54 protein-coding genes and 2 tRNA genes (2 of these 56 cut by a window edge) are annotated in these 57,671 nt (G+C 34.7%); 23 read left to right on the top strand and 33 right to left on the bottom strand.

Annotation, left to right across the window (positions count from 1 at the left end):
- Positions 1-1,005, bottom strand: the 5' portion of a protein-coding gene (locus AAC069_RS14570) for a DUF4105 domain-containing protein (protein ID WP_339921188.1). The gene continues 138 nt to the left of window position 1, outside the view; the window shows 1,005 of its 1,143 coding nt (coding positions 1-1,005); it begins with the start codon at positions 1,003-1,005; the stop codon falls past the left edge of the window.
- A 389-nt stretch (positions 1,006-1,394) separates the two neighbouring features.
- Positions 1,395-2,381 (bottom strand): PorV/PorQ family protein, encoded by a 987-nt coding sequence (locus AAC069_RS14565; RefSeq protein WP_339921218.1) that lies wholly within the window; start codon positions 2,379-2,381, stop codon positions 1,395-1,397.
- 277 nt (positions 2,382-2,658) lie between these two features.
- Between AAC069_RS14565 and AAC069_RS14560 the strand changes: the two genes are divergently transcribed.
- From AAC069_RS14560 to AAC069_RS14550, 3 genes are all read left to right on the top strand, one after another.
- Positions 2,659-3,384 carry a CDP-alcohol phosphatidyltransferase family protein gene (locus AAC069_RS14560; protein WP_339921187.1) on the top strand — a complete coding sequence of 242 codons (726 nt, stop codon included), beginning with the start codon at positions 2,659-2,661 and terminating at the stop codon, positions 3,382-3,384.
- Positions 3,365-4,228 carry a glycoside hydrolase family 25 protein gene (locus AAC069_RS14555; RefSeq protein ID WP_339921186.1) on the top strand — a complete coding sequence of 288 codons (864 nt, stop codon included), beginning with the start codon at positions 3,365-3,367 and terminating at the stop codon, positions 4,226-4,228. The genes AAC069_RS14560 and AAC069_RS14555 overlap by 20 nt, the downstream gene beginning before the upstream one ends.
- 90 nt (positions 4,229-4,318) lie before the next feature.
- The gene (locus AAC069_RS14550; RefSeq protein WP_339921185.1) at positions 4,319-4,687 is read left to right on the top strand and encodes a four helix bundle protein; all 369 of its coding nucleotides are present in this window, start codon (positions 4,319-4,321) and stop codon (positions 4,685-4,687) included.
- Between the two features lie 114 nt (positions 4,688-4,801).
- Here the strand turns inward: AAC069_RS14550 and AAC069_RS14545 are convergent, their stop codons facing one another.
- The 5 genes from AAC069_RS14545 to AAC069_RS14525 all read right to left on the bottom strand — a co-directional run bounded on the left by AAC069_RS14545 (position 4,802) and on the right by AAC069_RS14525 (position 8,262).
- Positions 4,802-5,032, bottom strand: coding sequence for a DUF5808 domain-containing protein (locus AAC069_RS14545; protein ID WP_339921184.1), 231 nt, complete (start codon positions 5,030-5,032; stop codon positions 4,802-4,804).
- A 199-nt stretch (positions 5,033-5,231) separates the two neighbouring features.
- Positions 5,232-5,972: an LPS export ABC transporter ATP-binding protein gene (gene lptB, locus AAC069_RS14540; RefSeq protein WP_339921183.1), complete on the bottom strand. Its 741-nt coding sequence runs from the start codon at positions 5,970-5,972 to the stop codon at positions 5,232-5,234.
- 162 nt (positions 5,973-6,134) lie between these two features.
- Positions 6,135-6,488: a carboxymuconolactone decarboxylase family protein gene (locus AAC069_RS14535; RefSeq protein WP_339921182.1), complete on the bottom strand. Its 354-nt coding sequence runs from the start codon at positions 6,486-6,488 to the stop codon at positions 6,135-6,137.
- A gap of 2 nt (positions 6,489-6,490) precedes the next feature.
- Positions 6,491-7,297, bottom strand: coding sequence for a twin-arginine translocase subunit TatC (gene tatC / locus AAC069_RS14530; protein ID WP_339921181.1), 807 nt, complete (start codon positions 7,295-7,297; stop codon positions 6,491-6,493).
- Positions 7,297-8,262 carry a KpsF/GutQ family sugar-phosphate isomerase gene (locus AAC069_RS14525; protein ID WP_339921180.1) on the bottom strand — a complete coding sequence of 322 codons (966 nt, stop codon included), beginning with the start codon at positions 8,260-8,262 and terminating at the stop codon, positions 7,297-7,299. The genes tatC and AAC069_RS14525 overlap by 1 nt, the downstream gene beginning before the upstream one ends.
- A 95-nt stretch (positions 8,263-8,357) precedes the next feature.
- Here AAC069_RS14525 and AAC069_RS14520 point away from each other — a divergent pair, with 95 nt between their 5' ends.
- On the top strand, positions 8,358-10,553 hold the full coding sequence (locus AAC069_RS14520; protein ID WP_339921179.1) for a RecQ family ATP-dependent DNA helicase: 2,196 nt from the start codon (positions 8,358-8,360) through the stop codon (positions 10,551-10,553).
- Between the two features lie 71 nt (positions 10,554-10,624).
- Here AAC069_RS14520 and AAC069_RS14515 read toward each other — a convergent pair whose 3' ends face one another.
- Positions 10,625-10,873: a hypothetical protein gene (locus AAC069_RS14515; RefSeq protein WP_091091939.1), complete on the bottom strand. Its 249-nt coding sequence runs from the start codon at positions 10,871-10,873 to the stop codon at positions 10,625-10,627.
- Between the two features lie 160 nt (positions 10,874-11,033).
- On the opposite strand from AAC069_RS14515, the gene AAC069_RS14510 reads away from it, so the two are divergent.
- Positions 11,034-12,608: an FAD-dependent protein gene (locus tag AAC069_RS14510; RefSeq protein WP_339921178.1), complete on the top strand. Its 1,575-nt coding sequence runs from the start codon at positions 11,034-11,036 to the stop codon at positions 12,606-12,608.
- A gap of 43 nt (positions 12,609-12,651) precedes the next feature.
- Here AAC069_RS14510 and AAC069_RS14505 read toward each other — a convergent pair whose 3' ends face one another.
- From AAC069_RS14505 to AAC069_RS14490, 4 genes are all read right to left on the bottom strand, one after another.
- Positions 12,652-13,608 (bottom strand): quinone oxidoreductase, encoded by a 957-nt coding sequence (locus AAC069_RS14505; protein WP_339921177.1) that lies wholly within the window; start codon positions 13,606-13,608, stop codon positions 12,652-12,654.
- 98 nt (positions 13,609-13,706) lie between these two features.
- Positions 13,707-16,184, bottom strand: coding sequence for an ATP-binding protein (locus tag AAC069_RS14500; RefSeq protein ID WP_339921176.1), 2,478 nt, complete (start codon positions 16,182-16,184; stop codon positions 13,707-13,709).
- Between the two features lie 479 nt (positions 16,185-16,663).
- Complete coding sequence (msrB, locus tag AAC069_RS14495) at positions 16,664-17,113, bottom strand: peptide-methionine (R)-S-oxide reductase MsrB (protein ID WP_339921175.1); 450 nt, start codon at positions 17,111-17,113, stop codon at positions 16,664-16,666.
- Positions 17,114-17,428: 315 nt separating this feature from the next.
- On the bottom strand, positions 17,429-17,890 hold the full coding sequence (locus tag AAC069_RS14490) for a GNAT family N-acetyltransferase (protein ID WP_339921174.1): 462 nt from the start codon (positions 17,888-17,890) through the stop codon (positions 17,429-17,431).
- A 169-nt stretch (positions 17,891-18,059) separates the two neighbouring features.
- Here AAC069_RS14490 and idi point away from each other — a divergent pair, with 169 nt between their 5' ends.
- The 7 genes from idi (at position 18,060) to AAC069_RS14455 (ending at position 21,278) form a co-directional block, all read left to right on the top strand.
- On the top strand, positions 18,060-18,587 hold the full coding sequence (gene idi / locus AAC069_RS14485; protein WP_091091954.1) for an isopentenyl-diphosphate Delta-isomerase: 528 nt from the start codon (positions 18,060-18,062) through the stop codon (positions 18,585-18,587).
- Between the two features lie 81 nt (positions 18,588-18,668).
- Positions 18,669-19,079 (top strand): 6-carboxytetrahydropterin synthase, encoded by a 411-nt coding sequence (locus AAC069_RS14480; RefSeq protein WP_339921173.1) that lies wholly within the window; start codon positions 18,669-18,671, stop codon positions 19,077-19,079.
- Positions 19,079-19,537 (top strand): peroxiredoxin, encoded by a 459-nt coding sequence (locus AAC069_RS14475; RefSeq protein ID WP_339921172.1) that lies wholly within the window; start codon positions 19,079-19,081, stop codon positions 19,535-19,537. Before AAC069_RS14480 ends, AAC069_RS14475 begins: the two co-directional genes overlap by 1 nt.
- A gap of 64 nt (positions 19,538-19,601) precedes the next feature.
- On the top strand, positions 19,602-20,570 hold the full coding sequence (locus AAC069_RS14470; protein ID WP_339921171.1) for a type I phosphomannose isomerase catalytic subunit: 969 nt from the start codon (positions 19,602-19,604) through the stop codon (positions 20,568-20,570).
- A 57-nt stretch (positions 20,571-20,627) separates the two neighbouring features.
- The gene (locus tag AAC069_RS14465) at positions 20,628-20,894 is read left to right on the top strand and encodes a hypothetical protein (RefSeq protein ID WP_339921170.1); all 267 of its coding nucleotides are present in this window, start codon (positions 20,628-20,630) and stop codon (positions 20,892-20,894) included.
- A 78-nt stretch (positions 20,895-20,972) separates the two neighbouring features.
- Positions 20,973-21,046 (top strand) — tRNA-Thr (locus AAC069_RS14460).
- Positions 21,047-21,204: 158 nt separating this feature from the next.
- Positions 21,205-21,278: transfer RNA gene (locus tag AAC069_RS14455), tRNA-Thr, on the top strand.
- Between the two features lie 145 nt (positions 21,279-21,423).
- Here the strand turns inward: AAC069_RS14455 and AAC069_RS14450 are convergent.
- From AAC069_RS14450 to AAC069_RS14425, 6 genes are all read right to left on the bottom strand, one after another.
- Positions 21,424-22,143, bottom strand: coding sequence for a DUF4369 domain-containing protein (locus AAC069_RS14450; RefSeq protein ID WP_339921169.1), 720 nt, complete (start codon positions 22,141-22,143; stop codon positions 21,424-21,426).
- Between the two features lie 124 nt (positions 22,144-22,267).
- The gene (locus AAC069_RS14445) at positions 22,268-24,130 is read right to left on the bottom strand and encodes a peptidase M61 (RefSeq protein WP_339921168.1); all 1,863 of its coding nucleotides are present in this window, start codon (positions 24,128-24,130) and stop codon (positions 22,268-22,270) included.
- A gap of 131 nt (positions 24,131-24,261) precedes the next feature.
- The gene (locus AAC069_RS14440) at positions 24,262-24,540 is read right to left on the bottom strand and encodes a DUF2805 domain-containing protein (RefSeq protein WP_074724370.1); all 279 of its coding nucleotides are present in this window, start codon (positions 24,538-24,540) and stop codon (positions 24,262-24,264) included.
- 112 nt (positions 24,541-24,652) lie between these two features.
- Positions 24,653-25,489, bottom strand: coding sequence for a sterol desaturase family protein (locus AAC069_RS14435; RefSeq protein WP_339921167.1), 837 nt, complete (start codon positions 25,487-25,489; stop codon positions 24,653-24,655).
- Positions 25,490-25,576: 87 nt separating this feature from the next.
- Positions 25,577-25,930, bottom strand: a complete 354-nt coding sequence (locus tag AAC069_RS14430; protein WP_339921166.1) for a MauE/DoxX family redox-associated membrane protein — start codon at positions 25,928-25,930, stop codon at positions 25,577-25,579.
- A 65-nt stretch (positions 25,931-25,995) separates the two neighbouring features.
- Entirely contained in the window at positions 25,996-26,895 is a 900-nt protein-coding gene (locus AAC069_RS14425) for a DMT family transporter (RefSeq protein ID WP_339921165.1), read from the bottom strand.
- A gap of 189 nt (positions 26,896-27,084) precedes the next feature.
- Here AAC069_RS14425 and AAC069_RS14420 point away from each other — a divergent pair, with 189 nt between their 5' ends.
- Positions 27,085-29,202, top strand: a complete 2,118-nt coding sequence (locus AAC069_RS14420; RefSeq protein WP_339921164.1) for a TonB-dependent receptor — start codon at positions 27,085-27,087, stop codon at positions 29,200-29,202.
- A gap of 81 nt (positions 29,203-29,283) precedes the next feature.
- Here AAC069_RS14420 and AAC069_RS14415 read toward each other — a convergent pair whose 3' ends face one another.
- From AAC069_RS14415 to htpG, 8 genes are all read right to left on the bottom strand, one after another.
- A complete protein-coding gene (locus tag AAC069_RS14415; RefSeq protein ID WP_339921163.1) occupies positions 29,284-29,673 on the bottom strand; it encodes a DUF2721 domain-containing protein in 390 nt (129 codons plus the stop codon).
- Between the two features lie 150 nt (positions 29,674-29,823).
- Positions 29,824-31,281: an NAD(P)/FAD-dependent oxidoreductase gene (locus AAC069_RS14410; RefSeq protein ID WP_339921162.1), complete on the bottom strand. Its 1,458-nt coding sequence runs from the start codon at positions 31,279-31,281 to the stop codon at positions 29,824-29,826.
- A gap of 361 nt (positions 31,282-31,642) precedes the next feature.
- Complete coding sequence (locus AAC069_RS14405) at positions 31,643-32,170, bottom strand: DUF4833 domain-containing protein (RefSeq protein ID WP_339921161.1); 528 nt, start codon at positions 32,168-32,170, stop codon at positions 31,643-31,645.
- 326 nt (positions 32,171-32,496) lie between these two features.
- Positions 32,497-33,090, bottom strand: coding sequence for a hypothetical protein (locus tag AAC069_RS14400; protein ID WP_339921160.1), 594 nt, complete (start codon positions 33,088-33,090; stop codon positions 32,497-32,499).
- 241 nt (positions 33,091-33,331) lie between these two features.
- Complete coding sequence (locus AAC069_RS14395) at positions 33,332-33,988, bottom strand: methyltransferase domain-containing protein (protein ID WP_339921159.1); 657 nt, start codon at positions 33,986-33,988, stop codon at positions 33,332-33,334.
- Between the two features lie 160 nt (positions 33,989-34,148).
- Positions 34,149-34,601, bottom strand: a complete 453-nt coding sequence (locus AAC069_RS14390; protein WP_339921158.1) for a hypothetical protein — start codon at positions 34,599-34,601, stop codon at positions 34,149-34,151.
- Positions 34,602-34,773: 172 nt separating this feature from the next.
- Entirely contained in the window at positions 34,774-35,295 is a 522-nt protein-coding gene (locus AAC069_RS14385) for a hypothetical protein (protein WP_339921157.1), read from the bottom strand.
- 392 nt (positions 35,296-35,687) lie between these two features.
- Positions 35,688-37,592 carry a molecular chaperone HtpG gene (gene htpG, locus AAC069_RS14380; protein ID WP_339921156.1) on the bottom strand — a complete coding sequence of 635 codons (1,905 nt, stop codon included), beginning with the start codon at positions 37,590-37,592 and terminating at the stop codon, positions 35,688-35,690.
- Positions 37,593-37,773: 181 nt separating this feature from the next.
- Between htpG and AAC069_RS14375 the strand changes: the two genes are divergently transcribed.
- From AAC069_RS14375 to AAC069_RS14365, 3 genes are all read left to right on the top strand, one after another.
- Entirely contained in the window at positions 37,774-38,250 is a 477-nt protein-coding gene (locus tag AAC069_RS14375) for a hypothetical protein (protein WP_339921155.1), read from the top strand.
- A gap of 19 nt (positions 38,251-38,269) precedes the next feature.
- Positions 38,270-38,965: an OmpA family protein gene (locus tag AAC069_RS14370; protein ID WP_339921154.1), complete on the top strand. Its 696-nt coding sequence runs from the start codon at positions 38,270-38,272 to the stop codon at positions 38,963-38,965.
- A gap of 144 nt (positions 38,966-39,109) precedes the next feature.
- Positions 39,110-40,060 carry an ABC transporter ATP-binding protein gene (locus AAC069_RS14365; RefSeq protein WP_339921153.1) on the top strand — a complete coding sequence of 317 codons (951 nt, stop codon included), beginning with the start codon at positions 39,110-39,112 and terminating at the stop codon, positions 40,058-40,060.
- A gap of 44 nt (positions 40,061-40,104) precedes the next feature.
- On the opposite strand, the gene AAC069_RS14360 is transcribed toward AAC069_RS14365, so the two are convergent.
- Positions 40,105-42,516 (bottom strand): prolyl oligopeptidase family serine peptidase, encoded by a 2,412-nt coding sequence (locus tag AAC069_RS14360; protein WP_339921152.1) that lies wholly within the window; start codon positions 42,514-42,516, stop codon positions 40,105-40,107.
- A gap of 241 nt (positions 42,517-42,757) precedes the next feature.
- Between AAC069_RS14360 and AAC069_RS14355 the strand changes: the two genes are divergently transcribed.
- Entirely contained in the window at positions 42,758-43,765 is a 1,008-nt protein-coding gene (locus tag AAC069_RS14355; RefSeq protein ID WP_091092009.1) for a beta-ketoacyl-ACP synthase III, read from the top strand.
- Between the two features lie 96 nt (positions 43,766-43,861).
- Here AAC069_RS14355 and AAC069_RS14350 read toward each other — a convergent pair whose 3' ends face one another.
- The gene (locus AAC069_RS14350; protein WP_339921151.1) at positions 43,862-46,276 is read right to left on the bottom strand and encodes an outer membrane beta-barrel family protein; all 2,415 of its coding nucleotides are present in this window, start codon (positions 46,274-46,276) and stop codon (positions 43,862-43,864) included.
- Between the two features lie 285 nt (positions 46,277-46,561).
- Between AAC069_RS14350 and argS the strand changes: the two genes are divergently transcribed.
- The 5 genes from argS to AAC069_RS14325 all read left to right on the top strand — a co-directional run bounded on the left by argS (position 46,562) and on the right by AAC069_RS14325 (position 53,218).
- Complete coding sequence (gene argS / locus AAC069_RS14345) at positions 46,562-48,340, top strand: arginine--tRNA ligase (protein WP_339921149.1); 1,779 nt, start codon at positions 46,562-46,564, stop codon at positions 48,338-48,340.
- A gap of 51 nt (positions 48,341-48,391) precedes the next feature.
- The gene (locus AAC069_RS14340; protein ID WP_339921148.1) at positions 48,392-49,114 is read left to right on the top strand and encodes a hypothetical protein; all 723 of its coding nucleotides are present in this window, start codon (positions 48,392-48,394) and stop codon (positions 49,112-49,114) included.
- Between the two features lie 130 nt (positions 49,115-49,244).
- Positions 49,245-50,600 (top strand): signal recognition particle protein, encoded by a 1,356-nt coding sequence (gene ffh / locus AAC069_RS14335; protein WP_339921147.1) that lies wholly within the window; start codon positions 49,245-49,247, stop codon positions 50,598-50,600.
- A gap of 117 nt (positions 50,601-50,717) precedes the next feature.
- Positions 50,718-51,608 (top strand): tetrahydrofolate dehydrogenase/cyclohydrolase catalytic domain-containing protein, encoded by an 891-nt coding sequence (locus AAC069_RS14330; RefSeq protein ID WP_339921146.1) that lies wholly within the window; start codon positions 50,718-50,720, stop codon positions 51,606-51,608.
- Between the two features lie 683 nt (positions 51,609-52,291).
- Positions 52,292-53,218, top strand: coding sequence for a magnesium transporter CorA family protein (locus AAC069_RS14325; RefSeq protein ID WP_339921145.1), 927 nt, complete (start codon positions 52,292-52,294; stop codon positions 53,216-53,218).
- A 41-nt stretch (positions 53,219-53,259) separates the two neighbouring features.
- Here AAC069_RS14325 and rluF read toward each other — a convergent pair whose 3' ends face one another.
- The 5 genes from rluF to AAC069_RS14300 all read right to left on the bottom strand — a co-directional run bounded on the left by rluF (position 53,260) and on the right by AAC069_RS14300 (position 56,977).
- Complete coding sequence (rluF, locus tag AAC069_RS14320; protein ID WP_339921144.1) at positions 53,260-54,072, bottom strand: 23S rRNA pseudouridine(2604) synthase RluF; 813 nt, start codon at positions 54,070-54,072, stop codon at positions 53,260-53,262.
- A gap of 146 nt (positions 54,073-54,218) precedes the next feature.
- Positions 54,219-54,731, bottom strand: coding sequence for an alpha/beta hydrolase (locus AAC069_RS14315; RefSeq protein ID WP_339921143.1), 513 nt, complete (start codon positions 54,729-54,731; stop codon positions 54,219-54,221).
- Complete coding sequence (locus AAC069_RS14310; RefSeq protein ID WP_339921142.1) at positions 54,664-55,059, bottom strand: hypothetical protein; 396 nt, start codon at positions 55,057-55,059, stop codon at positions 54,664-54,666. Before AAC069_RS14310 ends, AAC069_RS14315 begins: the two co-directional genes overlap by 68 nt.
- 40 nt (positions 55,060-55,099) lie before the next feature.
- Positions 55,100-55,879 (bottom strand): hypothetical protein, encoded by a 780-nt coding sequence (locus AAC069_RS14305; RefSeq protein WP_339921141.1) that lies wholly within the window; start codon positions 55,877-55,879, stop codon positions 55,100-55,102.
- 3 nt (positions 55,880-55,882) lie between these two features.
- Positions 55,883-56,977, bottom strand: coding sequence for a Nif3-like dinuclear metal center hexameric protein (locus tag AAC069_RS14300; protein WP_339921140.1), 1,095 nt, complete (start codon positions 56,975-56,977; stop codon positions 55,883-55,885).
- Positions 56,978-57,089: 112 nt separating this feature from the next.
- Here AAC069_RS14300 and lpxK point away from each other — a divergent pair, with 112 nt between their 5' ends.
- Positions 57,090-57,671, top strand: the 5' portion of a protein-coding gene (gene lpxK / locus AAC069_RS14295; protein WP_339921139.1) for a tetraacyldisaccharide 4'-kinase. The gene runs 456 nt beyond the window's last position; the window shows 582 of its 1,038 coding nt (coding positions 1-582); it begins with the start codon at positions 57,090-57,092; the stop codon falls past the right edge of the window.

Raw genomic sequence — 57,671 nt, 5'->3', positions numbered from 1 at the left:
CAGGTTAAACAAGCAGAGGTTGTAAATCCATTTCTTGTTGTCTTTATAGTAGAAATAAAGTAGCGCAAGCAAGGCGGGGTTAAACAATAAAACATTGTAATTGTATGCCAATTCGTGATGACTCGAATAAAATCCAACGAACAAAAAGAACAGCCCCAACATTCCCATTATTAAAAAGTAGATTTGGTTTATTATTTTGCCATTCATAAAGAGTATGAATCCAAGAAGGAGGCCATATGTATAGAAATTATTCCACCAAGAGCTAGGAGGGGTTTCGTTATATTCGAGAAGCGTTTTGTTCTCCTTAGCAAGCAGATGGTTGTTGAACTGCACTGTTTTTAAACTTTTGTTTAATTCGAAGGGTAAAAAAATCTGAGTGCCTAATTGGTCGACCTTTTTTCCAAAAATAATACTAGTTCCCAGTTTTTCATAAAAATGTCCGTCAAAATAAGGATACAGAATGGTTCTATAGGTAATGTTAGTATCGCTATTTTTTACGATCGCGGTGGTGCTTAATGTTTTATTGATGATATCCACAACCATAGAAGTACAGTTTTTATCAATAAATTTATAGGTGTAATGGCTTTCTCCCGAAGCCAAAGAAGTATTTAAGTTGTCAAACAATTTTTGTTTCAGGCTATCAGGGATATTTAGTTCCTGCTCGTAAACAGATCTTCTTTCGTAAGTATATTCATTTATGAAGTCAGTGTACGGATGTGCAACGGCAAAATACTGCAGGTCTCCTTTTGTGAATTTCGCGACAAAGTTAGGTGTATTAAAGTCAAAGGCACCATAGTTATATACCAAGTCTATAAATTGGTTTGGGTCGCTAATTCGGATAGCTGTGTGTCCAAAAAGGGAATACGATTCATTTCCAGTTCCACAAGTCAATACGCTAACACGGGCATTTTCTGAAAGTATAGTGGTTTGCCCAAAGCTAAAGTTTATTGAGGTAATTAGCAGAAGGGATAGAACTGTTTTTTTTAATAATAATGATGAATTCATTTGATATACTGTTATGTCTATTTGTTTAACTAAGTCGGTTTTAAAGACAGCACGCAAAAAAGCGTGGCACTCGAAAGGAGTTCTTAAAAACACTGTTTTTTTTGGGTATAGTGTAAAATAAAATTACTTTAACCCGTTGGGTGCAATTAGTTTTTGATGATGATTTTTCGTCAGTTCGAGTAATTTTCGATAGAAAATTGTATCGAGAACTAGAAAAATTTCATTAAAAACGGTTCTCGATACATTTTTTGTTCCGTTTTACTACACAAAAAACACTCGAACTGACGTTCTTAATAATTACACCCAACGGTTTACTTTACTTATTATCTTCGTTTATTTTGGGAATCTTTTGTCTTACAGTTTTTTTTCAAAATTATTGATTAAGTTGATTAATTCCTAAAAAGCGATAAGTCCACTTTTAACGAAAAAATATTCGAATACAAAGCAGCACTTTGATTTCCTAAATCTGTTAAGGCGTAATCCACTTGGATGCCTTTGTATTTAAAACCCAATCCGATGTTGGGTTGGAAACCTACTTTTTCGGTGTTGTCTAGTTGCTCGATATTTTGAAAGTTTCCTACTCCAGCTCGTACAAAAACCAAGTCCGTATATCCAAACTCAAGTCCTAAAGCGGGGTCAATACTTACAAAATCAGAAGAAAGAAGATCATTGGTTTTGGTAAAGCGCATGTTTACATTGGCCGCAGCCATAATACTGTAGTCGTAGCGCACAATAAACTTTTTAGAAAGCCCTAATTGAGCTTTTGGAGCTGTAATTTCAGTGCTTTCTGGAAGTTCTTGATTTTGTCGCGGTACTGCGTCGGCAATTTTTTGATATTCTTTTTCGTCTATGTTCCATATGTTATAGGTGGTGGTTATGTCGCGAACCATTAATCCAAATTGCCAGTCATTTTTTTCAAACTGAAATCCGACATCAAATCCAAATCCCCAGGAATCTGCAAATTTCCCTATAATCCTTCTTATAATTTTTGCATTTACTCCATATTGAAATCCGGGAACGGCTAACTTTCGAGCATAAGAAAAGGTAAAGCCATAGTCAGCCGTCGAAAAAAGACTGATTCTGTTGTAATCTATGCTTCCTTCACTGTCTATCAATTCAGTAGTGTTCAAAATATCGTCGACCCCAAAACGGATTAACGAAATCCCCCAGGCACTACGGTCGTCAATTGGACTAGCATAGCCAATGTAATCGTACTGGGCTATATTTGCAAAATAATTAGCGTGCATCAAAGCTAATTGGTGGTCTTCTAATTTGGTTAATCCTGCAGGGTTCCAATAACCAGAATTCACGTCGGCAGTTGAAGCCGTAACCGCGTTAGCCATACCTAAGGCTACTGCATCGACTCCAATATTCATAAATTCATTGGAATATTTTCTAACGGCTTGCCCGTAATTTAGGGTAGAAACCAAAAGCAATAAAAAGAATTGATTTTTTTTCAATCGTACAGTTTTTTACCAACCAAAGCAGGATTTAATTTCCATCAAAAATATAATATTTTGCTGAGCTTAGTTCGTTCTTTTACTAAATAAATAGGATTGCCAATGGTAGTGTTGATAATCTCTATAAAAAACGGCTGTTGCATTCACTTATTATATTAAATTTGTCAGCTAAGACTTTAAATTTCAATTTGCAATGAACATTAAAAAACACATTCCTAATTCAATAACATTACTTAATCTATTGTGTGGCTGTATAGCAATGGTCTTTGTGACTAACTCTGATTTTGAAATGGCTTTTTATTTTGTTTGTCTCGGAATCTTTTTAGATTTTTTTGATGGTTTTTTTGCTCGATTATTAAAAGTTTCAGGTCCGCTGGGGTTACAGTTGGATTCCTTAGCTGATATGGTTACCAGCGGAGTAGTTCCAGGATATGTGATGTTTTTTTTACTTTCGAACAGTCAGCATGAAATTTCAACACACTTTATGATGCCTTATCTTGGATTTATTATCACGATGGGTTCTTGTTATCGATTGGCTGTATTTAATATTGATACGCGCCAGACGAATTCATTTATTGGATTGCCAACGCCTGCCAACGCACTGTTTATTTTAAGCTTACCTCTGGTGCTGAAATATTCAGATTCTATAGTTGTGCTTGAAATCTTGACTAATCAATGGGTTTTGTTAGCGATTACACTCTTTAGTGCTTATATCTTGAATGCAGAGATTCCTTTATTTTCTTTGAAGATTAAGAAGTTTAACCTTAAGGATAATGCACTCCAAATTGTCTTTTTATTTCTTTCTTTTTTATTGTTAGTTTTTTTCCAATATGCTGGAATTCCATTGGTCATCATTGGGTATGTACTACTGTCAATAGTGAGCAATAAATTTTTATTGGATGAGAAGAAAAAGCGTTAAAAGAAAACCGCCGGTACGTCGCGGGACTAAAAAGAAAGCTTCTTTTTTCTCTGGAAAAGTACTACGCTTCACGATGCTCACTTTTTTTATTCTTCTCGTTTTTGGGATGGGCTATCACTATAGAAATGGTCTAGCGTATTATTTTAGCTTTAAATCAAATAAGGTTTTGCGGCAAGAGGCGGAAGACAAGCGTCTTTCGGATGTTCGAAATTACCAGGTTTTAGACAATCATAAAGGGAAAGCGATAGGATTGGACGTTTCTGAATACCAAGGTAAAATTAATTGGGTAGACGTTGATACCTTAGAAAGTAAATATCCTGTACACTTTGTTTTTATTCGGGCAACCGTTGGGAATGACCGCATAGACAAGCAATTTGATGAGAATTGGCTTGGCGCCAAAAAAAACAAACTGATTCGTGGTGCCTATCATTACTATCGTCCTAATGAAAATTCCTTAGAACAAGCCGAACTTTTTATTAAAACAGTTACTTTAAGAAAAGGGGATTTACCTCCTGTTCTGGATATTGAAAAACTGCCTAAAAATCAATCGGTAGAACGGCTAAAAGTTGGGTTGAAAAGATGGTTGAAAAGGGTAGAAGAACATTATAAAGTAAAGCCTATCATCTATACCGGCGAAAGTTACTATGATGATTTTTTAAAAGAAGAATTTAGTGATTATCTTTTCTGGATCGCCAACTATAATTTTTACCGTGAAAATATGGAGGAAGATTGGCTGTTTTGGCAATTTACCGAAAAAGCTTCTGTTTCAGGAGTAAAAGGTAGTGTAGATGTGAATATATATAATGGTGATTTGCAGCAACTGCGATATATTACGGTGGAGTAGTGTTCAGTGTTCAGTAATCAGTGTGTAGCGATCAGTATTCAGTTCTTGGTAATAATTTTTAGTATTCAGCATTAAATAACAATATAAGTAATGAAATTTCAAGATTTATTAGCGTATCAGAAATCATTTTCATTAGCGATGAAAATTTTTGAAATGACAAAACTATTTCCGAAAGAAGAAATGTATTCTTTAACGGATCAAATTAGGCGTTCATCAAGAAGTGTACCAGCGAATATCTCAGAATCCTATAGAAAAAGGGTCTATCCTAAAAATTTTCATAGCAAATTAACAGATTCAGATGCCGAAAATTCAGAAACTCAGGTTTGGCTGGAGTTTTCATTTAAATGCAACTATATAACTGAAAGTGTTTACAATGAATTGTTAACTGAAAGTAATGAAGTTGGAAAACTAATTAATTACATGATTTTAAATCCGCATAAATTTGGTGTGACTCAGTAAGTATTCAGTGATCAGTTCAGTTTGCAGTATTCAGTTTGTATTGTTCGGTAATCAGTGTACAGTAATCAGTTTGCGGTGTTGAGTTTTTAGGATTTGGATTGGAGCACGCACTCATTATTTTGGCAGGTACATGGTTATTCCAATTATTATGATAATTACAATCACAAAAACGGCAACTGAAATGGAATTTGCAAAATTAACTGTCCAGCCAGCCCAAGCCATTCTTTTAGGAGGAAGTATGCGTTTGTCTTCTTTATTGTAGTAAAAGACGCCAAGCTTCCAATTGTCGGGGTCTTTGTGCCATTTCTCTAAAATGTCTTTACTGGGTTTTTCTTTTTGGCTCATAATACAAACTGGTTTAAGTTTTGAATTTGATATATAAACAAGGGTTGTTTTTTAGAACTGATCAGTGAATACGGACCACTTTTTTTTAAACTGATCACTGTACACTGATTTAAACCTGCTCACTGGATACTACTCACTGTACGCTTTTTTTTAAACTGATCACTGTACACTGACCACTCTTCTAAAGCTGATCACTCTCTTAAAACTCGATCTTTTTCTTTCTCAATTCAAAGTTCTGTCCTAAGTAGACACGACGAACCATTTCATCTTCGACTAATTCTTCTGGTACTCCTGCTTTTAAGATTCCTCCTTCAAACATAAGATAGGTTTTATCTGTAATAGCTAAGGTTTCCTGTACGTTGTGATCAGTGATCAGGATTCCGATGTTTTTATTTTTTAATTGCGCTACGATTCTCTGGATGTCTTCTACAGCCACAGGATCGACACCTGCAAAAGGTTCGTCAAGTAAGATGAATTTAGGATCGGTAGCCAGGCATCGTGCAATTTCAGTACGACGACGTTCTCCTCCAGACAGTAAATCACCACGATTAGTACGGATGTGTTCTAAACTAAATTCTTCAATTAGGCTTTCCATTTTGGCAACTTGCTCTTCTTTAGAAAGAGTAGTTAGTTGTAAAACACTCAAGATATTGTCTTCAATACTTAGTTTTCTAAAAACGGAAGCTTCTTGCGCCAAATATCCAATTCCTTGCTGCGCTCTTTTGTACATAGGATAGTCAGTAATATCCAAATCGTCAAGGTAGATGTTACCTGAATTTGGTTTAACCAATCCTACAATCATATAAAAGGAAGTTGTTTTTCCAGCACCGTTAGGTCCTAATAAACCAACGATTTCACCTTGATTTACTTCGACCGAAATACCTTTTACTACACTTCTTCCTTTGTATGTTTTTACTAAATTCTCAGCTCTTAAAATCATATGCGTTGGTTTAAACGTTAGTCGTTTAATTGTTTAATCGTGTCAAATAAACGAATAACCAAATTAACAAATAACCCTATTAACAATTATTTAGTTTCTTCCCAAGTTTAGTTATTAGTCTAAAACGTCAGGAATTACTTTTTTAATCAATGAAGAAGAATGTTATTTCGTTGTGGTTTCTTCTAATGCTTCCCAAAACTCATAAGCTCTGCGTAAATGAGGTACCACAATAGTTCCGCCAACTAAGGTTGCAATTCCCATTGCTTCCATCATTTCTTCTTTGGTTACTCCAATTTTATGACTGGTTTCTAAATGGTATTTTACGCAATCATCGCAACGTAAAACGGCAGATGCCACTAAGCCCAATAGTTCTTTCGTTTTCACATCAAGAGCACCTTCAGCATAAGCATTTGTGTCTAGGTTGAAAATTCTTTTAACTATTTTGTTGTTGTCAGCCAGTAATTTTTCGTTCATTCTAGAACGATATTCATTAAATTCTTCAATAATAGCAGCCATAATTATTCTTTTTTATTTTTAGATACAAATACCGAGATAAAGATACTTGCTTCATAGATTAATAGCATTGGGATTGCAACAATAGTTTGACTTACTACATCCGGTGGTGTTACGATAGCGGCAATAACAAGAACAAGTACAATTGCATATTTTCTGTAAGTTCTTAAAAATTCAGGACTTACAAGTCCTAGTTTTGTCAAGAAATAGATGATAATTGGTAATTCAAAAAACAATCCACTCGCTAGGACAGATGTTTTTACCATTCCGATATATGAGTCTAACGTAAACTGATTGAGTACTACAGGACTGACGGTGAAGGTAGCTACGAAGTTTACTGACATGGGGATGACTACAAAATAGCCAAATAGCACACCAATAAAGAAAAGTAACGAAGAAAAAAAGATGAATACCTTAGCATTTTTCTTTTCATTCATATAGAGTGCAGGACTGATAAATTTCCATATTTCCCATAATATATAAGGAAAGCTTAATATAAATCCAGCAAGAATACAGACCCAAATAAATACGTTTACTTGGCCTTCCATCTCCGTGTTCTGAATGATAAAGGGCATTTCAGTAATACAAATGCTATCTGCGAAGCCCAATGAATGAGATAGATCACAGAAAAAATGATAGGTAAAAAACGTTGGTCTTGTAGGTCCAAATATGATAGTGTCGAACAGGAAGTCGCTAAAAAAATAAGTGGCAATAGCCATAATTATGATTGCTACTGTGCTGCGTACTAATAACCATCTTAAATCTTCCAGATGATCTAAAAACGACATTTCGTTTTGATTTTTCTTTGCCATTATACTATTCCTTCTTTTAAAATATCGTGTAGGTGTAAGACGCCTTTGTACTCTCCATTGTCTACCACAACTAGTTGGGTGATAGAGAAATCTTCGAGAATATTTAATGCGTCAACAACCATATCGTTTGATTGAATTAATTTTGGATTTTTGGTCATGATGTCTTTCGCTGTCAATTCTGCAAATGAATCTCTTTCGTTTAACATTCTTCGAATATCACCGTCTGTTATAATTCCGATTACTTTATCGTTTTCAATAACTGCTGTAACACCGAGGCGTTTTTCCGAAATTTCAAAAATCACTTGTTTTATTGCTGTATCTGGAGAAACCATAGGTTTTAAAGTATGCTCTAACATGTCTTTAACTCTAAGTAATAATTTTTTACCTAAAGCACCTCCCGGATGGTATATTGCAAAATCTTCTGCTGAGAAATTTCGCATTTCCATTAGGCAAACGGCAATAGCATCACCCATCACTAATTGAGCAGTAGTGCTATTGGTAGGAGCCAGGTTGTTTGGACAAGCTTCAGCATCTACAGTGGTGTTTAAGACATAGTCAGATCCTTTGGCAAGAAATGAAGTCATGTTGCCGGTTATAGCAATCAATGTGTTTCCAAAACGTTTTAAAAAAGGGACAACAACTTTTATTTCAGGGCTGTTTCCGCTTTTTGAAATGCAGATGATAATATCATCCTTTTGTACCATCCCTAAGTCTCCGTGAATCGCTTCGGAGGCATGAAGAAACATTGAAGGCGTTCCTGTAGAATTAAATGTCGCTACCATTTTTTGAGCAATAATCGCGCTTTTTCCGATTCCTGTAACGATTAATCTTCCTTTAGAACTATAGATTGCCTGCGTTGCATCTGAGAAATTATCGTCTAGAAAATCAGTTAGTTTGGTAATTGACTCGCTCTCAGACAGAATGGTTTTTTTGGCTATCGCCAATATGTTTTCTTTAGATATCAAAACAGAATGTTTAAAATTTGTGAGTGTAAAAGAATTTAGTATCTTTATGTGATGCAAATTTATACAAAATACCACATAATACCATACAATAAAGAATGAATTCAAACGAAATTGATATACATATAGAATTAAAGAAATATTTTGGCTTTGGCCAATTTAAAGGGCTACAGGAACAGGTTATCAAAAGTTTGCTTAATAAACAAAATACTTTTGTAATTATGCCTACTGGCGGTGGTAAATCGCTCTGTTATCAGCTCCCCGCTTTAGTTCAAGAAGGAACGGCAATTGTTGTTTCTCCCTTGATCGCTTTAATGAAAAACCAAGTAGATGCCATTAGGAGTTTATCGACAGAAAGTGGTATTGCCCATGTTTTAAATTCATCACTCACAAAAACAGAGATCACTCAAGTTAAAAAGGATATTACTTCTGGATTAACGAAGCTGTTGTATGTTGCTCCGGAGTCTTTGACAAAAGAGGAAAATGTTAATTTTCTTAAAAACGTGACCATTTCTTTTGTTGCCATCGATGAGGCGCATTGTATTTCCGAGTGGGGTCATGACTTTAGGCCGGAATACAGAAATTTAAAAAATATAATTAAACAATTGGGCGATGTGCCTGTCATCGGTCTTACCGCTACGGCAACGCCAAAAGTTCAGGAAGATATTCTGAAAAATTTAGATATGTGTGATGCGACTACTTTTAAAGCATCATTTAACAGACCTAATCTATATTATGAGGTACGAACAAAAACCAAAAATATAGAATCAGATATCATTCGTTTTATAAAACAGCACAAAGGGAAGTCTGGAATTATTTATTGCCTAAGCCGTAAAAAAGTAGAAGCAATTGCCCAAGTATTACAGGTCAACGGAATAAGTGCAGTACCTTACCATGCAGGATTAGACGCTAAAACACGGGCAAGACATCAGGACATGTTTCTTATGGAAGATGTCGATGTAGTGGTAGCGACAATTGCTTTTGGGATGGGAATTGACAAACCAGATGTTCGTTTTGTAATTCATCATGATATACCAAAGTCGCTAGAAAGTTATTATCAGGAAACAGGACGCGCCGGTAGGGATGGTGGAGAAGGACACTGTCTTGCTTACTATTCTTATAAAGATGTGGAGAAACTAGAAAAATTCATGTCTGGTAAACCGGTTGCTGAGCAGGAAATTGGGTTCGCTTTATTGCAAGAAGTGGTGGCATATGCCGAAACTTCAATGTCGAGAAGAAAATTTTTACTCCATTATTTTGGTGAGGAATTCGACAGTGAAACCGGTGAAGGTGCTGATATGGATGACAATGTGAGAAATCCAAAAGTAAAAGTAGAGGCCCAAAATCAGGTAGTGAAACTATTGGAAGTAGTACGAGATACCAAGCATTTATATAAATCAAAAGAGATTGTTTTTACATTAATCGGTAGAGTCAATGCAGTGATAAAAGCGCATAGAACTGATTCTCAACCTTTTTTTGGGAGTGGTATCGCTTTTGACGAAAAATATTGGATGGCCTTATTGAGACAAGTGCTCGTGGGAGGCTATTTATCTAAAGATATTGAAACTTATGGTATTGTAAAAATAACAGATAAAGGACTAGGTTTTATTAAGAATCCAAGCTCTTTTATGATGTCTGAAGATCATGAATACAATGAGGCGGGAGACGAAGCAATTGTGACTGCATCTAAATCTGCGGGTGCTATAGATGAAGTATTGATGGGTATGTTACGTGATTTGCGTAAAAAAGTATCTAAAAAACTAGGTGTACCGCCATTTGTTGTTTTTCAAGACCCTTCATTGGCAGACATGGCCTTGAAATATCCTATTTCTTTAAATGAATTGATTAACATTCATGGAATAGGAGAAGGAAAAGCGAAAAAATATGGTGCCGAATTTGTCGATTTAATAAATCGTTACGTTGTCGATAATGAGATTATACGTCCAGATGACTTGGTTGTAAAATCTACAGGGACTAAGTCAGCAATGAAATTATATATTATTCAAAATGTTGACAGAAAATTGTCTTTAGATGATATCGCTAAAGCAAAAGGGTTGACAATGGAAGCATTACTTAAGGAAATGGAGCAAATTGTCTATTCAGGAACTAAATTGAATATTAAATATTGGGTTGATGAAATGCTTGATGACGAGCAACAAGAAGAGATTTATGATTATTTTATGGAATCAGAATCAGATAAGATAGAAGGCGCCTTAAAAGAATTTGAAGGGGATTACGATATTGATGAATTGCGCTTGATGCGAATAAAATTTATCAGTGAAGTAGCGAATTAAAAAAAGTATTCAGTTTGCAGTAATCAGTTTGCAGAATTTAGTGTTCAGAGACACTGTAAACTGACTACTAATTACTGATTACTTTCTTCATAAAGTTCACCGCGATGCGGTTTCAGGGCATCACGTACCTGAATCATATTTTCATCAGTAACAACCATAAAAGCAATAGCTTGCATTTCGCCCTGGATCTTAAAACCAGTAATGTTTAATGGCAGTTTTTCAATTGCGATGTATTCTTTTAGGTGAATTTCGTGATGTTCAGCTGTTTTTGCCGAAGCGGGTCCGCGGAAATCCCATATTAGTTTTATTTGTCTGGACATGGTAAGATAGTATAAGGTTCAAAGAGGCAAAGTTACAAAGTTTCCAAGACGAAAAACAATTACCGCCAAAACAAACAATCAAATCCACTTCAAAATACTATTTTTGCACTTTGTTTTTCGATAAAGACAAGGGACAAATAACCGAATTATCACTAAAGAAATGCCTCAAGAACACCTATTACAAGTATCTCCAGAAATTGCTGCAAACGAAATGTTGCTAAAGGAACACCTTGGGAAATTACTAAAAATTTCTCCAAAGGAGATTCAGCATGTTTCCATTTTAAAACGTTCTATTGACGCACGTCAAAAAGCGATTAAAATCAATCTGAAAGTAGTGGTGTATCTGAAAGGTGAACCTTTTGAAGAAAATAGAATAGAACTTCCTGATTATGGAAATGTAGCAAATGCACAAGAAGTAATTGTCGTTGGGGCTGGGCCTGCTGGACTTTTTGCTGCCTTGCAGTTAATTGAATTAGGCTTGAAGCCAATAGTGATTGAAAGAGGAAAAGATGTGCGTGGCCGTCGTCGTGACTTGAAGGCAATCAATGTAGATCATCTGGTAAATGAAGATTCTAATTATTGCTTTGGAGAAGGGGGAGCAGGAACGTATTCTGATGGAAAATTATATACAAGATCAAAAAAACGAGGAGATGTAACCCGAATTCTGGAATTATTAGTGGCTTATGGTGCTACTCCAGATATTTTGGTAGAAGCACATCCACACATTGGAACCAATAAATTACCTCAAATTATTCAGGATATTCGAGAGAAAATTATTGAGTGTGGTGGACAGGTTTTGTTTGAAACCCGAGTGACAGATATTTTAGTAAAAAATAATGAAGTTCAGGGAATCGTAACCCAAAAGGGAGATACGATTTTAGCCAATAAAATGATTTTGGCCACCGGACATTCTGCAAGAGATATTTTTGAATTATTAGACAGGAAAAAGATATTCATAGAAGCGAAAGCTTTTGCTTTGGGCGTAAGAGCTGAGCATCCACAATCTTTAATTGATAGTATTCAATATAGTTGCGATTATCGAGGCGAACTTTTGCCTCCGGCGCCTTATAGTATTGTAAAGCAAGTGGGAGGAAGAGGGATGTATTCCTTTTGTATGTGTCCCGGTGGCGTAATTGCACCTTGCGCTACTAGTCCTGGCGAAGTAGTAACAAACGGTTGGTCTCCTTCAAAAAGAGATCAGGCAACGGCAAATTCTGGTATTGTAGTTGAATTAAAGCTAGAAGACTTTAAACCCTTTGCTAAATTTGGTGCGCTCGCCGGAATGGAATTCCAAAAAAGTATCGAACAAAAAGCATGGCATTTGGCTGGGGAAACTCAAAAAGTACCGGCACAAAGAATGATTGATTTTACACAAAGTAAAGTTTCTTCAGATATACCTAAAACTTCCTATGTTCCTGGAACGACTTCGGTTGAAATGGGACAAGTTTTCCCCGGTTTCTTAACTCAGATATTAAGAGAAGGATTTTCTGAATTCGGGAAATCCATGCGTGGGTATTTGACTAATGAGGCTATACTGCATGCGCCAGAATCAAGAACGTCTTCGCCAGTGCGAATTCCAAGAGATCCAATTACCTATGAGCATCTGCAGATAAAAGGATTGTATCCGTGTGGTGAAGGAGCAGGTTATGCGGGCGGAATTATTTCGGCTGCTATTGATGGAGAGAAATGTGCTTTGATGATTGGTGAAAGTTTACATAAAAAAACCTCGATTTAAGATTAAATAAATTGAGGTCAGTATTTTTAGTTATCTTTTCTAATTAGGGAATTAGAATTATTTTCCCAGTACTTTTTCTGCTTTCTAGATAATCATGTGCTTTCTTACCTTCGGATAATTTAAAGATGGTAGGAGGTGCAATTGTAATTTTATTGCTGCTGATCCAGTCAAACAATTGGCGGGCTCTTTTGATACGTTGTTCTTTAGATGTCAAATAGCTCCATAAATCACCACCAGTTAAGGTTTTTGAAGTATCCATTAGCATTCTTGGGTTGATAAAATCTGGATCACCACCTGCCATACCAAAAAATACTACTTGTCCGCAAGTTTTAGTTACTTCAAAACTGTCACTTAATGTACTGCCTACACTGTCGTAAGCGACGTCTACTCCATTAGGACAATACTCTAATACGCTAGATTTCCAGTCTTCAGAATATAAAAACACTTTATTTGCTCCGTTTTTTAAAGCCGTTTCTGCTTTAGATACTGATGAGGTTAGACCAATAACGGTGGCACCTAATAGCTTGCTAATTTGAGTCAAAAATTGACCTACTCCTCCAGCTGAAGCATGGATGAGTACTGTTTCTCCTTTTTGTGTTTTATGACTGTCAGTCGCTAGATAATGAGCAGTTAATCCCTGAAGAAGAATGGTGGCGGCGGTTTCGAAACTAATGGTATCCGGTAAAGGAATAACATGTTCAACTGGAACGGCTACTAATTCTGAATTGACAAAGGGAACATCAGCAAATGCAATGCGATCGCCAACCTTGAATTCGGTATTGTTTGAATCGACCACTACGCCTGCACCTTCGTAACCAGCAATGAACGGGGGATTTCCTTTTAAATGATAATTCCCTTTTCGTCGGTACACATCGGCAAAATTCAAGCCTATCGCGCGCATTTCGACTAGAATTTCATCTTTTTTTAGTGCTGGCGCGGGTATATCTATATATTCAAGAACATCTGAATCCCCAAATTCCGAAAAAGTAAGTGCTTTCATGTTTAAAGTGGTGTTTTTTTGAAAGGCAAAGTACGGGAAATTAAAATTCAGTAGGGTTTGATGCAATCATAAAAAAGATATAATTGATCTCAGTTAACTTATTTTTTTGAAAGGTGTTTGTTGATTTTATCTAGCAATAATTTTTCGTCAATTGGTTTTGATATGTAATCATTCATTCCTACTGAGATGCATTTTTCTACATCGGCAGTGGTAACATCGGCAGTAAGGGCAATGATTGGAATTTTAGAATTCAGAACATTCCTGATGTATGATGTAGTCTCAAAACCATTCATTACTGGCATTTGTAAGTCCATCAAAACAATGTCAAATTTGTTGTTTTGAAGTAAATCGACCGCAATCTGACCATTGTCAGCGATTTCAATATCAAATCCAAAATCCAATAATATTATTTTTATTAAAAGTTGGTTTAGTACTACATCTTCGACAACTAATACTTTTGTCCCTGAGGTTGTTGATTCTTTAGAAAGATCTAGTGCTAGTAATTCTGGATCGGCGTCGGTTCCGATTTCTTCATGACTCGGCTTCATGAAATTCATTGTAAACCCAAAAGAGGATCCTTTTCCTTCTTCACTAGATGCTATTATTGTTCCTCCTTGCATTTCGACTAATTGCTTTACAATAGCAAGACCTAGTCCTGTCCCTCCATAGGAGTTACTAATAGCTTTTGTAGCCTGTTCAAAATTTTTAAATATGTGTTCGAGTCTGTCTTGAGCAATTCCAATCCCTGTGTCGGTTACTAGAAATTCAATGGTGCAAGATTCGCTATCCTCGTTCAAAAGACGCATATTTACGCTTATTTTTCCTTCTGAAGTAAACTTAATGGCATTGCTCATTAAATTCAAAATGATCTGACGCAAACGCATCGGGTCTTCAATCAAAATTTTAGGGATGGCCGGGTCATAGTTATGGGATAATGCTATGTTTTTTTCTAGCATCTTCTGTTCAAAAAGATGAAGTGTCGCAGAGATAGACTTAGATAGTTTAAAAGCCGTTTTCTCAAAGTTCATCATTCCTGCGTCTACCTTTGCAATGTCTAAGATGTCATTAATTAAGATTATTAAAGCATCTCCAGATTCCTTAATTGCATTGATATACTCTTTTTGAGATTTATTTAATTCGGTTTTTAAAATGACGTTGGTAAATCCAATAATCGCATTCATTGGAGTTCTAATCTCGTGACTCATATTTGACAAAAATTGCTGTTTTGACCTCACGGCTTCTTCTGCAATTAGTGTTTTTTGCTCTGCATTAATTTTTGATTCTATTAATGCGTTTTTTGATAAAACCTGAGTCGTTACATCATAGGCAATTATGGTAACACCTGAGATTGTTTCATCAGCTTCATAATAGGGCTGGTAAACAAAATTAAAATAAAAGTCTCTTAATTCTCCATCTAATACTAGAGGAGCAAGAAGCTCATTTCCGTAAAAAGGAATGCCAGTAGTAAAAACGTTATCGAGTAATAAAGGGAATTCTTTGTCAATAAGTTCAGGTAATACGTCATTGAATTTTTGACCTTCGACATTTTGGCCTTTACCCCACATTTCTTTGATAGTGTCATTTGCGAGAGAAACAACCATGTCTTTTCCTTTTAATATCGCTATTGCAAATGGGGATTGCAGCAGTATCATGTTAAATCGTTTATTGCTGTCTTCGATCTCTTTCGTTGCTGTCTTCTGGATCTCAAGTAATGTTTCGAATTCTTTTTTTTCTTTATTTTGAAGCTCTATTGACAATCGCCTTACTTCGGAAACATCTTGTATGACTAATAGGATTGATTTTTCATTATGTGTTTTTTGAAAAATATATTTAGCGCTAACTATAATTGTTTTTCTGTCAGAATCTGAAATGCCATACGCTATTTCCACTTTATGAAAGTCTATACTTTTGGAAAGCATATTACTCAAGAGGCTCCGTAATTCAGGTAAGTCCCATTTTTTATTGTCTATTTCATACACAGACGTTCCTTCGAGTTCTTCTTTGTCAAGGGAGTATTTTCGGCAAAAGGAATTACTGGCGGATTTAATTTGAAGGTCTTCATTGAGAACCAACATTGGTTCCATCATTGTGGCGATAATTTCTTCGGAAAATTCATATGATTCCGCCAATAGTTTAATGTTCTTTTCTAATTTAGTATTGCTTGAAATCAGCTCCTTATTTCGAGTCACATCATCAACAAGCTGAATTATATGTGTAACGTTGTTGTTTGAGTCAAAAATAGGGGAGTTAATAATTCTCCAATAGCGTTCTTCAAAACCGCCTCCTTCTGATTCGGGTTTTTGAATGTCATATTGTATATAGTCCATTTCATCGACCGTTTTATTCTTCAATACGCGGTTTAATGAAGCTCTTAAACTGCTGGTGGATTCGGATAGCAGTTCTTCTGGATTATCAGGGAATATATCAAAAACATATTTGTCTATAATGGTTTCGCGTGTCGTCATGGTAGCTTTTAGATAATTATCAGTTACGGTTACTATCGTAAAATTAGTATCCATAACCAGCGACACGGCCGGAGATTGCTTAAAAAAGTCAATATAATCGTTACTTTTCATATTCACTGTAAGAAATTAATGATTATATTTTAAAAACAGATATGTTTTAAAGTTGTATTATCTACGATTATTGATATTATTTTGCAATTACTGTCCAAATATACACAAAAAAGCATTTGATTTTTACTAATAAATTCCATTCAAAAAAACAGAGTTGTTTTTGAAATGATGACCTGAATCGGCGTGTCATTTATTATAAAGAAGGTTTTTTTAATCTAAAAAAGCGGAGCTAAAATATTTGTAGCCAAACTATAGGGTGTTTTTTCAATAGCAAGGCAAGAAAATGTTTCCTATTTGGGGTATCTATAAAACAATAGCTCCTAAAACCAATAAGTAATTTTCGGTTTAGGAGCTATTGTTTTTTTATTATTCTCATCAGGAGGATGATGATGATTTGTATAGCAGCTTCCTTAGTTTTTTTGTTGTTTTATCCCAACATACTTAGCGCAGTTCATAAATAAATTAAGGCGCTTTCCATACTATTTGCCGTCAGGGATAAAGTCAAGCGCGATAGAATTCATGCAGTATCTTTTTCCTGTAGGAGCTGGACCGTCGTCAAAAAGATGACCTAAATGGCCATCACATCTTCCACAAAGCGCTTCGGTTCGTTGCATGCCAAAGGAGTTGTCTTTTTTGTAAATAACACTATTTTTATTTTCTTGTTCGAAAAAACTCGGCCAGCCACAGCTACTAGAGAATTTGGCTCCGGAACGAAATAATTTGTTACCGCAGGCAGTACAGTAATAGGTTCCTTTTTCATCCGAGTTCCAATATTTTCCAGTAAAAGGTCGTTCGGTATCGGCATTTCGAGTTACTTCATACACGTCTTCGGCTAATACTTTTTTCCATTCGGTATCCGTGACATGTAGTTTTGTGGTATCTGTATTGGAGTAATATGGGTTTTCCGGTTTACTGCTTTTGTTTTCCATAATTTCTGTTTTATTGTAATCTTTCGTTATTTGTCCACAAGCGGTATGCATAAACAAGGAGAATAAAAATAAAAAGCGGATAAAGGCTGTTTTTTTATTTGTAAATACGGAGTATTTATTGAAGTAATGCCTTTTTTATTAGGTTTTATTATCACTTTTTAATGGCTGATGCAGTATTCTCGATGTGACACAAATATAAGTAGTTATTTGACTTCCTGATGTCGCCTCCGTTGGAGATTAACAGCTATTTATGTAAGTTTTAACTATTGTTTTTTAGGTGCGAAAGATGCTTTTGGTGCTGTTACTGGTTAATTGTCACAATTCAACTCTCATATTCACTAAGTGTTTTTTAAATCCCACTTTTTCATAAGCTCTAATTGCGGAGGGATTATCGTTATATACATCTAAACGAAGTTCTGTTATATTTTGAGATTGACACCATTTTTTTAGGGCTTCAATAATATTTGCATTAACACCCTTTCCTCTGTGTTTGGGGTCTGTGTACATAAATCCCAGATAAGCGTAGTTGTCGTGATTTAAATAAGGCTTTGCGGTTTCTATGCGAGCATAGCCGGAGCCTACAATTTCAGAATCGATTTCAGCGATTAATACTTCAATATGAGGTGCAGTAATCATTTTTTCAATATCGTAATAATTAATTTTCCCTTCTTTTAAAGTAGGATCAAAAGGGCGTTCGGCAGTAATGATTCCTTGTTCAAATTCGAGAAGTATGTTCAAGTCTTCTAGTCGAGCTTTGCGGATATTTATTTTATTCATTGTCATAGCGGTTTTAGTGTATCAAAAGTAAGAAAGAATATGCGAATGGTTTTTATCGAATACTGATCTAATTCTATCGTATTGTTTTAGCTTCAACAAAATGAAACAGAACGTTAAAGGACACGCTATTATTTATCTTTTTTGTATTTTTGTGAGGCTAAAAATAATTATGATAGAAGAAAATGTAATATTAGTTAATAAGAACGATGAGCAAATTGGATTGATGCCCAAATTAGAAGCTCATGAAAAAGCAATTTTGCATCGTGCTTTTTCAGTTTTTGTTTTGAATAGTAAAAATGAAATCATGCTACAACAGCGTGCACATCACAAATACCATTCACCACTACTCTGGACAAATACCTGTTGCAGTCATCAAAGAGATGGAGAGTCCAATATTGAGGCGGGGAGTAGACGGTTGTTTGAAGAAATGGGTTTTAGAACTGATCTCAAAGAACTTTTTCATTTTATATATAAGGCTCCGTTTGACAATGGTTTGACAGAGCATGAACTAGATCATGTGATGATTGGTTATTCTGACGAAAGCCCAGTTATAAATCCAGAAGAAGTAGAAGCTTGGAAATGGATGGCTATTGATGAAGTAAAAAATGACATGCAGTCCCATCCCGAAATCTATACCGTCTGGTTTAAAATAATTTTCGACGAATTCTATCATTTTTTGGAAGATCATAAAATTTAAGAATGTTCTACGGGATGTTTTAGATATGCAAAACCCATTTGTGACTTTTAAAGGAAGCAATGGTTAAAATTATAAACAATTATGAAGGTAACTATAAGTAGAAAAGCACATTTCAATGCGGCACATCGATTGTATCGCAAGGATTGGACTTTCGAGAAAAACGATGCTGTATTTGGGAAATGCAATAACCCTAATTATCACGGACACAATTACGAGTTGATTGTAGGTGTTACTGGTGAAATTGATCCAGAGACTGGTTATGTCATGGATATAAAGATTTTATCGGATATCATTAAAGAAGAGGTAGAGAATCAGTTCGACCATAAAAATCTAAATGTAGATGTGCCTGAGTTTGAAAACCTCAATCCTACAGCCGAAAATATTGTCGTGGTAATTTGGAATAAAATAAGAAAAAGAATCAAGGCAGAATTTGATTTAGAAGTTGTTCTTTATGAAACTCCTCGTAATTTCGTAACCTATAAAGGAGAGTAATGGAATTAAAAATAGGAGATAGTATCCCGAGTTTTAAAGCGAAAGATACTAATGGAGATGACTTTGATAGTCAAAATCTCGTAGGTCATAAACCATTGGTTATTTACTTCTATCCCAAGGACAATACTCCGGGATGTACCACACAGGCGTGTAGCTTTAGGGATCAGTATGAAGACTTCAAAGATTTAGGTGCTGAGGTTATTGGAATTAGCAGTGACAGCGTCGAGTCCCATCAAAAATTCTCAAAACAATATAAATTACCATTTATTCTTTTGTCAGATCCTGATAAGAAAATCAGGAAACTTTTTGGGGTTCCATCAGGGATGTTTGGCTTGCTGCCAGGGAGGGTGACTTATGTGACAGATAAAAAAGGGAAAATAATAATGATTTTTGATAGTATGATGGCTTCGAAGCATATTCCAAAGGCGTTAGAAGCTGTTAAAAAACTAGTCTCTTAAATCAGTGAATAGCATTAGATACAATTGTAAAACAGAGGTTGCTGTTTTTTTTAAATAGATAAAAATGAGTAAAAAAATATATCCGTTACAGTTTGATCCCATATTAAAAGAACGAATTTGGGGCGGTGAAAAACTAAAGACAGTCCTTAATAAACCAATTACGTCAAAAATAACTGGAGAGAGTTGGGAATTGTCAACTGTTGAAGGAGATGTTAGTGTAATTGCTAATGGAGATTTGAAAGGGAAGTTGCTAACAGAAGTCATTGATGAAGCTCCAAATGAGATTTTAGGAACAGAAGTTCATGAACGTTTTGGGAAGCAGTTTCCCTTACTTTTTAAATATTTAGATGCTCGAGAAGACTTGTCTATTCAAGTACATCCTAACGACGCTTTGGCAAAGAAAAGGCACAATTCGTTTGGGAAAACAGAGATGTGGTACATCATGCAAGCTGATCCGGAAGCTAGAATAATTGTTGGTTTTAGAGAAGAGTCGAATGCCAATGAATATGTAGAAAAGTTGAAAAGCAATGATTTGCTTAGTATTCTAGATAGTGTAAATGTAAAAGAAGGAGATGTCTTCTTTCTTGAAACGGGAACGGTGCATGCTATTGGTGCTGGTTTAGTGGTGGCGGAGATTCAGCAAACATCAGATATTACCTATCGAATTTATGATTTTGATCGAGTAGATGCGCAGGGTAATACTAGAGAATTACATGTAGATTTAGCGCTGGAAGCAATAAATTATGAAAAGGTTGAGACTCACAAAGAATATTTAGAAGAAGAAAATCAGTCAAACTCAATTGTTAATTGTCCTTATTTCACGACAAATTTTATTCCGTTAACAGATACAATAAACATTTCGAAGACTGGAAATAGCTTTACGGTATATATGTGTATTGACGGAGCATTTGAAATTGAGTACAATATGAATATGTATCAGTATCAAAAAGGAGATACTGTGTTAATTCCTGCGGCAATGGATTATTATGTGATGAGTGGAAAAGCTTCAATTTTAGAAATTTACATTTCATAGTCGGTAATAGAAAGATTATATGTACTTTTGCAGACGCAAATTAAAATTAAAAATAAAATGGCAAATATTAAGAATTTAAAAAAAGACATCAACTACGTATTAGGAGATATTATTGAAGCAGTTTACTTGTTTGAAATTTCAACTACTGGAAAACCAACAACAGAAACTAATGATTTAATTGATGAAGCTATCGCTGCTTTTGATGTTTTGATCACAAAAGTGAACGCTAAGAAGGTAGAAGATAAAAAAGCTCACTTCAAAAAAATCAATGTTGAATTGGAACAAACTGCAAATCAATTGATTGCTAAAATCAACGAATTGTAGTCAAAAAAAACGATAAAAAAGTGCAGATTTATTTTGTAAAACACGAATTCATCTGTATATTTGCACCCGTAATGAGACGCCAGCGTAGCTCAGTTGGCTAGAGCAGCTGATTTGTAATCAGCAGGTCGTGGGTTCGAGTCCCTCCGCCGGCTCATTGTAAAGCCATCTAACTTTTGTTAGGTGGTTTTTTTATATAAGAGAAGCAAGCAGTAAGTATTTTGTTGGTTTCCAAATAAAAAAAATATTAATAAATAATGATTTTTTTATTTGGAGATTAGAAATTCAGAACTATATTTGCAGCCGTAAGAATGCCAGCGTAGCTCAGTTGGCTAGAGCAGCTGATTTGTAATCAGCAGGTCGTGGGTTCGAGTCCCTCCGCCGGCTCTTTGTAAAACCATCTAACTTTTGTTAGATGGTTTTTTGTTTTAATACAAAGGAGAATAATGATTTCCTTTATGGACCAAAAAAATGCCCCAATACAATTGGGGCATTTTTTTTAACGCTTTAAGAATTCGTTGAAACGAGCTTTCTAATCGTTTTGTTCTTGAGTTCTGACCTCAGCTACATATTTAGTTAGTTTCTTTCCGTAAAGAGACTGTGCTACTTTTGGAGTCATTGATTTTTGGATCGTGTCTAGGTACTTAAGATTAATGTCATAGATATCAGATAAAGCAACATAGGGCGCTACTTCATAATCCTTATTGTTAATAGCAAAGTTAGTAGCGTACAAGTATCTTCTTTTTGTGTTAGAGTCTTGCCTAGCACTCAGGCTATCTATTACTTTTTTGTTGTTGCTTTTAATAGCATTGAATTTTTGCTCAAGTAGAGTTAGGTTTTCATCTCTAAAACGGGAGCTGATTTTTCTATACTCTTCATATAAATCTTGATTTTTTGATCCTGTAATTTTAGCTCCTGAAAGGAAAGAGTCTAAGTTCGTATCTATATTGATGTTTCCAGGCTCAGCAAAAAACAATATATTATTGTCTAATGAATTGCTTACTCCTCTGTCAAGGAATAGGTATAGCATTTCAGGGGATTTTAAATCGATATCGCTTTCAAAAGCAGAACTGCCGTCGATTTTAATGGTGTCAATGGCAACAAGAGCGCTGTCAACTACTCTTTGAATATATAAGGTACCTGTTTTTAGGCCTTTAATATTTCCGGTAACGTGTAAGTTTGTTTTTGATTCATTTTTAGCGCATGATGCCAAAAGTAATAGGGAAACGAATGCAAGAAGTGATTTTTTCATTGGTTAAATATTTTGCTGCAAAATAAAGAAAATTGTTGGAATCTTTACTCTCTAAATTAGGTGAATTTTATAAAAGAAATCCCAATCTATTTCTAAATTGGGATTTCTTGTCTGATTTTTAGTTTTAACCTTTTAACCAAGCTTCTCTTAAAGTCTTTTTAGTTACGTCAGTTGCGTTAAGGGCTGCTTTCTCTTCATAAGGAAGATTGATCTTTCCTTTAAGAACTTGTTCAGCTCCATTGCGTTTTATTTTAACAGTAATAGCGTCGTTTTCTTTCCAGTTCTGACTTTCACTAATCATATCGTAGATGTTATCCAGAGAATACGGCTTGTTGTTTATAGCCATTATAATATCACCTCCTTTAAGATCTAAGGCAGTATAAAAAGGATTTAATTCGATATTAGGAATAACAACAATTTCTTTGGTTTCTGGATTTACAGTGATGTAAGGTACTTGTCCTTTTAGGAATACATTTCCAGGAGATTTTACAGTAGACTGTGTAACGCCAACTTTTGCAAAGTAAGTTTCGTATGGAATAGGGGTGGTCCCGGCTACATAAGTCGTAAGGAATGCACCTACTTCAGGGTAGGTTAAAGAAGTGATTTTAGCAAAAAGTTCGTCGTCGTTAAATGGTTTTGAAACTCCATATTCACTAGATAGTTTTTGCATCAAATCAAGAATTCCTCTTTCGCCATTACTTTTTTCTCGGATAATGATATCCAAACACATTCCTATCAAGGATCCTTTTTGGTATACGTTGATGTATTGGTCTTTGTATTGGTCTTTCAAAACATTAGCACTCATTGTGGTGAAAGACATAGTGTCGTTCATCGCAGCAGCACGTTCCATTTGGTCTGAAAGGCGACTGTAAAAATCTTCTTCAGTAATTAAACCTTGGTTGATTTGGAATAGATTAGCAAAATATTCAGTAACACCTTCGTACATCCATAAATGAGCTGACATTTTTGGATTGTTGTAATCAAAATATTGGATTTCTTTCGAATGAATGCTAAGTGGAGTTACAATATGAAAAAATTCATGTGAAACTACATCCATCATTGACTTTACCAATTCTTCTTTTGGCATCAATTCTGGTAAAACAACTGTAGTAGCTGTTGGATGCTCTAAAGCTCCAAAACCTTTTGCGTCATTTTCCTGCATGGATGATAAATACAATAATACACTGTATTTTTTAGTCGCATTTATTTTACCTAAAAAGGTCTTTTGTGCCGTCATCATCGTTTTCATCTCCGGTGTTATGCTTTCAGCAGTGACTTTTCCAGAAGGAGAATAAACGCTAATAAGGATTTCCATTCCGTCAACGGTAAAAGTCGTGTAGTCTGGTTTTGAATACATAATTGGGTTTTCTACCAATTCAGCGTAGCGAGCCGTGATAAAAGTGTCGGCAGTAGTGCTAGCATCCATATCAGTCATTGAAGTAGAACCCCATAGTGTTGCAGGGTGCGTAATAGTAACTTTGTAGGGTGTGGACATAAAGTTTGTGAAGTAACCTACAAAACAATGTGTGTTTAACATAATGTTTTTTCCTGCATCGATGTTTGATCCTGCAGGTGAAAAGATATCCTCATCGCCAAATTTTGTGCCTTTCTCAGTGTCAAATGAATCATTTACTAAATAAGTGATTTTGTCTAGAGTCTTTGCTTTTGAAATGGACCAAGAATTAACGTCAACTTTTTTTACAGCTAGTAAATTACCTTTTGTATCATAAGCTTTTAAATCTTCGATGTATCTACCGTAGTTGTCTTCTGAATAGGTTCCAGGAACTGTTTTTGGAATGTGGTACGTAATTTCATCTGTTTTGATTGAAGGCGCATTTACGGTTACCATTACTTGGTCATTCGTTATTACATCCAGATTAATCGCGACTTGAACCTGCTCTTTTGTTGCTGCAGTGGGTACCGAATTAACAGTTTTACAACTCCAAAGGATTGATGTAAATGCAAATGCAAAAATTATTTTTTTCATTATCTATATTATTTTTGTTATTAGTCTGTCAAAAGCTAAGAATGTTACACTTTATGAACAGCAAATATATTTAAAAGAGGGTTGATGTTCTTGTAAAAAAAAACACCCTAAAGAGGGTGTTTTCTAATTGGTTAGTCCAATTTGTTTTTGATATAGTATTTACCATCCAAGTCTTCATCAAAATCATCGATTTTAATGGGTTTTGGTTTTGGCTTATTTGCAGTAGCTTTCTTTTTCCACATCTCAAATTTCTCTGCCGGCATCTTCTTTTTCATTATTTCCAAAACTTCTTTTTCGACCAAGCCAAATTCCTTTTTAATAATTTCAAAAGGATTTTTTTCCTCTAAGGCCAATGTAACAAGTTTTTCTGTTTGTTCCCAGGTTAATTCTTTGCGGTTACTCTTTTTCATCACGTGAAAATTAATTCAATTTGTTTTTAATGATTAATATAATTGATTCTAAATTAGATAGAACAATATTAATAAAAATATAATTACTTATAACCATAAAAACGATTTTTTTTTATGGGGTGTAATTCTTTTCTGGGGAACGTTGTTTTTGGAAAGGAATTTTCAATAAATTCTTCAATTCATTGTGTTCCTCATTCTTCATGTGTGTGTCAATTCCATATACAATTTCTTCTTTGGGAAGTGTTCTGAATGTCCCGAAAAGACGGTCCCAAACGGAGAATATATTTCCGTAATTACTGTCGGTATAGGGTAATTTATAATGATGGTGTACTTTGTGCATGTCAGGAGACACAATTAAGTAGCTCATGATAGTGTCCCATTTTTTTGGTAAGGCAATATTAGCATGGTTAAATTGAGTTGCAATTACTGATAGCGTTTGGTAGAGGAATACCATCCACATAGGACTTCCCACCATTAAAACGCCCAGAGTTGTAAAAGTAAAACGGATAACGCTTTCTCCGGGATGATGTCTGTTAGCCGTTGTAGTGTCTATCCAGGTATCCGTATGATGTATTAGGTGGAATCGCCATAGGAATTTAGTTTTGTGTTCGACAAGGTGTACGAGATAGGCTCCGATTAAATCTAATAACAACAAACCGATCAGTGTATACAACCATAATGGAATTTCAGGGAGCCATTGAAGAATTCCGAAATTATTCCCAACCGTCCAGTCAGCAGTTTTTAATAAAACAAAAGCCAATAGGAAATTAATAACAATAGTCGTTAAAGTGAGAAATATATTGATACCAGCATGGTGCCATTTCTTGTAGCTAAAGTTAAAAAGCGGAAAAGCATTTTCAATTAACCAAAAAATAGTAATTCCACTTACTAAAATCAGACTCCTATGTGAGGACGGTATGGTGGAAAAATAATTAATTATCTCGTTCATAGTGCTATTGTTTATTCCAAAAATACTCATTTTTTAGATATAACAACATAACGATAAATTAATTATTAATTCTTGGTTCTAACGGTGTTAGGTATATAGGTAAGCCCAATAAATCAAAACAAGTTGTAAGGGCATGCGTAATAATAAGGCCCATTTCGGAAGCCCCATTCTAACCTTTTCATCTTGGTACATATAGATATGAGTTGGGAAGACGGCAATTAACAATGCTATAATTCCCCAAGCTGCATAGGTTGATAGTAAAGGGATAACTAGTGCTACTCCTAAAATTATTTCAGCACATCCGCTGAGGATATTTAATAGTTTAGGGTCGCTAAAATAGTCAGGTATTATTTTTTGATACATTCTAGGGTTTCTAAAATGATTTATTCCAGCTAGTGTATAAATAAAAGCCATTAAGTACAAATGCCAAGGGAAGTTCATAATGAGAAAGTTAAAGATGAAGTTTACGAATGTACTATTTTTTTTATAATCAAACAGCAGTAGTATTATAACTGTTTGCGTTTAAAATTAACATTCATAATTACTATGGCAATAATAATAAGGACAATTCCAAACCACTGAATAGGTTTTACATCTTCGTTTAATAGAACAAAGGCCATCATTACTGAGACTGGAAGTTCAAGTGCTGATACAATACTTCCTAAACCAATTCCTGTTAGTGGAAATCCTGCGTTCATAAGCATTGGTGGAATAATAGTTCCAAAAAGGGCTAAAACAATTCCCCATTTTAGAAAAATATCAAAGTTAAACGGAGTGATTTGTGTAGCGATCGAAAATGAAAACACGATTATTGCACCACCTAGAAGCATATACAAACTGCGCTGTGCCGAAGAAATATTAGTTGCGACACGATTAGCAGTAAACATAGTAGTGGTAAAAGACGCTGCTGCCAACATACCCCACATGATACCATGCCAATCTAGCTTAACTTCATTTTGAATTAGATTTGTTGCTAATACAGTTCCAATCAGTACAATAATTACGGATACTATTTTTTGAGTAGAAGGAAGTTTCTTTTCTAAAATCATTTCGAGTAAAACACCCATCCAAACGGTTTGCATCAACAATACAATACCTATAGAAACAGGAATGTATTTTACAGCCAAATAATAGAAAACGCTTGTCATTCCAAGAGAAGTTCCAGCAAGCATTAGATGAAAAATGTTTTGGCGAGATGCTTTTATTGCAGTGTTTTTATTTTTAGTTTTTTGGAACAAATTAATAAGTAGTATTCCTAAGATACCCAATATAAACTGAGAAGTGGTAACTTCTGCTGTGGTGTATCCTTCATTATAGGCCATTTTTACAAAAGTGGCTAGCATACCATAACTGGTCGCACCAAAACCCACTAAAAAAACTCCTTTTAAAACGTTATTATTTGACATTCTTTATTTTTTTGAGGGGCAAAGGTACGCTTTCAAGTGCAACGCAACTTTAGAGGAGTCATTATTTTTTAAAATAAGTTTCTTACTACAGGATTTTTAATTCTAATGGAGCTTGGGTTAAACTTTTTTTGGCAAAGTTGTAACAACTAATGTAGAACGTTGACTTATGGAATATCTGATACAAAAAACATGAAAAAAATATATTTGGTAGCTTTGATAGCTATAGCAAGTTTTTCCACACTTTCTGCTCAAACTACTCCTGAAAAGGCTCCTGAAAAATCAACGGAATTAAATGAGGTCGCAATTATAAAAACTAAGAAAGCAATAGAGCAAAAAGCAGATCGGACCATCTTTGATTTTGCGGGACAAGCTAGTTTGAATACGGGTTCCGTTTTAGAAGGAATTAAAAAACTACCTGGATTAATAGCTTCAGATATTGCGGGAATGATGTATCAAGGAAAACAGTTGGACGTTTTTATGGATGGAAGACCGCTTAATATTTCTACTACAGAATTGAATGCCTTTTTAGAAGGAATGCCGGCAAATGCGATCGAGAAAATCGAAATTATCACTCAGCCAGGTGCCGAATTTCCAGCAACTTCTGGGGGAGCGATTTTGAATATCATTACGAATAAGAATGCTAAGAATTACTTGAGTGCCACTTATACTAACAGTACGAGTTTTACGAGTTACGATGATGTACGCTGGAGAATGAATAACAGTTTATTGTTGAGTGCTAAAAACAAGTATTTTGGTTGGCAATTGAATGTAGGTCAGAATTATAGAGAAAGCGCGATTTGGGCTTCTCTGGAGAAAGAAGAAAACGGTACGACTTCATTACTGACAAGAACGGATGCAGATCGTATAGGGCGAAATAATTTTATTAAATCGGCATTGACATTTGATATTGGCAAAGACCGTTTGTTATTGAATTATGATTTCACTCAAAATAATAATGATAGTTATACTTTAGGCAACGGGCCCGGCTTTACAACTAATGATGGTTCAGTAAGTACGGGCTTGCGCCAAGATGCGGTAGTCACTTACCAGAAAAAGTTTGAAAACACGGCCAAAAAATTGGAGTTTAAATTTAATTATAACAATAACACAAATGATTTTGAGCTAAGTCCAATTGGTAACACATCTTCGACCTTAGATAATTCCTCAAACCAAAATTTGTATAACTTCAAGTTTGATTATTCGCAGCCTATTAAATTCTCTGATGAAGGGAAATTAAGTTTTGGTAGTTTGTATGAAGAATTACTTTTTGATGCAGCAAGTAAAGGAGTTACTAATTTAGATTATAAGCGAAGAACGGCGGCATCTTATATCGAACTGCAATCTAAGTTTGATAAAGTGAATTTTATTCTTGGTGGTCGCGCCGAAGATTATAATATTACGGGTAAAACAGATACGGAAGAGTTAACGGCGTTCAAGCAGTTTCGTTTTTTTCCAAATGCAAGTGCACAGTATAACTTTAATAATTCGATCTATTTTAATATGAATTATAATAAAAAGATAACGCTACCAAGTACATCAGCATTGAATCCAAACAACACCAATTATCAAAATCCAAACATCGATTATTCTGGTAATCCAAACTTACAACCTACTATTTTTGATAATTATGAGGTGAAGTTAAGTGCTTATGATTATGCATTTATTAGTTATAATATTAGTTCGGCTAAGAATCAAGTGATTAATAGAGTGACACTTAATGATGATTTGGTAGTAAATACCAACGAGAATATTCCGGAGATAAAGATTCATAATTTTAGTGTAGGTATGCCAATACCTTATATGTTGTTTACTAAAGGACTGGCAGAAACCATGAAAATGAATGTTAACCCAGATACGATGAACTTTTTATATGTGTATGCTGGTTATCAATACCATCAAATTCCAAATGTAGATACTAATGGATTCTGGATGTTTAACTTCATGTCTCAAATTGTATTGCCAAAACAGATAAAATTTGTTGCCAATTATAATTACATTATTCCAAAAGGGAATTATTTTTATTTCATTGCGGTTAAGCCTTTCAGAAATGCTTTGGATTTAAGTTTTTCTAAGAAATTTATGAAAGATCAATTAACACTTTCAATTTACGCGGACGATATCTTAAATTCCAATGAAAATGCTTTTAATTCGTACGAAACACCATTGCTAATTAGTAATAAAATGGACACTAGGAAATTTGGTTTTAGCCTGAATTACAAGATTCCAACGAAAAACAAGTTGGCTAAAGAAAATCCAAACTTATTGAATAAAGATAAAAAAGAAGATAGCGGGATTTTAAACCAATAATTGTCTTGAATGTAACGACGAAGAGCTGTGAATATCTATTTCACAGCTCTTTTTTATTTATATGTTTTTTTTGATAGATGGTTACTGAACCAAATCACTCAAATGTACTTGTAGTGCTTTTACAGAAATACTGATTTCCCAGAAAGATAGTGCTAATGAAACAAGCAAACTTAGCAAGCTAAAGCCAAAGAAATAGAGGCCTCCTATTCCAAAATCAAAGAAAAGTAACAACATTGCAAAAACAGAAACAAACAAACTAAGTACTCCAAAAAGTTGCATGTAACGTATTAGCGTTAATCGAAGGTTAAGGTTTTTAATCTCGATTAAAATACTCTTGTTTTCTTTTTCATCATAGGTTTTTTTTAGGCTTCTAACGATGGTTGCTATCGTCAAAAAACGATTGGTATATGCTAAAAGTATTAGTGAAGTAGCTGAGAATAATAACGCTGGAGTCTCTATGTGTAGTGTCATTTGTAGTAATTGATTGGTAGGTTTGAATTACCAAATTTCGATAAACTTTTCCGGATAACTACTTTTTTGTATAAAAAACTCACTGAATAGAAATAGAAGACTTGTGAGGAAAACGTTGTAGGTATCCGGTTAGGGTTGTTAGTTGTATAATTATTTTTCTTTTTTTGTTAGGCAGCGTCCTCTAGGCTCATCACCCTCATGGAGCACAATTTCAGAATGTAGGAACTGTGCAGCTTCTGCTGAATGTTTTACTTTGATAGCACTGCGTTCTAACATTTCTGATTCAAACTCCGTTAACACACTTTTCCTTATTCCAGCTTCTCTCCATTGTGATAAGGGTCTGCATTCTCTTGTAATACTGCGAGCCAGCGCCAGCGCATCCAATAGTGCTTGATTTGCACCTTGTCCTTTGAATGGACTCATGGGGTGAGCTGCATCACCAATTAGCGTTATTTGTGCGTTCTTTTCCAACAATTCTTTATCGAGTAATTCTCGGTCATAAACGGGATAGCCAGAAACTTTCGATTCTAGAGTCGCCGCTAAAATTTGCGGAATTGGATCGTGCCATTGTGTTCTGCGATAGGCTTCTTCTTTAAGTGCTTTCGCTCCTTGTGCACTCAAAGCTTTAGCGTCTTCTTCCGGCATCGGGAAGCTCAATTGCCACATTACTGATTGTGAATCATAAGGCATGATGTAGATTCGCTCATTACCATTAGCTGTTTGGAATACCGTCGCCGAGTCCAGCAAAGGACAATCAACACCTTCGAGAGCCGACAAAGGACAAATGCCTAGTATTACAATACAATCGAGGTATCGCAAAGGAGTTGTGTCGTCGCCAATAAGTAGCTTCCGCACTGTACTACGAATACCATCGGCTCCAACTACAAGATCTGCCTTGGCGCTGTTGACCTCGCCGTTTACTTCAAAGGTCAGATCAACAGTTCCATCCTCAGTTTCCTTAAAATCGACTAATTGGTGTCCCCACTTTACCGCAGCATGTCCACCGAGTTGCTCCAGTAGCGCTAAGCGCAAAGACTGTCGTGCAATATGTATATTAGTGCGCTTGGGAGCCTTTTTGGCATCGGATTGCATCCATTTTCTCATTCCCCATTCTCCAATTACGTTTCCGTCTGTAGTATGTACTAGATGTCTTGTTGAAACCACTCCGTTTTCAATTGAAAAAAGACCCAATCCTTCGATCGCTTTACTTGCTTGTTGCAAAGTAAGTCCGTAGCCCTGAGATCGAGCCTCAAAGCTGCTATCGCGCTCATATAACGTAAACGGGATTCCGCGGTGCAAACAAGCCACAGCCAATGCCACTCCGCCAATACCGCCACCAATAATAGCAAGATGTGGATAGTTTTCTGAATCCGCTATGGTAGGACTTGCTGCAGGAATCAAACCAGACCCGGAACAGTTCGAGCAAGAATCTAGGTGTGCCTTAGGACGAATAGGAGCTGGGCTTTCGCCATTTGATTTTTCAAACTGTTCGACTGCTTTCTGGTACTGGAGTCGGACTTTCTTATTGATTCTTCGGCTTTTTTTGCCCTGTCCCTTACATTCCTGACAAACAGTCCAGCTAGTAGCTGTGTTTTCTAGCTTTTTCACTTCTTTTTATTTAAATAATAGTTATGAAGTTCTTGAGTCATTTGATCAGTTTTAAGTAATGGAATTTAACAAAGATAGTACGGATTTTTTAAACATATAAGTCATGTAAGTTTTTGTCTTGCTGACATTCTATACGTTTGGTTATTTATAGAAGCGTATTTAAGTTTTGTTTCGAAGGGATTTGGAAAAGTTATTACAATATAATGCTATAGCGTTTGTCAATTCGAATGCTAGTGGTAGGATGCAGTTCTTGATGAATAAGCATAAACCTCTGTTTCCTATTACTTTAACATGGTGTTTTAAGTAGTTCGTGTTTTTAATACAAGTACCTTTAATGGAATAAATGAAGTGCTATAGGAACTTATTCAATTATAATTTTTTCTGTTATAGGTTTGCCAGAATTATAATCTTTACCAAAAAATAGTACGTATTCCGCTTTTGCTTTGAGGCCTAAAAGCCCCTCTTTAAGTTGGACAAAGATCTTGTCTAAATACATTTTGTGCTTATTTACGGTAACATATACTCTAGCTCCTTCACTTTCATTATAGGTAAGATAGAAATATATTTTTTCTGAAGCAGCAAGGTGTAATTTGAATAAATTAGGTTGGGATTCTTCTAGAATCATCCCATAAGCTAATCTTTTTTGTATACTAGATAAAGGTTTATGTATGCCTTTTTCAGTATAAACTATTTGATACTCGTTAATTGGTTGAGACGAATCAATAGTCCCTCCTTTTATATTAGCATCATACACGTATGTATTGTGGTTGTTACTATGTTGAATATAAAATAAACGTGCCGCTGTTTTTGTGGGTTCTGGATAATTACTTTGTGAAAAGCAGCTATAAGAGCAAAAAAATAGAAAAATAAAAGAAAAGATAACTTTCATGGTGATTAACAGTTTGTTTGTAGTAACTCTTTTTTAAGGAATTGTTGGGTTTAAAATGGGTACGACGTTTTTTCGCTTTTCGAGAGTTTACAGATTTTAAAAACAGCGTATGTTTTACAGCACAAAAATAGATAAAATAAGGTAGTCAATAAAAAAGAGTACTTGAAGTCCTTCAAGAACCTCCATTGCAAACGCTATAACCTGTTATCTCATTTAGGTAGATGCTCGTCTCAGACAAGCAACAGGTGGATACCTTCTTCAAGCTTCGGTATGTAAATCCGTCATATCGTTGTGGTAAGCAATTTTATATATCCAGGCAGAAGATTTTAATTAAAGATCTTAAAATCAAAAGCTAATTTTTTAGCATGAATTAAGGTTCGCCAATTAATAAAAAACAAACAAAACAGCATCACAAATCCCAAAATAAAACTAGAAATAGACTGCCACGAAAAAATATTATCAATGATACTTTGTTGGTTTTCGGATGCAAATTTCCCTAAATGTAAGGCGATAGAATCACTAGTAAATTTCCCTACTAAGAAAGGAGCAATGATATAAAGTGGCTTTATTTTTGAAATCCCCCCACCTAAGAAAAGGGGAGTGGTAGGAAGAGGTAACAAAGAATAAGCAAGCACCACTAAAATACCTTTCCATTTATTTTCGTTCATTTTATCTCCAAGAAACTTAATGTCTTCATTTTTAGATTCTTTTAAATATTTGTCAGCCATTAGCGGAGTATATAAAAGAAGAATAGACCGACCCAAAACCGACCCCATAACTCCAATGACAATCACTGCCCAGACATTTAAATCAAAAAGAATTTGAAAAAACACCATTATTGTAAACGCCGGAGCAAACGGAAAAGGAACTATGTCAAATAATAGAGCGCCCAAAAAAACTAATAGATATTGCCACCACATGTGTTAGAAGTTTTATTTTTATTGACCAGTTAATGAAGCAAGTGGTGCTTCTTTTTGTGCCTGACCAATGAACCTCAAAATTACAATTAAAATTGTTGTGATATTGAAATAGTTTTTGGAGGTAATAAGTCATAGTGGTCGAGGTTTGTTTTGACCGTAGTATAAAAGCCAGTTGGAATGGACACGGATGATAGTTGTGGGCGCAAATTCAGAGACATTTGCGCAGTGATCATATTACAAATTAACTATTTACGGAGCTGCTGTGATCCAAAATGCTTTTTCGTAAAGCTATTCCAATCAGTCGTGGAATTCCTTCTTTGTTTTCTTCATCAAACCACTCTTCTAATTCCACCAATTCAAACCCGTTTACAGACGCTAGGTTCAAATACTCCGAAATATGATGAACATAAGTTTCTAATTCTTGCGTTCCATTTTCGGTCTCAAATTTAGCTTTACTTCCCAAATATTGTTTAAATGGGTGAAGTTCGCTGATGAAAAACAAACCGCCATTTTTTAATTTCTGGTTAGCTTGGTTAAAAACGAAATCTAAATTTTTAATATGTTCAAGGACTAAACTAGAAGTTATCAAATCTGCGTAATCATTTTCAATATTCCAGTCCACCGTTAAGTCTGCTTTTTGGAATTCCGCTCGTTCGTCTTTAATTTTCATTTTGGCTTTATTAAGCATTTCTTGCGAAAAATCCAATCCGATAGCTTTGTCCGCTTTTTGTAATAAGTAAGCTGTGTTTTTTCCAGTTCCACAACCTAATTCAAGAACTTTTGAAAACTCAAATTTATTCAGCGTTTCGATTGTAGATGTAGTGTCTAAATCTCTCGTTTTATTTAAATTCGTATCATATTTGTCAGCCCAAATATTATATACTTTCTCAATGTTCATTTTAATTTTAATTTTTTTACTATTATTAGCAACGTTCTTCCGCTTCAAGCAGTTGCGAGCTGCGGAACTGATTATTAGCTGTTAAAGATAAAAATTATTGCGAAACTTGAACTTGCCACAATATTCGTAATTGCGAGAAACGGCTGTTAGGTGCTGCCGCTTATATTAAGTAAATTATATTTGAGAATCTTACTGTCCACTTTCCGTTCCGAGACAAGAACACATAAATCAATTTGTATTTTTTCTCAATTTGAATGTCAAAACATGTATTCTGACTTTTCGACTTAATTTTCAAGATTGGTATTTCTGTATTTTCGGCATAACCAAACGCAAAATAATTTTCTAAACTGTCTGAACTGTCACTAATCTTTAAATACTTTTCAAACTTTAATTTTCCGTCAACATAAGCTTCAATTTGGTTGTCATATTCATTTATAAAGTAAACCGTACAACCATTAATATTTTTATTTGCTTTCGGTTTATTTCGGTCTTCTGGTTTAATTCTGTCATATTGAACCGAAACTTTTCCATCACAAGAAATATTACTAATTGATTTTTCAGTTTTGCAACTTATGAAAAAGCAAAGGAGAAAAACTACGATAAACTTTTTCATTCGTGAAGTTTTAGATTTTGGTTCTAATTTGGCGGGCGCTATGCACCTAACGTTATGCCACTTTGAGATGGCTGGAAAATCGTAACCGCTCAATTTTCGGCTTAACGAAAACTTGATGCGAAACGGTAATTCCACTAAACTCCAGTTAGCTCAAAATGGCGGTTGGCATTAGTTATTTTTTTATTTCAAATTCTATCTTATACATTCTTGGATATTCTTTATTGTATGTTATTTTTAAAGTGTCTCCAATTCTTACTTTGTTTTCTTCGTCTGTGTGATAATATGTTATATATTCAAAATTATCAACATAATATTTACAGTTAATTAGCCAATCATTTTTTGATTTTTTTCTGTCAATTACATAGCACCTACTAATTTTCCCGTTTTCTGCAAGTTCTTTTTTTTCGCGGTAGTTTTGAACGACAATAAATGTAGGAACAACTATTAAAAATGAAATTAATCCAATCCCGTAATTAGTATAATTTTTATTGAATTTCGAGGAGATACTTGCTTTACTTACAAGATAAGGTACCAATAAGAGTAAAATAATGATAAGCCAATCAATATGCTTGTATTTTGGATAAGCTATTTCTTTCGGAATAAAGTACAAGAAAATTAAAAAGGCCAATAAAAATATATCCCAAAAAGGGTTAGATTTATTTGTTTTATTTTTAATCAATTGTTTTTTATTCATTCCAATTTTTATAATTATTGCCAACTTGTATATATGCGCTATAACGTTGCGCATACCGCCTCTGATTGGGGTGAATATGCGCTACTCAATAGCGTTTATCTTAATTCTCAAATATACATTTTTTTATTACAATTGATTAAGTAGTTTTAGGGGTAAACAGCTTTTTATTATACTTAGATTTCTTGTAATTGTTTGGATTCCTAAATGTTATCATAATAGCAAAGCCTGCTAGCTAGCCCCGATAGCAGCAAAAATCCTTTGCTGTTGCGATAGTCAAAAGCAACGGATTGTAGCGAATAGCGGGAGGGAAGTTCTTATGCAAATCATTCGTTCTACTCCAAAAAAAAAGCTGCCCATTGATGGACAGCTTTTAGTGTAGCATGATGCTGGTATTACTTGATCATTTCAAAACTTCTTTTCACAAAAGCAGTTAATGCTTCTCCTTTTAATAAGTTTTGAGATAGTTTAGCTAAGTCAAGCGCTTGTTTTACTAAGTGTTCTTGGCCAGCTTTGTCTGTATTATTTAGAATTGTAGTTGCTAATGGCGAATTTGTATTTACCACTAGGTTGTACATCTCCGGCATGTTTCCCATCCCGAACATTCCGCCACCACCGCCAGACTGACTCATTTCTTTCATTCTACGCATGAATTCTGGTTGCGTAATGATGAAAGGAGCTGCTTGACTATCCATTGCTTCTAATTGAACTTGGTAGTTTTGTTTTGGTACAATTGCTTCCAGAACTGTTTTTAAATTGGTTTGCTCTTCTTCAGATAATTTAGAAATAGTAGCTTCCTCTTTCTTGATTAAATTATCGATATGATCTGAATCGACACGTACAAAAGTGATGTCTTTATTATCTCCTTCAATTTTTTGAATCAAGTGAGAGATAATAGGAGAATCCAATAATAAAACTTCGTATCCTTTTTCTTGTGCAATTTCGATATAAGAGTGTTGTGCTTCTTTATTTCCTGCATAAAGCACGACAAGTTTTCCGTCTTTATCTGTTTGCTTGTCTTTTAGGTTTTCTTTCAATTCCTCAAGCGTGTAATATTTATTAGCAACGGTTGGGTATAAAACGAAAGCTCCTGCTTTTTCGTAGAATTTATCTTCTGATAACATTCCGTATTCTAGAACGATTTTGATGTCATTCCATTTTGATTCAAAATCTTCACGGTTTTCTGTGAATAGTGATTTCAATTTATCAGCTACTTTACGAGTGATATAGTTTGAAATTTTCTTCACTGCACCATCAGCTTGTAATCCTGAACGAGAAACATTTAATGGAATGTCTGGCGAATCTACTACTCCGCGAAGCATCATTAAGAATTCAGGTACAATTCCTTCTACGTTATCAGTAACGTAAACTTGGTTTTGGTACAACTGAATTTTATCTTTTTGGATTTGCAAATCACCACTTAATTTTGGGAAATACAAAATACCAGTTAGGTTAAAAGGATAATCTACATTTAAGTGAATGTGGAATAATGGCTCTTCAAATTGCGATGGATACAACTCATGGTAGAAGCTTTTATAATCTTCATCCGTTAATTCAGTTGGTTGTTTTGTCCAAGCTGGATTAGGGTTGTTGATGATATTGTCTACTTCAACAGTTTTGAATGTTTCTTCTTTATCTTCTGCGTCAACAGATTCACCCTTTTTTTGTTCAATTTTCTCTGTTTTTGTTCCAAATTTAATTGCAACAGGCATGAATTTATTGTACTTATTTAAAAGTTGTGTGATTTTAGCTTCTTCAAGGAATTCTAAAGAATCTTCGGCGATATGCAGAATGATTTCTGTTCCACGAGTAGTTTTATCAGCAGGCTCTAATGTAAACTCAGGACTTCCGTCGCAGGTCCAATGTGCTGCTGGCTCATCTTTGTATGATTTAGTGATAATCTCCACTTTTGAAGCGACCATAAAAGCCGAGTAGAAACCAAGGCCAAAATGTCCAATAATTCCTGAATCCTTCGCTGTGTCTTTGTATTTTTCTAAAAATTCTTCGGCACCAGAAAAAGCAAGTTGATTGATGTATTTTTCAACCTCTTCCGATGTCATACCAATTCCCTGATCGATAAAGTGAAGTTTTTTTCCTTCCTTGTCAACTTTTACTTCTATAATTGGGTTACCGTATTCTACTTTGGCTTCGCCAATATTGGTTAGGTGTTTTAATTTTAACGTTGCATCTGTCCCATTCGAAATCAATTCACGTAAAAAAATCTCGTGATCACTATATAGGAACTTCTTTATTAAAGGGAAGATGTTTTCTACCGAAACATTAATTTTTCCTGTTGTCATATTTATATTTTATTAAAGAGTTTTACAATCTCCTCGAATTCTTTCAAATAGAATACCAATTAACTGTAAAGTGACAAATTGTCGTAACTGTTAATTTTGAAACAAAATAACTTAATTTTGAAACTGTTAAAATTAGTTACCGTCGTATATTTGTATAAGTTTAATAGTAAAACCAAATAAAATGAAAAAAATATTATTTTTAACAGCAATGGCCTTAGTGTTATTTTCTTGTAAATCGACTTCTGCTACTGATACAAAATTAGATAAAGGGGCGCAGGTGGCAATGAAAGGAAACTGGGTAATCAGTTCTGTTACTTATCCAGGGTCAGAATATATTAAAGTGAACTCATTTGAAATTGCAGATTCACAATGTTTTGTTGGAAGCACATGGAAATTCGTTTCTAATAACAACAAAGGAAATATGGCTTTGACAAAGTATGACTGTCCAGTATTTAGTTCACCAATTACTTGGTTTGTAAATAAGAATGGTGAGTTTGTTTTGAAAGTATTAGATGCTGATATTAAAGCAAAAAGAGTAAGAGAAGGGTACGTATTGCATGTTGCAAATCAAACTGAAACTTCATTTCAATTGATCGACAAAGGAAATGTTGAAGGTAAAACCATCAGCGTAGTGTACCAATTTCAAAGAGCGAACTAATTAAATAAATAAAATAATTATGAAAAAGATTTCTATAGTAACATTAGCTTTATTAATGTCAATCGGAACGTTTTTTACAAGTTGTGAAGCGTTAAAAAATACAAACAATACGCAGAGAGGTGCAGGAATTGGAGCAGCTAGTGGTGCGATAATTGGTGGTATTTTAGGAAATAATTTAGGAAAAGGTGGTAAGGGTGCGATGGGCGCTGTTCTTGGTGGTGTTGTTGGTGGTGTTGCCGGTGGAGTTATCGGTAATAAAATGGACAAACAAGCAAGACAAATTGATGAGGCTATCCCAGGAGCTGAAGTAAAAAGAGTAGGTGAAGGTATCCAATTAGTATTGAATGAAAATGCAGTACGTTTTGACACTAACAAATCAACTCTTACGGCAACTGCAAAAGAAAATTTAGATAAATTAGTTCCTGTTTTTACAGAATATCCTGATACTGATATTACTATTTTTGGATATACTGATATTACAGGTCCTGCTGATTATAACTTAAAACTTTCGAAAGAAAGAGCTACATCAGTTAGAAATTACTTAGTTAGTAAGGGAGTAGCTTCTGCTAGATTTCATGTTACTGGTTTAGGTATTGCTGATCCAATTGCAACAAATGATACTGCAGAAGGAAGAAGTCAAAACCGTCGTGTTGAGTTTGCTATTACAGCAAATGATAAAATGCGTGAAGATGCTAAGCTAGAAGCAGGAAACTAAAACAGTAGTGTTTTAAATATATGGAAAGCCGTTTCGTTTTTAAAACGAGACGGCTTTCTTTTTTTACATAAATTTCACTTTACATTAAATTCTTTTTGTCAAAGAAATCTATCTTTGCAGTCTCAAAATTTCAGTACTATAAAAATGCTTCAAGTTCAAAACATCACATTCGGTTATACCGAAAAAATAGTTCTTCAAAACATAAATTTCAATATAGAGAAAGGGCAAAACATTGCCATAATTGGCGAAAGTGGCTGCGGAAAAAGCACGCTGCTGAAACTGATTTATGGTATTCATGATTTGCAGGAAGGTAGTATCTTCTGGAATGACACAGAAGTGTTAGGCCCAAAATACAATTTAGTGCCTGGAATGCCTTTTATAAAATATTTATCGCAAGATTTTGATCTGATGCCCTATACGACAGTTGCTGAGAATGTGGGTAAGTTTCTTTCTAACGTTTTTCCAGAAAAGAAAAAAGAACGGATAAACGAATTATTAGAGATCGTTGAGATGACTGAATTTGCTGATGTGAAAACAAAATATTTAAGCGGGGGGCAACAGCAGCGTGTAGCTTTGGCTCGGGTTCTGGCTTTAGAACCGGAGATATTATTGTTAGATGAACCTTTTAGTCATATAGATAACTTTAGAAAAAACGCACTTCGTCGAAACTTGTTTGCCTATTTGAAATCAAATGGAGTTACCTGTCTTGTAGCGACACATGATAGTACAGATGCACTTTCTTTTGCTGACGAGACTATTGTACTACAGCGCGGACAACTAGTTGATAAAGCGGGTTCATATGGTTTGTACAACAATCCTATAAATAAATATGTGGCTTCACTATTTGGAGAAGTAAACGAGTTAAAAGCATCAAATTTAATTTCTTTGGAAGAAGGAGACGAAGATGAATTGCTTTTATTGTATCCGCATCAGTTAACAGTGGTAGACAACGGAATGTTATTGGCAGTAGTAAAGCAATCTTATTTTAAAGGAAGTCACTATTTAATTAAAGCAGTTTTTGATCGGAAAGTAATTTTCTTTGAACATGATGTTCCTTTAGAGTTGAATCAAGAAGTGACTTTGATGATAGCATAAAAAAGAAAGCCCCGAAATATTAATTTCGGGGCTTTGCTTTTGTATTAATTCTTTAAATATTTTTCTAAGAATTGATCTTGTTCCCACAGCAGGTGTAAGATATTTTCTTTAGCAGCATAACCGTGAGCTTCTTTAGGTAAGATAACCATTCTTACCGGTGCTCCTAAACCTTTTAAGGCTTGGAAATAACGCTCGGTTTGCAAAGTGAATGTTCCAGGGTTATTATCAGCTTCTCCATGGACTAATAATAACGGAGTTTTCATTTTATCTGCATTCATAAATGGAGACATGGTATTGTAAACCTCAGGCACTTCCCAGTAATTACGTTGCTCTGATTGGAAGCCAAAAGGAGTTAGCGTTCTGTTATAAGCACCACTACGAGCAATTCCACAAGCAAATAAATTAGAGTGCGTCAATAGATTAGCTGTCATAAAAGCACCATAAGAATGTCCTCCAATAGCTACTTTTTTCCTATTGATATATCCTAATGCATCGACAGCGTTAATAGCTGCTTCAGCATTATCAACTAACTGCGTGATGAAGTTATCATTTGGTTCTGTTGTTCCTTCACCAATAATAGGGAATGAAGCGTCATCTAATACCACATATCCTTTGGTTACCCAATAAACAAATGATCCATAATAAGGGAAAGTGAATTCATTAGGGTTTTGGTTATTTTGCCCTGCTGAGTTTTTGTCTTTAAACTCTGCTGGGTAAGCCCAAATTAATAAAGGCAATTTTTCTTTTTTTGCTTTATCGTAACCTGCAGGCAAATATAATGTCCCAGAAAGTGCTACACCATCTTTTCTTTTATACTGAATCACTTCTTTGCTTACATTTTTAATACTTTCAAAAGGATTTTTGAAGCTGGTAATTGGAGTAAGCTGGTCTTTTTTCTTGATGTTTCTAAAGTAATAATTTGGATACTCATTCTTAGATTGAATTTGTACCAATACTTCTCCTTTTTTGAAATCCTCAATAGACAGTAAGTCTTCTTTTTTATCTTTGTATGCTGAGGTATACAGTCTCTTAGTCTGTTGGTTTTTTAGGTTAAACTCATCTATAAATGGGAATTGTCCGTTTTTAGTGAACCCATCTCCTAGCAAATAAAGATTGTTGTTTTCAATCGCAAGAACTCGTTTGCCATAAGCATTTTTAATGGTTTCAAAATTACCTGGATCAGAGTAGATGTCTTGAGAGTTTCTATCAGTAATTATTTTTGGCTCTAGAGAAACATCAGATGGATTGAATAAATATGTTTTAGCATTTCGAGTGTCGTACCATTGATCATAAGCAATTGCTGTAGTTTCATTTCCCCAAATAATGCCACTAAAACGTTGTTTTGTTTTTAGTATTAGCGCAGGGTTTTCATTAAAAGGCGCTTTCCATTGGAATACATCATCTCTAAAATCGACTTTGTTTTCTGGGTTTCCTTCATCAAGCGCTTCCACATAATACAAGGTAGCTGCTTCGTCATTTCTCCAGTTCATATTTCTTTTACCAGTACGCGTCGCCATAAAACCTTTTGGAATAATTTCGTTTAAGGGCACTTCGTTAACGACCTTAACTTCCTTACCGTCTTTGTCATAAATAACCGTTTTTGAAGGGAAACGGCTCAGGGGAACTATGTATGAAAATGGTTTCTGAATCGTGCTTATCATCAGGTAATTTCCGTCTGGAGAAAAATTCTCTCCAGCATACATGTCAGCCGCTTTAAATAAAGTTTTGTTTCCGTTAAGATTTACTTTGTATAACTCAGCAGTCAAAATGTTCTGAAAATTAGCTTCGTCAGTTTTGTTCTTTAATAAATCTTGATAGGTTCTGTTTTGAGAAATTGTTCCGGTTGCATTTGAAACAATTGGACCTGTTGGTAGGTTTTTCTTTTCATCTAATAAAGCAGCTCTGTTTTTTGGGAGCATTTTTACTAAAATATTTTCGTTGTCGCTATACCAGCTAAACGGATTTCCAAGGTTTGCATTAACATTGTCTTCAGTAAGCTGAGTCGCTTTTGCCGAAGCGATATCAATAACCCATAGTTCTACACCTCTGTTTGTAGTATGTGAAAAAGCAATTTTCTTCTCATTAGGGGACCAAGAAATATTAGAGATTCTCGCGTCAGCAGGTAATCCGCTAACTTGAATTTCATTTTTATCTTTGATCTTGCGAAGCTTGATGTTATTTGTATATGTAACCGTACTGGAAATATTTGTAGTTGGGTTAATCCGTAGACCACCCAAACGCATTTCATCTTGATTTAAGTCATCTAAGGTTTTGTAGGTATTTCTATAAGTTAGAATCATGTATTCCTTCTTCGTATCCATGCTTACAGATGGTGCTCTCTCATAGTCTACTAAATCGAGAATTGACTTAGAAGGTTTTTGATAAGTAAGATTTTCTTGTGCAAAAGCATGTATGCTTAATCCAAGAAATAAAATCAGGCTCAATTTTGATTTCATAAATAGGTTTTGTTTTTTTGATTAGAAATATAGGTCTTAGTTCTTTTAGAATTGTTACAGCATATTCTGTTTTATTATGTAAAAATATAGTATTTTTCTATTTGTAACTTAGTTTTTTAATGTGATTGAAATAGCGACTGAAATTTATAAATTGTTAATTGCTAAAAAAAGAGTAATTTGTAGGCTAATGTTTTAAAGTATGTTTAAATTTACAATCTTATTATTATAAAATAACAATTATATGTATCATTCAAAAATTGCAGGATTAGGATTTTATGTTCCTTCCAATGTGGTCACCAATGACGATTTGTCTAAAATTATTGACACCAATGATGAGTGGATTCAAGAAAGAACAGGTATTCAAGAAAGAAGACACATTATAAGAGGAGAAGATACAACGACTTCTATGGGAGTTAAAGCTGCCGAAATTGCTATTGAGCGTTCAGGCTTGGCCAAAGAAGATATTGATTTTGTTGTTTTTGCAACACTAAGCCCTGATTATTATTTTCCTGGACCAGGAGTTTTAGTACAACGTGATTTAGGTTTGAGAACAGTAGGCGCATTAGATGTCAGAAATCAATGTTCGGGATTTATCTATGCCTTATCTGTTGCGGATCAATATATAAAAACGGGAATGTATAAAAACGTTTTGGTTATTGGGTCAGAAGTACACTCAACTGGATTAGATATGACATCACGTGGTCGTAGTGTATCGGTGATTTTTGGTGATGGAGCAGGAGCAGCTGTTTTGAGTAGAGAAGAAGACTTGACTAAAGGGATTCTTTCAACGCATTTACATTCTGAAGGCCAACATGCTGAGGAATTAGCACTTACCGCACCGGGTATGGGAGCAAGATGGGTGACGGACATTATCGCTGATAATGATCCTAATGATGAAAGTTATTATCCACATATGAATGGTCAATTTGTATTTAAAAATGCAGTAGTTCGTTTTGCTGAGGTAATTAATGAAGGACTTGAAGCGAATAATCTATCCGTTTCAAACATTGATATGTTGATACCACATCAAGCAAATTTGAGAATTTCTCAATTTATACAAAAGAAATTTGGTCTTAATGACGATCAAGTTTATAATAATATTCAAAAATACGGGAATACAACCGCCGCTTCTATTCCAATTGCTTTAACCGAAGCGTGGGAGAATGGAAAAATTAAAAGTGGTGACACTGTTGTTTTAGCAGCTTTTGGAAGTGGTTTTACATGGGGAAGTGCTATCATTAGATGGTAATTTTTTTACTTCAATAAAAAGATCCTTTTTATATCAAAAAACCCGGAGTTGGCATACTCCGGGTTTTTCTTTGGTAACAAAATTTAAAACTAATTCTTATAAAAGTCCACCGCCGCCTTGGGTTTCATTCTTGTCTCTTTGTTTTCTTTGAATGGCTTTGTTTTTACCGCTCCCAAATCTATAATTGAATCCTAAATAAACAGATTGACTTTCCCAGTTGAACTGTCCGTTTGCTTTGTATGGTCGATCACCAGCAAAAGCAAAATTCATCGAGTTAAAAATATCGCTGAAACGTGCGCTAATTGTTCCGCTACCTTTTAAAATATTGTAGCTGCTACCAATATCCATTTTCCACATTGTCGCTCTGTCAAATTGAAGGTTTTGGTCTCTACCTTGGTACATACCAAATAATTGGAAGCGTAAATCTTTAGTCGCTTTGAAGGTATTATTGATTCTGGCGTTGAAAGTTGTGGCATTTACTTCGATAAATTCATAAGTACCGGGTGCGCTTTCTACTGTTCCTTTTACTTTTTTCTGATAAGCGTCTACGCTAATATTAGCGCTCCACCATTTCTTAAAGTCTAAATTACCGGAAACTTCAATACCGTAAGCATTGTTGTTCTCAAAATTATCAAAAGACAATACTTGCTTGTTTGGGTTTTCAGGATTTGTAAAAATAACTCGTGTAATTTCATCTTCAATTCTTCTGTAAAACATACCCGAAGTGATAGAACCTATTTTTGTTTTTCTAGTATAGTTCAATTCAAATGAGTTTGTGAATTGCGGAATAAGGTTTGGATTTCCTTCTGAATCTATAGTGGCGGTACTCCATTCTCTAATAGGGTTTACCTGTCCGATACTCGGCCTGTCTACTCTTCTTGAAAAGCTAAGGTTAAAGGAATTATTTTCACCTGGATTATAACTCAAAAATGTAGAAGGATAAATACTTAAGATGTCATCTTTAAATTGTCCGTCTGCTGCAGATGCTTGTTTGAATATTGCTTCAACATTGTATTGTTCTAGACGCGCTCCCGCTTGAAAACTCCATTTTTTCCATTGTTTACCAAGGGTTGCATAAGCCGAATAAATTGTTCGATCATATGTAAAGTCAGAACTGTACGCATTATCTCTAAATAAATTATTGGCAGTAGACTCATCTCTTGCCTCTAATCCCAATTCTAATTTGGTAGTTTCAGTCAACGGATTTACATAATCAAGATTGATGATGCTGTTTTTACCAAGAGTCGTTACGTCATTCGTAAAAGAATTGATTAGGGATTTACTGTCTCTGTTTAAATTCGTGTAAACTGCATTTTCGGGATCGTCATTTTCATTGTAATTTGCTTCTAATTCAAGACTATGACCTTCTTTTTTGAATTTAATTTTATAATCAAAATTGTAGGTTTGAGAATGATTCTTACTATCACTTGTGAAAAGCTGTAGCAAGTCAGTACTAGCATTATTCACATAGTCCACATCAGTGCTTCCAAATCCTTTTCCGTTATAGAAGCTTTGATTGGTATAAAAAGAAACGGTATTGTTGTCATTGATGTAGTAATCTACTCCAACTTTCGCTAAATGTGAGGTGGTAAGATTATTGAATTGAAAGAGTTGTGTGTTTTGTTTGTTTTCTTGTTCGCTTTTTATAAAACCATAATTATTGTTTTTACCATGATTTAAACCGTAATTTCCATAAAAATTAAATTTTCCATTTCGGTAATTTAAGTCGAAAGCTGAATTGATTTTCGGTGTTTTTCCAAAAGTGACTCCGTTATTGATGCTTCCGTTAAGACCTATTTTGCTGTTTTTATTCAATACAATATTGATAATACCGCTCATTCCTTCCGGATTGTACTTTGCAGAAGGATTTGTTATTAATTCAATTTGTTTAATAGATGACGAAGGGATTTGTTGTAATAACTGGGAAGCGTCAATATTTGATGGCTTTCCGTCAATTAGAACACGTACGTTAGAGTTTCCTCTTAAACTGATTGTTTTCGTTTGCGGATCAACACTAACTGAGGGAATGTTATTCATTATTTCACTTGCAGTTGCTCCTGCCGAAATTAAATCTTTCCCAACGTTGATGATTTTTCTATCTATTTTTTGTTCAATAGTCGATTTCTCATTGACGATATCGACACCTTTAAGCTCGATAGCATCTTCTTTTAGTGCAAATGTCCCCAGATCTGCGTTCTTTTTGTCAGTAGATAATGTGACCGCTGTTGAGATGGTCTTGTATCCCATAAATTGTATTTCGACAGTATAATTTTTTAAATCTAGGTTTTTGATGTAAAAATTTCCTTTCTCAGATGTAATTCCACCGGTAATAAATTTGTCGCCTTCTTTTACAATGACATTGACATAGGGAAGGGTTTCGTTACTGTTTTTATCTATTACTTTTCCGGTAATACTCCCTGGATTTTCTAGAAGTGATGTTTTGACTGACGTTTGTGCTTGCATCGAAACCAAGGTCCCGAATAGGCATACTAAGATTAATTTGATTTTCATGATTGATGATTTTTGATTAAAAATTTGATTGATGATGCAAATGTATAGTATTTATTTTAATATATGCAATACATAGTACTGTTTTATGCATAAAATAAATTAGAAGAGTAAAAGATACCTAATAGACTATCAAGTCTTGATTTTGTTACAGTTTTTATAAAAAACCCTAACATTTTAAGTTTTTAAGAGAAAGGTTCTGATTTTTAAATAGGAAATTATCTTGCTTTCCAATTTACAAATTGTCACATTATAACTATATTTGCAACCTTAAAATAAACACGCAAAATGACATTATCACAAATTCTTACCCCTTCAATTGAAAAAGCTGTCCAAGCCTTATTTGATATTGCTATTGACAAAGTAGAGTTTCAAACTACACGGAAGGAATTTGAGGGAGATATCACGATGGTAATTTTTCCATTATTAAAAGTTATCAAAAGCAATCCTGTCGAATTAGGAAATAAAATTGGAAACTATTTAGTGGAAAATGTATCTGAGGTGAGCCGTTTTAATGTAGTTTCTGGTTTTTTGAATATTGTTATATCGGATGAGTACTACTTGAATTTCTTTAATGGAATAAAGGATGATGCGAAATTTGGTTTCGTCACTCCAAATCCGGAAGATACAGCTGTAATGGTAGAATACTCTTCGCCTAACACAAATAAGCCTTTGCACTTAGGTCACGTTCGTAATAATCTATTGGGTTATTCTGTTGCTGAAATTATTAAGGCTTCAGGTAAAAAAGTGTACAAAACGCAAATCATAAATGATAGAGGAATTCACATTTGCAAATCAATGCTGGCATGGCAGAAATTTGGAAACGGAGAAACTCCTGAATCTACTGGTCAAAAAGGAGATAAATTAGTAGGGAACTATTATGTTGCTTTCGATAAAGCCTATAAAGTGGAAATTACTCAATTAATGAGTGAAGGAAAGACCGAAGACGAGGCCAAAAAACAAGCACCAATCATTTTTGAAGCCCAAGAAATGTTGTTGAAATGGGAAGCCGGTGATGAAGAAGTGATTGCGCTTTGGAAAAAAATGAATCAATGGGTTTATGACGGTTTTGCAACTACCTATAAAAACTTAGGAGTTGATTTTGATTGTTATTATTATGAAAGCAATACCTATTTATTAGGGAAAGATGTAGTTCAGATTGGTTTAGAAAAAGGGGTTTTTGAAAAAGATCCTGACGGTTCTGTTTGGATTGATTTAACCGATGAAGGTTTAGACCGTAAAATCGTCTTGCGTTCTGATGGTACTGCGGTTTATATGACGCAGGATATTGGTACAGCTATCCAGCGTGTGAAAGATTATCCAGATGTAGGAGGGATGGTTTACACTGTAGGTAATGAGCAAGATTACCATTTTAAAGTGTTGTTTCTAATATTGAAAAAATTAGGCTTTGACTGGTCTAAAAACCTATATCATTTATCGTATGGAATGGTAGATTTACCTTCCGGAAAAATGAAAAGTCGTGAAGGAACTGTAGTAGATGCAGATGATTTGATGCAAGAAATGACAGATACTGCTCAAAAAATTTCTGAAGATTTAGGGAAATTAGACAGTTATTCTGCCGAAGAAAAAACGAAATTATACAATACGATTGGTCTTGGTGCTTTGAAATATTACATACTTAAAGTAGATCCTAAAAAGCGAATCCTTTTTAATCCAGAAGAATCAGTTGATTTTGCTGGAAATACAGGACCGTTTATACAATATACTTATGCGAGAATCCAGTCGATTATTCGTAAAGCTAATTTTGATTTTTCAAATGAATCAGGAATGGTGGAACTTCACGCAAAAGAGAAAGAGTTATTGAAACAACTTGAGTTGTTTCCAGAAGTAATTCAAAATGCGGCACAAAATCATAGTCCAGCTTTATTGGCTAATTTTGTGTATGACTTAGTACGTGAATACAATTCTTTTTATCAGGCGGTACCAATTTTAGGTTCAGAAATAGAAATAGAAAAAATATTTAGAGTACAGTTGTCAAAAAAGGTAGCAGATACCATAGCGGCTTCTTTTAGCTTGCTAGGGATTAATGTTCCGGAACGTATGTAATAAGGGTGGTTTTTTTGCGTTATTAATTTAATAACGCAAAAAAATACCATTATGAAAAAAACAGCAGTTTTAGCATTACTTGTCATTATGATAAGTGCTTGTACGAATGATACATCTTCTACGACTGGAAATGTCACTATAAAAGCCTCTGCCGTTTCAACAACAGGAAAAACATCTTTAACGGCTCGTTCAACAGTAACTTCAACAGTAGTGATTACTGATTTTAAGATAAATATCGGGAATATCAAATTTGAAGTTGATGAGCAGGATGAAATGCATGACACAGATCCTTCACATGAAGATGTTAAACTTAACGGACCATTTTTGTTGGATTTATTGGACCCAGGAAAAACTTTATCTCAAATCATTACTTCTGTCAATATACCGAATGCAAAATATGAAGAGATAAAATTTAAATTTGCACCAAGTACTGCCGTTGGTGATATGAATGGGAAGAGTTACTTGATTAAAGGTACGGTTGATGGAAAGCCCTTTGAAGTATGGAGCGCTAAAGAGGTAGAGTTAGAAATGGATTTTAATGATCCTACTAAAGACTTTATGGTAAATAGTAATGATTTATCTCTTAATATAAAAATTCAGCTCGACGCCATTATGGTTAAAATTACAGATTTAGCTAAACAAGGTTTGCTAGTCGATACTGACGGGGATGGAACTATTGAAATTAGTACAAATGATGATGATGGGCATCATGATTTAGGTGAACTAATAAGAGATTTGCTTGAAAATGAAACACATTTGGATGATAAGGATTAATTAAAAATAAAAGTGATTTTAAATAAAATAAGGCTGTCTTTTTAAGATGGCCTTATTTTATTTAAAATACTATTTAAACTTCAAAATCAAATGCTTAAATTTGCAGCTTAATTAAAGAGAAATAAAAACTATGTTCGATAATTTAAGCGATAAACTAGACAAAGCATTTCATATACTAAAAGGACACGGAAAAATCACCGAGGTAAACGTAGCTGAAACTTTAAAAGAAGTTAGAAGAGCCTTACTGGATGCCGATGTGAATTTTAAAATCGCGAAAGATTTTACGAATAAAGTAAAAGAAAAAGCTTTAGGACAGGATGTATTAACGACGCTTCAACCAGGACAACTGTTGGTGAAGTTAGTGAAAGACGAACTGACAGAATTGATGGGTGGTGATGTTGCTGGAATAAACCTTTCTGGAAATCCTACCGTTATTTTAATGTCTGGTCTACAAGGTTCAGGTAAAACTACCTTTTCTGGAAAACTGGCAAATTATCTTTTAACTAAAAAGAATAAAAAACCGCTTTTAGTAGCTTGTGATATCTACCGTCCAGCGGCAATTCAACAATTATATGTTGTTGGAGATTCTATAGGTGTTGAGGTATATTCAGAACCTGAAAATAAGAATCCAGTTGAAATTGCACAAAATGCAATTAAGCATGCTAAAGCAAAAGGGTTTGATGTTGTTATTGTGGATACGGCCGGACGTCTGGCAGTTGATACTGAGATGATGAATGAGATCTCACGTGTTCATAAAGCAATTCAGCCACAAGAAACCTTATTTGTTGTTGATGCAATGACAGGTCAAGATGCAGTAAATACAGCAAAAGCCTTCAATGATATATTAAATTTTGATGGTGTTATTTTAACCAAATTAGATGGTGATACACGTGGTGGAGCGGCTCTTTCGATAAAAACTGTAGTTAACAAACCGATTAAGTTTGTAGGTACAGGAGAGAAAATGGAAGCGATTGATGTATTCTATCCTGTTCGTATGGCGGAACGTATCCTTGGAATGGGAGATGTCGTGTCGTTAGTGGAAAGAGCACAAGAGCAGTTTGATGAGGAAGAAGCTAGAAAAATTCAAAAGAAAATCGCGAAAAACGAATTCGGTTTTGATGATTTTCTTTCTCAAATTCAGCAAGTGAAGAAAATGGGTAATATGAAAGACTTGGTTGGGATGATACCAGGTGCTTCAAAAGCCATGAAAGACGTGGAGATCGAAGATGATGCCTTCAAGCACATTGAGGCTATTATTCACTCGATGACTCCCGCAGAGAGAAGTAAACCTTCTCTTATTGATGTTAAAAGAAAAGCGAGAATATCAAAAGGTTCAGGAACAAAAATTGAACAAGTCAATCAATTGATGAAGCAGTTTGAGCAAATGAGCAAAATGATGAAAATGATGCAAGGGCCAGGAGGAAAAAACCTCATGAAGATGATGGGCGGAATGAAAGGAATGCCTGGAGGCGGAGCGATGCGCTAAAATATTTGGTTAAGGTTTAAAGTTTCATGTTTATTGAAATTTTAAACCTTACTCTTTTATAGGAATATCAGTTCTTGTAAAAAAAAATAGAAACTAAAACTTGAAACTAAAAATAAAATGCTACTACTAGACGGAAAAAAAACAGCGGAAGATATTAAAGTTGAAATCGCAGCTGAAGTACAAAAGATAAAAAATAAAGGGGGGAAAGTACCTCATTTAGCCGCAGTTATTGTGGGTAACGATGGAGCGAGTTTAACCTATGTAGGAAGCAAGGTAAGAGCATGTGAAAGAGTTGGTTTTGAATCTACTTTGGTTAAAATGCCAAGTACTACTTCTGAAACTGAATTGCTTAAGAAAATTAAGGAGTTAAACGAAGATGATAATATTGATGGATTTATAGTTCAACTACCGCTTCCAGAGCAAATTGATGAGCAAAAAGTATTGATGGCGGTTAGTCCAAGTAAAGATGTCGATGGATTTCATCCTGAGAATTTTGGGAAAATGGCCTTAGATATGAGCACTTTTATCCCTGCTACACCTTTCGGAATTTTAGAATTACTAGAACGTTATGGAGTAGAGACTAAAGGAAAACATACCGTAGTAATTGGTCGTAGTCACATTGTGGGGAGACCAATGAGTATCTTAATGGGAAGAAAAGGGTTTCCTGGAAACTCAACAGTTACTTTGACACACAGCTACACAAAAAACATCGAAGAAATCACTATTCAAGCGGATATCATTATCACAGCTTTAGGTGTTCCTAATTATCTTAAAGCAGACATGGTTAAAGACGGAGTTGTTGTTATAGATGTTGGAATTACTCGTGTTCCAGACGAATCAAAAGAAAAAGGATATGTGATTACTGGAGATGTAGATTTTGAAAATGTAAGCAAAAAAGCAAGTTTTATTACTCCGGTTCCTGGTGGAGTAGGACCTATGACGATAGCGATGTTATTAAAAAATACGCTGTTGGCAAGGGAAATGAAAATACTGAAATTAGAAAACTAAATAAATACAAAGCCTATTCCTCTGAATAGGCTTTTTTTAGCATTATGGAAAATCCACAAGAAATAGAATTCACATCTATACAAGAGTTCTTGGACTATTTGCCGGAGGAAGAATTAGAAATTGTTCTTTTCCTTCGTAAGATTGTGCTGGAATGTATGCCAGATTGTAAAGAGAGATTAGCATATAATGTGCCTTTTTATTACCGCCATTCCAAGATTTGTTACATTTGACCTGCTTCCATTCCCTGGGAGAAGGTTAGTAATGGTGTTGGAATAGGTTTTTGTAAAGGCGCTTCACTTTTAGACGAGACTTTTGAGACGATTAGTTTTAGTTCGAAGTCACTATTTTCTTCAATTAAAGAGATTGATGTGGATTCTTTAAAGCAGCAGATCTATGAGGCTATTTCAATTGACGAACAGATTGTTAAAGCTAGGAGAAGAAAGATACAGTAAGGTTACTGGTAGTCAAGTAAGAAGAATGTTATTAAGGCGAGATTTTGTTTTATTGGCAACTTAAATTTTTCTTAAAAAATTTGCAAATAGGTAAGGAGTATGAAATAAAGAATACTTTTACAGCACTAAAAAATAGTACTTTATAATGGACGATTATTATTCGGAAATGTTGAACTAATTGTAGCGCTTGTTTAATTTCAAGAGGCTATGCTAAACCTATAGAATTTTGAAATGAGAGCTTTTTACAAAAACAATAACGGATTAATTGCAGTGGAAGAATGGTTTCCTAACTGTTGGATAAACATAGAATGTCCAACGGAAGCCGAAAAGAAATACTTACTCGAAGAGCTTCAAATTCCAGAAGCCTTTTACAACGACATTGAAGACATTGATGAACGACCTCGTATTGAGGTGGAAAACGGATGGACACTAATCATCATGCGTATTCCTGTGAAGAGTAATGATGTGAAACTTCCATTTCATACGATTCCTGTTGGGATTGTCTTTAAAGAGGAGGTTTGTGTTACTGTAAGTTTTCATCAGACAGAAATGCTTACTGATTTCGTAACCTACACTCAAAGAAAGAATATCGATATCAAAGACAACTTCGATTTGGTCTTACGACTACTGTTGTCTACCAGTATATGGTATTTGAAGTATTTGAAACAAGTCAATCAAAAAATTAAACTAGCTGAAGACAATTTGGAGAAATCCATAAAAAATGAAGAGCTACAGGCTTTGTTGCAAATAGAAAAATGTTTGGTGTTCTTCATGACCTCTTTAAAAGGGAATGATATTTTGTTGCATCGAATTAAAAACATCAAATCGCAACGAGTTAATTATGATTTAGAATTACTAGAAGATGTAGAAATCGAATTGCGCCAAGCTCAGGAAACGACCAATATTTATAGTGATATCTTGACCGGAACAATGGACGCGTATGCCTCAGTTATTTCTAACAACATGAATAATATCATGAAACAAATGACATCAATCTCTATTATATTGATGATTCCTACGGTAATTGCCAGCTTCTACGGGATGAATGTTCCTAATGGGTTACAGGATAATCCAATGGGTTTGTGGGTATTGGTGTTAGTCTCCATTATTCTCTCCACTTTTGGGGTATTCTTGTTTAAGAGAAAAAGATGGTTTTAAAAATAAAAAAACGGTGTAAATAATTTTACACCGTTTATGTTTTAATAGTCTCCTCTTTTCTTGAATCTTGGATCATCTCTTTTGATGAATTCCGTTCTCCTTTTAGGAGTTTCTGTTTTTGGCAAACTCGCTTCTTCTGTTTTGCTGGAAGGTTCGATAAGTTCGTTCAGTTCTTTTATTTCGGTATCAGTTAAATCGCGGTATCGTCCCATGGGGATATCAAGTGAAATATTGATGATTCTGATTCGTTTTAAACCTATAACTTCATATCCTAAATATTCACACATTCTACGAATTTGACGATTTAAACCTTGGGTAAGAATGATTTTAAAGATATCATTACTGATTTGCTCTACTTTACAATTTCTGGTCACTGTATCCAAAATAGGAATTCCATTTCCCATTCTTTCAATAAAACGATCTGTAATGGGTTTGTTGACAGTTACCGTATATTCTTTTTCGTGATTATTTCTAGCACGTAATATTTTATTGACGATGTCACCGTCATTAGTCATGAATATTAATCCTTCACTGGCTTTGTCTAATCGTCCAATTGGGAAAATACGTTTCGGGTAATTAATATAATCGATAATATTATTGCGAACATCTAAGTTAGTAGTGCATTCAATTCCCACAGGTTTATAGAAAGCTAAGTAGACTGGCTTCTCATGTTTTTCACGGATTAGTTTACCGTCAATACGCACTTCATCATCCGGCGAAACTTTTGTGCCTAATTCCGGAACAACTCCGTTTAGGGTTACACGTCCTTCATCGATTAGTTTGTCCGCTTCTCGACGGGAGCAATACCCAGTTTCTCCTATGAATTTATTAAGGCGTTTTAGATTATCTTCCATTCTGCAAAAGTAATCAATTTGGTAAATAGATAAGGGTATAACTTCAAAATTCCTTGTACGTAGTTAATTATTGAACCTTTTTTAATTTTATATGTTCAATATCGAAGGCTGAATATTGGAATTGCAAAAACAGGTCATTTCTATAATTACTCGAATAAAAACTGAGAGATTTTTGTATATAATTCGTCACTGTGCATGCTGTGACCTAGGCCGCTAGTTTCAATGAAAACTGAATCTTTCCAGGTACTTGCTATTTTCTTTCCTTCTTCAAATAAAACGATGGTGTCATCTTTATCATGAGCGATAAATCCTTTTGTTTGTATGTCGGCCGCAAATACTTTTCCTGAAAAATTTTCTAACTTGAGTTGGAAGTGCTTCAGATAGTGTGCTTCTAAACCTCCTAAAATTATTGAATTTAAACTAAGCATCTCAATATAGTTATTGAGTATGATTTTGAAATCGCTCGGCGAGCCTAATATTACTGTTTTTTCAATACTATTATTAGGGTAGTTCGATTGGTAGTACAAACAGGTTTTAGCACCTAAAGAATGTCCGATGAGGTATTGTGGTTTGAATTTTTGAACTAGAATGTCAATGAATGCGGCATACTGTGGAATGTTGAATTCCTTCCCACCCGAAAGACCGTGCAGGCGCATCAATAGCGATGATGGTACTTCCTGACTTTCTTAAGTACGGTAAAATATTTTCCCAACGTGAGGCATTACTTTCCCAGCCATGAGCTAAAAGAATAATAGTTTCGTTTCCTTTCCAAGTGTAGGTTTGAAAATGAGATTCGTTATGCTGGTAGGTTTCTTTCTCGGATTCTTGTAGTATTGTAGGAAGATTGTCTTTAGATAGTTTTCCGTCTCGGGGTTCACTAAATAAAGTATACGCAAGTTGCGTCGCTTTTTCAGGGAATAACAAACTTAGGAAATTAATGTATAATCCGACAGATTTGGTAAAGAGGAAGTAGATTGTTTTTTTCATAAAAAAAAAAGTCCCGATGTGAATCGGGACTTAAATAGATTTAAAATTTAGAAAATAATTTTTCCATTTTTTCTTTTTCTTCATCAGCCAAAACGCTGTCAACTAATATTCTTCCTGAATGTTCGTCGATTATGATTTTCTTTCTAGAAGCAATCTCAACCTGTGTTTGAGGTGGAATTGTAAAGAAAGATCCTGCAGATGCACCTCTTTCGATAGAAACAACCGCTAAACCATTACGAACGCTTGTTCTGATTCTAGTATAAGCAGCCATTAATCTAGGTTCGATTTGGCTTTGGTATTCAGTAGATTTTTCTGTTAAAAATTCTTCTTCCTTAGCAGTTTCAGACATAATAGCGTCCAATTCTGATTTTTTATGTTTCAAGTGATTTGATTTTATTTCTAATCTTTCTTTAGATTGAGAAATAACATCTTTCTTGTGCTCGATAGAAGCTTTCATTTCTTTCATTTGCTTTTCAGCTAATTGAATTTCAAGCTCTTGAAACTCAACTTCTTTTGTCAAAGAGTTGAATTCTCTATTGTTACGAACAGTTTCTTGTTGTTTCGTGTATTTTTTGATAGCCTCTTTGTGCTCGTCAATTGCATTCTTTTTTCCTTTGATAAGGTCTTCGATAACTTCGAGTTCACTTTTCAATTTTTCAGAACGTGTGCTTAAACCTGCAACTTCATCTTCTAAATCTTCCACTTCTAGAGGAAGTTCACCTCTTACGTTTCTGATTTCGTCAATCCTAGAGTCAATAAGTTGTAAATCGTAAATTGCTCTTAACTTGTCCTCAACACTTAATTCTTTCGTATTCGCCATATTCTATAAGTACTTAACTGGATTTGTATTTTCTTCTGATAAAATGATTGCAAAATTAAGGATTTTTTTCCGAAGATAATCAACAATATAATTTTTTGTATAGCGTTCGCTTTCAAAATGTCCAATATCTGCCAAAAGAAGCTGATTTTCGGCCTCATAAAACTGATGGTACTTCAAATCAGCGGTTAAAAAAGCATCGGCTCCAGCCATAATTGCATTTTTTATGGCATAACTTCCAGATCCACCTAGCACCGCCACTTTTTTTATCGGTTTTCCTGTAAAAGTAGAATGGCGAATTCCTTCTGCCTTCATTTTTTCTTTCACAGCGGTTAAAAATTCTTTTTCATCCATTGGAGCTTCAAACTCACCGATCATTCCCAAACCTATATTTTGATGGCTATTTTGTAATTCATAAATTTCATACGCCACTTCCTCGTAAGCATGATTAGTAAATAGGGCTTTAAGGATTTTTGATTCTAAATGTTTTTCGAATGTAACTTCGATCTTGATTTCAGCGGTTTCCACAAATTCAAATCGCTCTCCTAATTGCGGATCGCTATTTTCGTTACCCATATAAGTGCCAATGCCTTTGGAGTTGAAACTACAATCTTCATAATTGCCTATGTTTCCTGCTCCGGCGTCAAATAGTCCGTTGCGAACTTTTTCAGCATTTTCAGGAATGGTATAGGTAACTAATTTTCGTATGAAGTTAAGTTTAGGGATCAAGACTTTGGTTTTTTTAAGCCCTAGTGCATCACAAAATATTTTATTAACTCCATTTTGATGATTGTCTAAAGCCGTGTGAACAGCATAAATAGCAATGTCATTTTTTATAGCTTTGATGATAGAACGTTCCACATAATTTTTGCCGGTTATTTTCTTTAATCCTGAGAACAAAATAGGGTGGAAGCAAACAACTAGATTGCATTTTTTTGTAATTGCTTCATCAATCACATTTTCCAGTGCATCATGACATACTAATACGCCTGTAGCTTCTGTATTTTGGTCTCCAACAAGCAATCCTACATTATCAAAATCTTCCGCATAAGCAAGCGGTGCCATTTCTTCGAGTACTGAAAGTATTTCTTTTATTTTCATGGTTTTTTGGTTTAAAGTCTAAGGTTTAAAGTTTGATGATTGCTTAACTTTAAACTTTAAACAAAAGAAACAAAATATTTATTTCAAAGATAATTTATTATACTTTCGTATAATGATTTTACTGCGAAAAATACTCTTTCCGTTTGCTGTTTTATATGGTTTCATAACTGGTATTCGGAATTTTCTGTTTGATCGCGGAATTCTTAAATCCTATTCTTTTGATCTACCGATAATAGCTGTAGGGAACCTAAGTGTAGGCGGTACCGGTAAAACCCCTCAAATTGAATATTTAATTCGGCTATTATCAGTGAGCTACAATGTCGCAACATTAAGTCGGGGATATAAGCGAAAGTCTGAAGGTTTTATTTTAGCAGATGCTACATCTAATGCTGAAGTGCTGGGTGATGAACCTTTTCAATTCTATAAAAAATTCAAGAACATTCAAGTGGCCGTTGATGCCAATCGGAAGAACGGGATCGAACAACTGCTTTCGCAAAAGCAAAAACCAGAAGTGATATTACTAGATGATGCTTACCAGCATAGGAAAGTAAAAGCGGGTTTATATATTTTGCTTACTTCGTATGGCGAATTATATTGTGATGATTTTATCCTTCCTACGGGGAATTTAAGAGAAAGTAAAAGCGGAGCAAAAAGAGCTACTATTATTATCGTGACAAAATGCCCTTCAAACCTA

It is taken from the genome of uncultured Flavobacterium sp. (assembly GCF_963974175.1).
Classification (GTDB): Bacteria; Bacteroidota; Bacteroidia; order Flavobacteriales; family Flavobacteriaceae; genus Flavobacterium.
Note: the sequence above shows the minus strand (reverse complement) of the source record. Positions and strands in the feature narration are given on the sequence as shown.

What these genes read in the sequence shown, in the direction of transcription:
- AAC069_RS14430 (WP_339921166.1), bottom strand. Translation starts at nt 25,930, where the DNA reads ATGAACTTCCCTTGGCATTTGTACTTAATGGCTTTTATTTATACACTA.
- AAC069_RS14425 (WP_339921165.1), bottom strand. Translation starts at nt 26,895, where the DNA reads ATGTCAAATAATAACGTTTTAAAAGGAGTTTTTTTAGTGGGTTTTGGT.
- AAC069_RS14545 (WP_339921184.1), bottom strand. Translation starts at nt 5,032, where the DNA reads ATGAGCCAAAAAGAAAAACCCAGTAAAGACATTTTAGAGAAATGGCAC.
- argS (WP_339921149.1), top strand. Translation starts at nt 46,562, where the DNA reads ATGACATTATCACAAATTCTTACCCCTTCAATTGAAAAAGCTGTCCAA.
- AAC069_RS14515 (WP_091091939.1), bottom strand. Translation starts at nt 10,873, where the DNA reads ATGTCCAGACAAATAAAACTAATATGGGATTTCCGCGGACCCGCTTCG.
- AAC069_RS14520 (WP_339921179.1), top strand. Translation starts at nt 8,358, where the DNA reads ATGAATTCAAACGAAATTGATATACATATAGAATTAAAGAAATATTTT.
- AAC069_RS14500 (WP_339921176.1), bottom strand. Translation starts at nt 16,184, where the DNA reads ATGAAAAGTAACGATTATATTGACTTTTTTAAGCAATCTCCGGCCGTG.
- AAC069_RS14385 (WP_339921157.1), bottom strand. Translation starts at nt 35,295, where the DNA reads ATGAATAAAAAACAATTGATTAAAAATAAAACAAATAAATCTAACCCT.
- AAC069_RS14475 (WP_339921172.1), top strand. Translation starts at nt 19,079, where the DNA reads ATGGAATTAAAAATAGGAGATAGTATCCCGAGTTTTAAAGCGAAAGAT.
- AAC069_RS14550 (WP_339921185.1), top strand. Translation starts at nt 4,319, where the DNA reads ATGAAATTTCAAGATTTATTAGCGTATCAGAAATCATTTTCATTAGCG.
- AAC069_RS14450 (WP_339921169.1), bottom strand. Translation starts at nt 22,143, where the DNA reads ATGAAAAAATCACTTCTTGCATTCGTTTCCCTATTACTTTTGGCATCA.
- lptB (WP_339921183.1), bottom strand. Translation starts at nt 5,972, where the DNA reads ATGATTTTAAGAGCTGAGAATTTAGTAAAAACATACAAAGGAAGAAGT.
- AAC069_RS14480 (WP_339921173.1), top strand. Translation starts at nt 18,669, where the DNA reads ATGAAGGTAACTATAAGTAGAAAAGCACATTTCAATGCGGCACATCGA.
- AAC069_RS14445 (WP_339921168.1), bottom strand. Translation starts at nt 24,130, where the DNA reads ATGAAAAAAATAATTTTTGCATTTGCATTTACATCAATCCTTTGGAGT.
- AAC069_RS14355 (WP_091092009.1), top strand. Translation starts at nt 42,758, where the DNA reads ATGTATCATTCAAAAATTGCAGGATTAGGATTTTATGTTCCTTCCAAT.
- AAC069_RS14395 (WP_339921159.1), bottom strand. Translation starts at nt 33,988, where the DNA reads ATGAACATTGAGAAAGTATATAATATTTGGGCTGACAAATATGATACG.
- AAC069_RS14360 (WP_339921152.1), bottom strand. Translation starts at nt 42,516, where the DNA reads ATGAAATCAAAATTGAGCCTGATTTTATTTCTTGGATTAAGCATACAT.
- AAC069_RS14415 (WP_339921163.1), bottom strand. Translation starts at nt 29,673, where the DNA reads ATGACACTACACATAGAGACTCCAGCGTTATTATTCTCAGCTACTTCA.
- AAC069_RS14465 (WP_339921170.1), top strand. Translation starts at nt 20,628, where the DNA reads ATGGCAAATATTAAGAATTTAAAAAAAGACATCAACTACGTATTAGGA.
- AAC069_RS14565 (WP_339921218.1), bottom strand. Translation starts at nt 2,381, where the DNA reads ATGAATATTGGAGTCGATGCAGTAGCCTTAGGTATGGCTAACGCGGTT.
- AAC069_RS14555 (WP_339921186.1), top strand. Translation starts at nt 3,365, where the DNA reads ATGAGAAGAAAAAGCGTTAAAAGAAAACCGCCGGTACGTCGCGGGACT.
- AAC069_RS14440 (WP_074724370.1), bottom strand. Translation starts at nt 24,540, where the DNA reads ATGAAAAAGAGTAACCGCAAAGAATTAACCTGGGAACAAACAGAAAAA.
- rluF (WP_339921144.1), bottom strand. Translation starts at nt 54,072, where the DNA reads ATGGAAGATAATCTAAAACGCCTTAATAAATTCATAGGAGAAACTGGG.
- msrB (WP_339921175.1), bottom strand. Translation starts at nt 17,113, where the DNA reads ATGGAAAACAAAAGCAGTAAACCGGAAAACCCATATTACTCCAATACA.
- AAC069_RS14535 (WP_339921182.1), bottom strand. Translation starts at nt 6,488, where the DNA reads ATGGCTGCTATTATTGAAGAATTTAATGAATATCGTTCTAGAATGAAC.
- AAC069_RS14510 (WP_339921178.1), top strand. Translation starts at nt 11,034, where the DNA reads ATGCCTCAAGAACACCTATTACAAGTATCTCCAGAAATTGCTGCAAAC.
- AAC069_RS14340 (WP_339921148.1), top strand. Translation starts at nt 48,392, where the DNA reads ATGAAAAAAACAGCAGTTTTAGCATTACTTGTCATTATGATAAGTGCT.
- AAC069_RS14470 (WP_339921171.1), top strand. Translation starts at nt 19,602, where the DNA reads ATGAGTAAAAAAATATATCCGTTACAGTTTGATCCCATATTAAAAGAA.
- AAC069_RS14390 (WP_339921158.1), bottom strand. Translation starts at nt 34,601, where the DNA reads ATGAAAAAGTTTATCGTAGTTTTTCTCCTTTGCTTTTTCATAAGTTGC.
- AAC069_RS14370 (WP_339921154.1), top strand. Translation starts at nt 38,270, where the DNA reads ATGAAAAAGATTTCTATAGTAACATTAGCTTTATTAATGTCAATCGGA.
- AAC069_RS14560 (WP_339921187.1), top strand. Translation starts at nt 2,659, where the DNA reads ATGAACATTAAAAAACACATTCCTAATTCAATAACATTACTTAATCTA.
- AAC069_RS14305 (WP_339921141.1), bottom strand. Translation starts at nt 55,879, where the DNA reads ATGGCGAATACGAAAGAATTAAGTGTTGAGGACAAGTTAAGAGCAATT.
- AAC069_RS14420 (WP_339921164.1), top strand. Translation starts at nt 27,085, where the DNA reads ATGAAAAAAATATATTTGGTAGCTTTGATAGCTATAGCAAGTTTTTCC.
- AAC069_RS14375 (WP_339921155.1), top strand. Translation starts at nt 37,774, where the DNA reads ATGAAAAAAATATTATTTTTAACAGCAATGGCCTTAGTGTTATTTTCT.
- idi (WP_091091954.1), top strand. Translation starts at nt 18,060, where the DNA reads ATGATAGAAGAAAATGTAATATTAGTTAATAAGAACGATGAGCAAATT.
- AAC069_RS14330 (WP_339921146.1), top strand. Translation starts at nt 50,718, where the DNA reads ATGCTACTACTAGACGGAAAAAAAACAGCGGAAGATATTAAAGTTGAA.
- AAC069_RS14310 (WP_339921142.1), bottom strand. Translation starts at nt 55,059, where the DNA reads ATGAAAAAAACAATCTACTTCCTCTTTACCAAATCTGTCGGATTATAC.
- tatC (WP_339921181.1), bottom strand. Translation starts at nt 7,297, where the DNA reads ATGGCAAAGAAAAATCAAAACGAAATGTCGTTTTTAGATCATCTGGAA.
- AAC069_RS14325 (WP_339921145.1), top strand. Translation starts at nt 52,292, where the DNA reads ATGAGAGCTTTTTACAAAAACAATAACGGATTAATTGCAGTGGAAGAA.
- AAC069_RS14435 (WP_339921167.1), bottom strand. Translation starts at nt 25,489, where the DNA reads ATGAACGAGATAATTAATTATTTTTCCACCATACCGTCCTCACATAGG.
- AAC069_RS14405 (WP_339921161.1), bottom strand. Translation starts at nt 32,170, where the DNA reads ATGAAAGTTATCTTTTCTTTTATTTTTCTATTTTTTTGCTCTTATAGC.
- AAC069_RS14365 (WP_339921153.1), top strand. Translation starts at nt 39,110, where the DNA reads ATGCTTCAAGTTCAAAACATCACATTCGGTTATACCGAAAAAATAGTT.
- AAC069_RS14490 (WP_339921174.1), bottom strand. Translation starts at nt 17,890, where the DNA reads ATGAATAAAATAAATATCCGCAAAGCTCGACTAGAAGACTTGAACATA.
- AAC069_RS14350 (WP_339921151.1), bottom strand. Translation starts at nt 46,276, where the DNA reads ATGAAAATCAAATTAATCTTAGTATGCCTATTCGGGACCTTGGTTTCG.
- AAC069_RS14505 (WP_339921177.1), bottom strand. Translation starts at nt 13,608, where the DNA reads ATGAAAGCACTTACTTTTTCGGAATTTGGGGATTCAGATGTTCTTGAA.
- AAC069_RS14400 (WP_339921160.1), bottom strand. Translation starts at nt 33,090, where the DNA reads ATGTGGTGGCAATATCTATTAGTTTTTTTGGGCGCTCTATTATTTGAC.
- AAC069_RS14300 (WP_339921140.1), bottom strand. Translation starts at nt 56,977, where the DNA reads ATGAAAATAAAAGAAATACTTTCAGTACTCGAAGAAATGGCACCGCTT.
- htpG (WP_339921156.1), bottom strand. Translation starts at nt 37,592, where the DNA reads ATGACAACAGGAAAAATTAATGTTTCGGTAGAAAACATCTTCCCTTTA.
- ffh (WP_339921147.1), top strand. Translation starts at nt 49,245, where the DNA reads ATGTTCGATAATTTAAGCGATAAACTAGACAAAGCATTTCATATACTA.